This is a genomic window from Pseudomonas sp. TH43, assembly GCF_016650635.1.
Taxonomy (GTDB): domain Bacteria; phylum Pseudomonadota; class Gammaproteobacteria; order Pseudomonadales; family Pseudomonadaceae; genus Aquipseudomonas.
This window is the reverse complement of record NZ_JAEKFI010000005.1, coordinates 284,527-340,937: the sequence shown is the minus strand read 5'-3', so window position 1 is coordinate 340,937 and position 56,411 is coordinate 284,527. Positions and strand designations below refer to the sequence as shown.

Annotated in this window: 49 protein-coding genes and 6 tRNA genes (2 of these 55 only partly in view); 34 read left to right on the top strand and 21 right to left on the bottom strand. The window is 59.7% G+C overall.

The genetic code is table 11. The features are described 5' to 3' along the window. Positions 1 to 412: the 5' portion of a hypothetical protein gene (locus JFT81_RS29125; RefSeq protein ID WP_008079168.1), read on the bottom strand. Its footprint begins 23 nt before the window's first position; the window shows 412 of its 435 coding nt (coding positions 1-412); the start codon lies at positions 410 to 412; its stop codon lies beyond the left edge, outside the window. A 133-nt stretch (positions 413 to 545) separates the two neighbouring features. On the opposite strand from JFT81_RS29125, the gene JFT81_RS29120 reads away from it, so the two are divergent. After that, entirely contained in the window at positions 546 to 992 is a 447-nt protein-coding gene (locus tag JFT81_RS29120; RefSeq protein WP_201231070.1) for a hypothetical protein, read from the top strand. A gap of 12 nt (positions 993 to 1,004) precedes the next feature. Here JFT81_RS29120 and JFT81_RS29115 read toward each other — a convergent pair whose 3' ends face one another. Both JFT81_RS29115 and JFT81_RS29110 read right to left on the bottom strand, forming a co-directional pair. Continuing rightward, positions 1,005 to 1,994 (bottom strand): 2-hydroxyacid dehydrogenase, encoded by a 990-nt coding sequence (locus JFT81_RS29115; protein WP_201231069.1) that lies wholly within the window; start codon positions 1,992 to 1,994, stop codon positions 1,005 to 1,007. 83 nt (positions 1,995 to 2,077) lie between these two features. Beyond that, positions 2,078 to 4,831, bottom strand: coding sequence for a response regulator (locus JFT81_RS29110; RefSeq protein WP_201231068.1), 2,754 nt, complete (start codon positions 4,829 to 4,831; stop codon positions 2,078 to 2,080). Positions 4,832 to 5,050: 219 nt separating this feature from the next. Here JFT81_RS29110 and JFT81_RS29105 point away from each other — a divergent pair, with 219 nt between their 5' ends. From JFT81_RS29105 to JFT81_RS29070, 8 genes are all read left to right on the top strand, one after another. Further along, complete coding sequence (locus JFT81_RS29105; RefSeq protein WP_201231067.1) at positions 5,051 to 5,773, top strand: response regulator transcription factor; 723 nt, start codon at positions 5,051 to 5,053, stop codon at positions 5,771 to 5,773. Continuing rightward, positions 5,760 to 7,184 (top strand): sensor histidine kinase, encoded by a 1,425-nt coding sequence (locus tag JFT81_RS29100; RefSeq protein WP_201231066.1) that lies wholly within the window; start codon positions 5,760 to 5,762, stop codon positions 7,182 to 7,184. Before JFT81_RS29105 ends, JFT81_RS29100 begins: the two co-directional genes overlap by 14 nt. 253 nt (positions 7,185 to 7,437) lie before the next feature. Next, complete coding sequence (gene cysM, locus JFT81_RS29095; protein ID WP_163004698.1) at positions 7,438 to 8,340, top strand: cysteine synthase CysM; 903 nt, start codon at positions 7,438 to 7,440, stop codon at positions 8,338 to 8,340. Continuing rightward, positions 8,340 to 9,716, top strand: a complete 1,377-nt coding sequence (rlmD, locus tag JFT81_RS29090; protein WP_201231065.1) for a 23S rRNA (uracil(1939)-C(5))-methyltransferase RlmD — start codon at positions 8,340 to 8,342, stop codon at positions 9,714 to 9,716. The genes cysM and rlmD overlap by 1 nt, the downstream gene beginning before the upstream one ends. Positions 9,717 to 9,817: 101 nt before the next feature. Beyond that, on the top strand, positions 9,818 to 12,061 hold the full coding sequence (gene relA / locus JFT81_RS29085; protein ID WP_201147687.1) for a GTP diphosphokinase: 2,244 nt from the start codon (positions 9,818 to 9,820) through the stop codon (positions 12,059 to 12,061). Between the two features lie 131 nt (positions 12,062 to 12,192). After that, on the top strand, positions 12,193 to 13,026 hold the full coding sequence (gene mazG / locus JFT81_RS29080) for a nucleoside triphosphate pyrophosphohydrolase (RefSeq protein WP_201231105.1): 834 nt from the start codon (positions 12,193 to 12,195) through the stop codon (positions 13,024 to 13,026). Positions 13,027 to 13,051: 25 nt separating this feature from the next. Then, on the top strand, positions 13,052 to 13,594 hold the full coding sequence (locus tag JFT81_RS29075; protein ID WP_201231064.1) for a DUF2058 domain-containing protein: 543 nt from the start codon (positions 13,052 to 13,054) through the stop codon (positions 13,592 to 13,594). 229 nt (positions 13,595 to 13,823) lie between these two features. Beyond that, positions 13,824 to 14,771: a hypothetical protein gene (locus JFT81_RS29070; RefSeq protein ID WP_201231063.1), complete on the top strand. Its 948-nt coding sequence runs from the start codon at positions 13,824 to 13,826 to the stop codon at positions 14,769 to 14,771. A 63-nt stretch (positions 14,772 to 14,834) separates the two neighbouring features. Here JFT81_RS29070 and JFT81_RS29065 read toward each other — a convergent pair whose 3' ends face one another. From JFT81_RS29065 to JFT81_RS29040, 6 genes are all read right to left on the bottom strand, one after another. Further along, entirely contained in the window at positions 14,835 to 15,023 is a 189-nt protein-coding gene (locus JFT81_RS29065) for a hypothetical protein (protein ID WP_201231062.1), read from the bottom strand. Positions 15,024 to 15,413: 390 nt separating this feature from the next. Next, positions 15,414 to 16,634 (bottom strand): beta-ketoacyl-ACP synthase I, encoded by a 1,221-nt coding sequence (gene fabB / locus JFT81_RS29060; RefSeq protein WP_201147690.1) that lies wholly within the window; start codon positions 16,632 to 16,634, stop codon positions 15,414 to 15,416. A gap of 11 nt (positions 16,635 to 16,645) precedes the next feature. Beyond that, the gene (fabA, locus tag JFT81_RS29055; protein WP_064391590.1) at positions 16,646 to 17,161 is read right to left on the bottom strand and encodes a 3-hydroxyacyl-[acyl-carrier-protein] dehydratase FabA; all 516 of its coding nucleotides are present in this window, start codon (positions 17,159 to 17,161) and stop codon (positions 16,646 to 16,648) included. 247 nt (positions 17,162 to 17,408) lie between these two features. Further along, positions 17,409 to 19,313 carry a response regulator gene (locus JFT81_RS29050; protein WP_201231061.1) on the bottom strand — a complete coding sequence of 635 codons (1,905 nt, stop codon included), beginning with the start codon at positions 19,311 to 19,313 and terminating at the stop codon, positions 17,409 to 17,411. Then, positions 19,310 to 20,242: an ABC transporter substrate-binding protein gene (locus JFT81_RS29045; protein ID WP_201231060.1), complete on the bottom strand. Its 933-nt coding sequence runs from the start codon at positions 20,240 to 20,242 to the stop codon at positions 19,310 to 19,312. Before JFT81_RS29045 ends, JFT81_RS29050 begins: the two co-directional genes overlap by 4 nt. Position 20,243: 1 nt before the next feature. Then, the gene (locus tag JFT81_RS29040; RefSeq protein WP_201231059.1) at positions 20,244 to 22,367 is read right to left on the bottom strand and encodes a TonB-dependent receptor; all 2,124 of its coding nucleotides are present in this window, start codon (positions 22,365 to 22,367) and stop codon (positions 20,244 to 20,246) included. A gap of 196 nt (positions 22,368 to 22,563) precedes the next feature. Between JFT81_RS29040 and JFT81_RS29035 the strand changes: the two genes are divergently transcribed. The 9 genes from JFT81_RS29035 (at position 22,564) to JFT81_RS28995 (ending at position 30,658) form a co-directional block, all read left to right on the top strand. Next, positions 22,564 to 23,589, top strand: coding sequence for an NAD(P)H-dependent glycerol-3-phosphate dehydrogenase (locus tag JFT81_RS29035; protein ID WP_158829152.1), 1,026 nt, complete (start codon positions 22,564 to 22,566; stop codon positions 23,587 to 23,589). Between the two features lie 33 nt (positions 23,590 to 23,622). Further along, the gene (locus tag JFT81_RS29030) at positions 23,623 to 23,970 is read left to right on the top strand and encodes a DUF4389 domain-containing protein (RefSeq protein WP_201231058.1); all 348 of its coding nucleotides are present in this window, start codon (positions 23,623 to 23,625) and stop codon (positions 23,968 to 23,970) included. Next, complete coding sequence (gene sixA, locus JFT81_RS29025; protein ID WP_201231057.1) at positions 23,967 to 24,419, top strand: phosphohistidine phosphatase SixA; 453 nt, start codon at positions 23,967 to 23,969, stop codon at positions 24,417 to 24,419. The genes JFT81_RS29030 and sixA overlap by 4 nt, the downstream gene beginning before the upstream one ends. Before the next feature lie 209 nt (positions 24,420 to 24,628). Further along, on the top strand, positions 24,629 to 26,284 hold the full coding sequence (locus tag JFT81_RS29020) for an AMP-binding protein (RefSeq protein WP_201231056.1): 1,656 nt from the start codon (positions 24,629 to 24,631) through the stop codon (positions 26,282 to 26,284). Between the two features lie 31 nt (positions 26,285 to 26,315). Beyond that, the gene (locus JFT81_RS29015) at positions 26,316 to 26,759 is read left to right on the top strand and encodes a hotdog fold thioesterase (RefSeq protein WP_201231055.1); all 444 of its coding nucleotides are present in this window, start codon (positions 26,316 to 26,318) and stop codon (positions 26,757 to 26,759) included. Positions 26,760 to 26,956: 197 nt separating this feature from the next. Then, positions 26,957 to 27,763, top strand: a complete 807-nt coding sequence (locus tag JFT81_RS29010; RefSeq protein ID WP_201231054.1) for an alpha/beta hydrolase — start codon at positions 26,957 to 26,959, stop codon at positions 27,761 to 27,763. After that, positions 27,760 to 28,614: an alpha/beta hydrolase gene (locus JFT81_RS29005; RefSeq protein ID WP_201231053.1), complete on the top strand. Its 855-nt coding sequence runs from the start codon at positions 27,760 to 27,762 to the stop codon at positions 28,612 to 28,614. Before JFT81_RS29010 ends, JFT81_RS29005 begins: the two co-directional genes overlap by 4 nt. A 115-nt stretch (positions 28,615 to 28,729) precedes the next feature. Beyond that, positions 28,730 to 29,536: a DUF4892 domain-containing protein gene (locus tag JFT81_RS29000; RefSeq protein WP_201231052.1), complete on the top strand. Its 807-nt coding sequence runs from the start codon at positions 28,730 to 28,732 to the stop codon at positions 29,534 to 29,536. Between the two features lie 69 nt (positions 29,537 to 29,605). Beyond that, complete coding sequence (locus JFT81_RS28995; RefSeq protein WP_201231051.1) at positions 29,606 to 30,658, top strand: AI-2E family transporter; 1,053 nt, start codon at positions 29,606 to 29,608, stop codon at positions 30,656 to 30,658. A 282-nt stretch (positions 30,659 to 30,940) separates the two neighbouring features. Here JFT81_RS28995 and xopAW read toward each other — a convergent pair whose 3' ends face one another. The 3 genes from xopAW to JFT81_RS28980 all read right to left on the bottom strand — a co-directional run bounded on the left by xopAW (position 30,941) and on the right by JFT81_RS28980 (position 33,740). Further along, entirely contained in the window at positions 30,941 to 31,801 is an 861-nt protein-coding gene (gene xopAW / locus JFT81_RS28990) for a XopAW family type III secretion system calcium-binding effector (protein ID WP_201231050.1), read from the bottom strand. Positions 31,802 to 31,929: 128 nt separating this feature from the next. Then, positions 31,930 to 32,979 (bottom strand): ATP-binding protein, encoded by a 1,050-nt coding sequence (locus tag JFT81_RS28985; protein ID WP_201231049.1) that lies wholly within the window; start codon positions 32,977 to 32,979, stop codon positions 31,930 to 31,932. After that, positions 32,979 to 33,740 carry a response regulator transcription factor gene (locus tag JFT81_RS28980; protein ID WP_201231048.1) on the bottom strand — a complete coding sequence of 254 codons (762 nt, stop codon included), beginning with the start codon at positions 33,738 to 33,740 and terminating at the stop codon, positions 32,979 to 32,981. The genes JFT81_RS28985 and JFT81_RS28980 overlap by 1 nt, the downstream gene beginning before the upstream one ends. A 284-nt stretch (positions 33,741 to 34,024) precedes the next feature. On the opposite strand from JFT81_RS28980, the gene pyrF reads away from it, so the two are divergent. Next, positions 34,025 to 34,723 carry an orotidine-5'-phosphate decarboxylase gene (gene pyrF, locus JFT81_RS28975; protein ID WP_201231104.1) on the top strand — a complete coding sequence of 233 codons (699 nt, stop codon included), beginning with the start codon at positions 34,025 to 34,027 and terminating at the stop codon, positions 34,721 to 34,723. Positions 34,724 to 34,851: 128 nt separating this feature from the next. On the opposite strand, the gene JFT81_RS28970 is transcribed toward pyrF, so the two are convergent. Further along, positions 34,852 to 35,856 (bottom strand): NADP-dependent oxidoreductase, encoded by a 1,005-nt coding sequence (locus JFT81_RS28970; protein ID WP_201231047.1) that lies wholly within the window; start codon positions 35,854 to 35,856, stop codon positions 34,852 to 34,854. 236 nt (positions 35,857 to 36,092) lie between these two features. Here JFT81_RS28970 and JFT81_RS28965 point away from each other — a divergent pair, with 236 nt between their 5' ends. From JFT81_RS28965 to JFT81_RS28955, 3 genes are all read left to right on the top strand, one after another. Continuing rightward, positions 36,093 to 36,854: an SDR family oxidoreductase gene (locus JFT81_RS28965; protein WP_201147697.1), complete on the top strand. Its 762-nt coding sequence runs from the start codon at positions 36,093 to 36,095 to the stop codon at positions 36,852 to 36,854. 188 nt (positions 36,855 to 37,042) lie between these two features. Continuing rightward, complete coding sequence (locus tag JFT81_RS28960) at positions 37,043 to 38,419, top strand: PLP-dependent aminotransferase family protein (RefSeq protein ID WP_201231046.1); 1,377 nt, start codon at positions 37,043 to 37,045, stop codon at positions 38,417 to 38,419. Between the two features lie 108 nt (positions 38,420 to 38,527). Then, positions 38,528 to 40,495: a methyl-accepting chemotaxis protein gene (locus tag JFT81_RS28955; RefSeq protein ID WP_201231045.1), complete on the top strand. Its 1,968-nt coding sequence runs from the start codon at positions 38,528 to 38,530 to the stop codon at positions 40,493 to 40,495. 150 nt (positions 40,496 to 40,645) lie between these two features. On the opposite strand, the gene JFT81_RS28950 is transcribed toward JFT81_RS28955, so the two are convergent. After that, entirely contained in the window at positions 40,646 to 41,404 is a 759-nt protein-coding gene (locus tag JFT81_RS28950) for a hypothetical protein (RefSeq protein WP_201231044.1), read from the bottom strand. A gap of 382 nt (positions 41,405 to 41,786) precedes the next feature. Between JFT81_RS28950 and JFT81_RS28945 the strand changes: the two genes are divergently transcribed. The 6 genes from JFT81_RS28945 to JFT81_RS28920 all read left to right on the top strand — a co-directional run bounded on the left by JFT81_RS28945 (position 41,787) and on the right by JFT81_RS28920 (position 42,410). Further along, positions 41,787 to 41,862 (top strand) — tRNA-Glu (locus tag JFT81_RS28945). Positions 41,863 to 41,864: 2 nt separating this feature from the next. Beyond that, positions 41,865 to 41,940: transfer RNA gene (locus JFT81_RS28940), tRNA-Gly, on the top strand. A gap of 104 nt (positions 41,941 to 42,044) precedes the next feature. Continuing rightward, positions 42,045 to 42,120: transfer RNA gene (locus tag JFT81_RS28935), tRNA-Glu, on the top strand. A gap of 3 nt (positions 42,121 to 42,123) precedes the next feature. Continuing rightward, positions 42,124 to 42,199 (top strand) — tRNA-Gly (locus JFT81_RS28930). Between the two features lie 57 nt (positions 42,200 to 42,256). Beyond that, positions 42,257 to 42,332 (top strand) — tRNA-Glu (locus JFT81_RS28925). A 2-nt stretch (positions 42,333 to 42,334) separates the two neighbouring features. Then, a tRNA-Gly gene (locus tag JFT81_RS28920) sits at positions 42,335 to 42,410 on the top strand. A gap of 141 nt (positions 42,411 to 42,551) precedes the next feature. Here JFT81_RS28920 and JFT81_RS28915 read toward each other — a convergent pair. The 4 genes from JFT81_RS28915 to JFT81_RS28900 form a co-directional block, all read right to left on the bottom strand. Continuing rightward, positions 42,552 to 44,291, bottom strand: a complete 1,740-nt coding sequence (locus JFT81_RS28915) for a dipeptidase (RefSeq protein ID WP_201231043.1) — start codon at positions 44,289 to 44,291, stop codon at positions 42,552 to 42,554. 186 nt (positions 44,292 to 44,477) lie between these two features. Further along, a complete protein-coding gene (locus JFT81_RS28910; RefSeq protein ID WP_201231042.1) occupies positions 44,478 to 45,116 on the bottom strand; it encodes a LysE family translocator in 639 nt (212 codons plus the stop codon). A 1-nt stretch (position 45,117) separates the two neighbouring features. After that, positions 45,118 to 45,888, bottom strand: coding sequence for a 2OG-Fe(II) oxygenase (locus tag JFT81_RS28905; RefSeq protein ID WP_201231041.1), 771 nt, complete (start codon positions 45,886 to 45,888; stop codon positions 45,118 to 45,120). An 89-nt stretch (positions 45,889 to 45,977) separates the two neighbouring features. Continuing rightward, the gene (locus tag JFT81_RS28900; protein WP_201231040.1) at positions 45,978 to 46,604 is read right to left on the bottom strand and encodes an alanyl-tRNA editing protein; all 627 of its coding nucleotides are present in this window, start codon (positions 46,602 to 46,604) and stop codon (positions 45,978 to 45,980) included. A 90-nt stretch (positions 46,605 to 46,694) separates the two neighbouring features. Between JFT81_RS28900 and JFT81_RS28895 the strand changes: the two genes are divergently transcribed. After that, the gene (locus tag JFT81_RS28895; RefSeq protein WP_201231039.1) at positions 46,695 to 47,693 is read left to right on the top strand and encodes a LysR family transcriptional regulator; all 999 of its coding nucleotides are present in this window, start codon (positions 46,695 to 46,697) and stop codon (positions 47,691 to 47,693) included. Positions 47,694 to 47,789: 96 nt separating this feature from the next. Here the strand turns inward: JFT81_RS28895 and JFT81_RS28890 are convergent, their stop codons facing one another. Both JFT81_RS28890 and JFT81_RS28885 read right to left on the bottom strand, forming a co-directional pair. Then, a complete protein-coding gene (locus JFT81_RS28890) occupies positions 47,790 to 48,197 on the bottom strand; it encodes a PA2817 family protein (RefSeq protein ID WP_201231038.1) in 408 nt (135 codons plus the stop codon). 89 nt (positions 48,198 to 48,286) lie between these two features. Beyond that, positions 48,287 to 50,734 (bottom strand): acyl-CoA dehydrogenase, encoded by a 2,448-nt coding sequence (locus tag JFT81_RS28885; protein WP_201231037.1) that lies wholly within the window; start codon positions 50,732 to 50,734, stop codon positions 48,287 to 48,289. 248 nt (positions 50,735 to 50,982) lie between these two features. Here JFT81_RS28885 and JFT81_RS28880 point away from each other — a divergent pair, with 248 nt between their 5' ends. From JFT81_RS28880 to JFT81_RS28865, 4 genes are all read left to right on the top strand, one after another. Further along, the gene (locus JFT81_RS28880; RefSeq protein ID WP_201231036.1) at positions 50,983 to 51,654 is read left to right on the top strand and encodes a transglutaminase family protein; all 672 of its coding nucleotides are present in this window, start codon (positions 50,983 to 50,985) and stop codon (positions 51,652 to 51,654) included. Positions 51,655 to 51,697: 43 nt separating this feature from the next. Then, positions 51,698 to 52,321 (top strand): glutathione S-transferase, encoded by a 624-nt coding sequence (locus JFT81_RS28875; RefSeq protein WP_201231035.1) that lies wholly within the window; start codon positions 51,698 to 51,700, stop codon positions 52,319 to 52,321. A 133-nt stretch (positions 52,322 to 52,454) separates the two neighbouring features. Continuing rightward, positions 52,455 to 53,387, top strand: a complete 933-nt coding sequence (locus tag JFT81_RS28870) for an ABC transporter ATP-binding protein (RefSeq protein ID WP_201231034.1) — start codon at positions 52,455 to 52,457, stop codon at positions 53,385 to 53,387. After that, the gene (locus JFT81_RS28865) at positions 53,384 to 54,163 is read left to right on the top strand and encodes an ABC transporter permease (protein WP_201231033.1); all 780 of its coding nucleotides are present in this window, start codon (positions 53,384 to 53,386) and stop codon (positions 54,161 to 54,163) included. The genes JFT81_RS28870 and JFT81_RS28865 overlap by 4 nt, the downstream gene beginning before the upstream one ends. 147 nt (positions 54,164 to 54,310) lie before the next feature. Here the strand turns inward: JFT81_RS28865 and JFT81_RS28860 are convergent, their stop codons facing one another. Beyond that, entirely contained in the window at positions 54,311 to 54,829 is a 519-nt protein-coding gene (locus tag JFT81_RS28860; protein ID WP_201231032.1) for a DUF2062 domain-containing protein, read from the bottom strand. Positions 54,830 to 54,964: 135 nt separating this feature from the next. On the opposite strand from JFT81_RS28860, the gene JFT81_RS28855 reads away from it, so the two are divergent. Next, positions 54,965 to 56,411, top strand: the 5' portion of a protein-coding gene (locus JFT81_RS28855; RefSeq protein ID WP_201231031.1) for a DNA internalization-related competence protein ComEC/Rec2. Its footprint extends 788 nt past the window's final position; the window shows 1,447 of its 2,235 coding nt (coding positions 1-1,447); it begins with the start codon at positions 54,965 to 54,967; the stop codon falls past the right edge of the window.

Genomic DNA, 56,411 nt, shown 5'->3' with positions numbered 1-56,411 from the left:
GGCACAGGTGCTTGTCGCCAACGGCTTTCCAGCCCAGCTCGGCGATGCGCGCGGTAGCTGCCGGTTTTTCAGCGGTTTTACCCAGCTTGGCGTCGACGGCAAATTCAAAGCTCAGCTCTTTGGCGCAGCTGTCGCAGTTGACCTGCCAGGTGTGGATCGCCAATTCGCCGAATACCGGGCCAGTGGTCATTGCGGTCCATTGACCTGGCGGATTGATCAGGTGGCGGACGGTTTCGACGGTCAGGCGCATGGACAAATCCTTGCTGCCTTTGAGCGTGACCAACAGCGCGTCACCGATGCGAATCGAGCCACCGTTGCCGGTCACTTGATAGCGGCCCGGAACCAGGGCGCGGCATTCGGTGAGGGTGTGTTGCGGGTTCATCAGGTTGTAGCGGAAATCGTGTTCGACCATGGGTCCTCCAAATATGCGCGACATGCTAGCACGGGCCCGGTTGCAGAATGATGTGCGCGTGCGACCTTCGATCTGGTTCAAATCGACTCGGCCCCATGGCAAACTGCCGCCCTCGACTCTGAAGGAACGGAACATGGCGCTGATCGAATGTTATGAATGCAAGCGCAGCATCAGTTCGCAAGCCGCCGCGTGCATTCACTGCGGCGCTCCGATGGCGCAGCAGGCAGCTCACGCTCACGCGCAGACTGTAGCGGCGCCTGCACGGGCATCGACGATTTCGTTCGGCAGCCTGCCGCGCAACAAGGCAGTACCGGAAGCGGTTGTGCCGCCAGCGTCGCCACCGTTGCCGAGCGCCATGTCCGCCACGGCGCAACCTCGACGTCAGCAGCAAGTCGGGCAAGGGGTTGAACTGCACATTAATGAAGACGGCAGCCGTCCCGTGGAAGGCTGGCTGAAAATCATGGTGTTCCTGCTGCCGATGGTGTTCGTCTGGTTCCTGCTGCGCCGCGGGCACTCGATGAAACAGCGTCTTTTCGGTTTTGGCTGGCTGGCGCTGTTGATTCTGGCGGCCTCGCTGTAAGCCGCTGACGCCTTACCCCTCGACCTGGTTTTGCGGCGTACCGGCCGCCCAGGTCGCAATGTTGTGCAAGGTGGTGGCGGCAATTGCGCCGAGCGCTTCATGCGTCAGAAAGGCTTGATGCGCGGTGATGATCACGTTCGGGAAGGTCAGCAAGCGCGCCAGCACATCGTCCTGCAAAGGCAGGTCGGAGCGGTCCTCGAAAAACAGTTGGGCTTCTTCCTCATACACATCCAGACCCAGATAGCCGAGTTGACCTTCTTTCAACGCGTCGATCAGTGCCGGCGTGTCCACCAGGCCACCCCGTCCGGTGTTGATCAGCATGGCGCCCGCTTGCATATGTGCCAGTGAGTCGCGGTTGATCAGGTGTTTGCTCTGCTCGTTGAGCGGGCAGTGCAGACTGATGATCCGTGATTGCGCGAGCAGCTCCGGCAGGCTCAGGTAACGCGCGCCCAAGGCCAGAACATCCGGGTTTGGATACGGATCGTAAGCCAGTAACTCACAACCGAAGCCGTGCATGATCTTCGCAAACGTCGCGCCGATCTGCCCGGTGCCGACAATGCCGACGGTTTTGCCGACCAGATCGAAACCGGTCAGGCCATGCAGGCTGAAATCGCCTTCGCGGGTGCGGTTATAGGCGCGGTGCAGGCGACGGTTCAAGGCAAGGATCAACGCCACCGCGTGTTCGGCCACTGCGTGCGGCGAATAGGCCGGAACGCGGACGACGGCCATTCCCAGGCGTTTGGCGGCAATCAGGTCAACGTGGTTGTAGCCCGCCGAGCGCAGGGCAATCAAACGTGTGCCGCCAGCGGCCAGGCGTTCCAGTACCGCCGCGCTGAGATCGTCATTGATGAATGCGCAGACGACCTCGTGCCCGTCGGCCAATGCGGCGGTGTCGAGGCTGAGGCGGGCCGCTTGAAAGTGCAGTTCGATATCGGCCGGGCCGTCGGCAGCGAGGAAGCTGTCGCGGTCGTAGGTCTGGCTGCTGAAAACGATCGTGCGCATGAAACCCTCCTGGAACATCGACGCGGGCTGAAATCACCCGCGACAACTTTAGCGCCCTTGAGCGGAAGCAGTATTGCCGTGGATCAGGCGCTGATCCGTGCCTGTGTGGCGAGACGATTGATCGAGCGTTCGAGCTCGTCCAGTGCTGCCGCCGCTTTGGGGTCGTCCTGCTTGAGCAGGGTCTCACTGCGTTGGCAGATCGCGCGCAATTGCGGTACGCCGCAGTAACGCGTGGCGCCGTGCAGACGATGCACCCGCTCAAGCAGTGCATTCTGATCGTGATTGTCGCGCGCGCTGCGAATGGCTTCGCGGTCGGCTTCCAGCGACGCCAGCAGCATTGCCAGCATGTCCGCCGCCAGATCAGCCTTGCCCGCGGCCAGGCGCAAGCCTTCCTCATGATCAAGTACCGGCAGTTCGTTATTGCCGGCCGCACTTTCGCTGGTTCGCTCCGGCCCTTGATTGCGCAGGGCCAGGCCGGTCCACTTGAGCACGACCTGCGCCAATTGCCGTTCGCTGATCGGCTTGGTCAGGTAATCGTCCATGCCGCTTTGCAGTAGCGCACGTTTTTCGTTGGCCATGGCGTGGGCGGTGAGGGCGACGATCGGCAGTGGTGTGCAATGCCGTTCGCCTTCCCATTGGCGGATGGTTTCGGTGCTCTGGCGGCCGTCCATGCCCGGCATCTGCACATCCATCAGCACCAGATCGAAGGATTCGCTCTGCACCGCTTTGACCGCTGCATAACCGCTCTCGACGGCAAGTACCTTGGCGCCCATGTCTTCGAGCAGGGTCTGCACCAGCAACAGGTTGGCCGGGTTGTCATCGACGCACAACACACGCGGCGCGCGACTCGACAGCGGCTCACCCGGTTCAGTGCGCGGCTGACGCGGGTTGACCAGATCGGCCAGCGCGCGACGCAATTTGCGCGTGCAGGCCGGTTTGGCCTGCAGCTGACTGTGCGGGTTGGGCACCGACAGATGAAACAGCGTCTGCTCGGTGGTCGGACACAGCACCAGCACTTTGCAGCCGAGGTGTTCGAGGTCCCAGATGTGCTGGTTCAAACGCTCCGGGAGCATGTCGTTGCTGGTGATGCCGATGACCGCCAGATCAATCGCCTGATCGGTCTGATGAGCGCCAGTGACACCGTTACTCAGGCTTTCCAGAGTGTTGAACGGCGTGACGTCGAGGCCACAGTCTTCCAGTTGATGCTGCAGAGCCTGGCGCGCCAGTTCATGGTTTTCCAGCACTGCCACGCGGCGACCGAGCAATGGCGCAGCCGGCAGGTCCTCGGCGTCGTCGCGGGCTTTCGGCAGGCTCAGGCTGATCCAGAATTCCGAGCCTTCGCCCGGCGTACTGTCGACACCGATTTCACCGCCCATCTGTTCGATCAGCCGCTTGGAAATCACCAGTCCCAACCCGGTACCACCGGGCTGGCGCGACAGCGAGTTGTCGGCCTGGCTGAAAGCCTGGAACAGCGCGCGCACATCCTGACTCGACAGCCCGATGCCGGTGTCCTGAATGCTGATGCGCAACTGCACGCTGTCGTCGTTTTCTTCTTCGAGCATGGCGCGGGCGACGATGGTGCCTTCGCGGGTGAACTTGATCGCGTTGCTGACCAGATTGGTGAGGATCTGCTTCAGGCGCAGCGGGTCACCCACCAGCGACAGCGGCGTGTCGCGGTACACCAGGCTGACCAGTTCAAGCTGCTTGGCGTGCGCGGCAGGGGCGAGAATGGTCAGGGTGTCTTGAAGTAAATCGCGCAGGTTGAACGGAATGTGGTCGAGCACCAGTTTGCCGGCCTCGATCTTCGAGAAGTCGAGAATCTCGTTGATGATGCCTAGCAGGCTGTCGGCGGATTTTTCGATAGTGCCCAGGTAGTCGAGCTGGCGCGGGGTCAGCTCGCTTTTCTGCAATAAGTGCGTGAAGCCGAGAATACCGTTTAGCGGCGTGCGGATCTCGTGGCTCATGTTGGCGAGGAATTCGGATTTGATCCGGCTGGCCTCCAGCGCTTCTTTGCGCGCCAGATCGAGCTCGATGTTCTGGATTTCAATGGTTTCGAGGTTCTGGCGCACATCCTCGGTGGCCTGATCGACGCTGTGCTGGAGTTCTTCGCGGGCGTTTTGCAGGGTGCCGGCCATGCGGTTGATGCCCGACGCCAGTTCATCCAGCTCCTGACTGCCGAGCGGCGGCAAACGCGTTTCGAGGTGGCCGTCCTTGAGTTGCGCGACGGCTTGTTTGATCTGGCTCAGCGGACGGTTGATCGTCCGGCCCATGCGCAACGCGAGCAGTGCCGCGCCGGCCAGTCCGGCGGCAATCAGCAACAGGCTGGCAAACAGGCTGCGATAGCCGCGCAGCAACATGCCGTTGTGTGACAGCTCCAGTTCGACCCAGCCGAGCAGGCGCTCGGACTCTTGCGGAATCAGTTCGCCGGCAAGGTTGCGGTGCTTGCCGAACACCGGCATCAAGTAGCGCGTCGCGTCATTACCACTGCGCCGTTGCAGTTGGGCGCTGTCGCCGCTCGGAGCCTGATTGAGCATGGTCGGCCCGGCGTGGGCCAGCGGCGAGCGATCCGGCGCAAGGAACGTGACCGCACGCACGTCCGGTTGTTCGAGAGATTGAGTGGCGATGCGTTCGAGCAGGTCACTGTTGCCATGACCCATGGCGGGCGCCACCAGCGGCGCCAGTTGCTCGGCGATCATTTCGCCTCGCTGCATCAATTGGGTCTGCAAGTCGGACTGCTGCATCCAGGTGAAATAGCCACCCAGTACCAGCGCCATCAGGCTGGTTGGCAACAAGGTCAGCAATAACACGCGACCTTTGATTCCCAGTTTCTTGAGCACACCTGTCTCCTGCATCCCGCTGATCTGTTGACTCAAGCGTGCATCCGGCACGCGACATTGGCGCAGTGTAGCGATTTGCTCGCGGGCAATCTCCGGAAAAATAGTGTCGCCGTCGGTCTGCGCGAAGGTTGGCGTTTGTCCGGGCGGTCAACCTTGGGTTGCCCGATGCCCGGCAATCTTGAATAATCGCGCCCAACTGAGAATTACTTGCAGATACTCATGACTCCTGTTTCCGTTGGCCAGCCACGCATTCTTTCCATCGAAGACGATCCGGTGCTCGGTGCCTATGTTCACGAGCATCTGGGCCGCAGCGGCTTTCAGGTGACCTGGTGCCAGAACGGTCAGGAAGGTCTGAGTATCGCCAGGCGCCAGCCGTTCGACGTGGTGCTGATGGATATTCTGTTGCCGGGTATGGACGGCTTGAACGTGCTGACCCAGTTGCGCCAGAGCCATTCGACGCCGGTGCTGCTGATGTCGGCCCTCGGCGCCGAAGCCGACCGCATCAGTGGTTTCCGCTTGGGCGCCGATGATTATCTGCCCAAACCCTTCAGCATGGCCGAGCTGCATGTGCGCATCGAAGCCATTCTGCGCCGGGTTGCCCTTGATCGTCGCCCGGCCGCGCTCGCGCCATCGGTGCCGGTGGGCGCGCTGCGTTTCGACGAAGAACACTGCGATGTGTTCTACCGCGAGCAAGCGGCCGGTCTGACCCGCAGCGAATACCGCCTGCTGGAAACCCTCAACCGCAATGATGAAGAAGTGTTGAGCAAGGCCTTCCTTTATCAGCACGTGTTGCAGCGTGGCTACGCCGCCCACGATCGAAGCCTCGACATGCACATCAGCCAGATCCGTCGCAAACTCAAAGCCGTCGGTTATACCGAGCGCGAAGTGCGCACGGTGTGGGGCAAGGGTTATGTATTGAGCGCCGCCGATGAAGCTGTCTGAGCTGCCGGGTCGGCATTCGCTGTTCTGGAAACTGGCCTGCCTGCTGGTCGCATTTTGTCTGCTGATGATCTGGCTGAGCTGGTCGTGGGGCCGCTATATGGAGGAGCGCAATCAGTTTCTCTCCGACGAGGCGCGCGGCACGCTGAGCCGTTATGCCAGCGAAGCCGAGCGCGCCTGGCAGCGCGCCGAGCGTGATGGGGTCGACAGCTGGTTGCAGAGCATGGAGTTGCGCGAGGCTGGTTGGGTCGGCGTGATCAGCGGTAATTTGCAGTCGCTGAGCAGTGCGCCGTTGAACGAGCAGGAAGTTCAGCACATGACTTTTCTGCGCGGCCTCGACTGGCCGATTCACAAGCAAGGGCGGCCGTGGCTGCGCATTCCCTTCCCCAACGATCCATCCGCCGGCAGTCTGGTGATCGAGCTGCCCGAGCGTTTTTTGCCGGGCAAATACAGGCTGTTCTGGCGAGTAGTCACCAATGGCGTGATTCCGGGACTGTTCACTTTGTTGCTGTGTGTCGGGCTGTATCGCTTGCTCGTGGTGCCACTGAATAACCTGCGTGAGCAGGCCAATGCCTGGCGCGCCGATCAATTGAATGTGCGTCTGTCGAGCGGCATGACCCAGCGCCCGGATGAACTGGGTGAATTGGCCAGAGCGTTTGATTCCATGTCCGAGCGCCTGCAATCCACGGTCGGCCTGCAACAACAATTGCTGCGCGACCTGTCCCATGAGTTACGCACGCCCCTCAGCCGCCTGCGCGTGGCCAGTGAAAGTGAACAAGGCCTGCCGCAGTTGCGCGAACGCATCGGTCGTGAGGTCGATGGCATGCAGCGATTGGTCGAAGACACCTTGCAACTGGCCTGGCTCGACACGGACCGCACGCCATTGCCGGATGAAGCCATTCAGATTCAGGCCCTGTGGGAAATGCTCACCGATAACGCTTGCTATGAAAGTGGCTGGCAGAGTCTGCAATTGCAGTGCTCAGTGGAGGCATCGTGCTGGGTGCGCGGCAATCTGAATACCTTGGCGCAGGCGCTGGAGAACATTCTGCGCAATGCCATCCGGCATTCGCCAGCGGGCGGGATTGTGCGTCTCGATGGGCGACGCGAGGGCGATTACTGGCATTTGTGGCTCGAAGATCAGGGCGGCGGAGTGGCTGACGGGGATCTGGAGCGGATCTTTTCACCGTTTACCCGACTCGACGGTTCGCGACCGGGGGATGGCGGGTTCGGGTTGGGCTTGAGCATTGCGAGGAATGCGGTGCAGCGCCAGGGTGGACATCTTTGGGCGCAGAACAGCGGGGCCGGGTTGCGACTGAATTTGCGGTTGGTGGCTGATGATGGGGTTGCGTCGAATGACGCCTTCGCGAGCAGGCTCGCTCCCACATTGGAGCTGGGTTCACCGCAGGTTGTGTGAACGGCAGTTAATAGTGACATCACCGCTGACACTATTTTGCGAACGACACTACTCCTTGTGGGAGCGAGCCTACTCGCGAAGAGGCCCAGAGCATCACCACAAATAAACATGGCTCAATACAAAAGTCGCACCACTGGTGCGACTTTCAGTTGCTTATTCCCATAAACCATAAGCACCGCACTTTGCGTGATATGGCCTGCGCGGGTTTGCCGGTATGATAGGCGCCCCCGCACGTCTGGATTGCGAATACGCCATGACCCTGCAGTACCCAACCATCGCCGATTGCGTCGGCAACACTCCGCTGGTGCGTTTGCAGCGCCTGCCCGGTGCCACCAGCAATACCCTGTTGCTCAAGCTCGAAGGGAATAACCCGGCGGGTTCGGTCAAGGACCGTCCGGCGTTGTCGATGATCACTCGCGCCGAGTTGCGCGGGCAGATTCACGCCGGCGATACGCTGATCGAAGCAACTTCGGGCAACACCGGCATTGCGCTGGCCATGGCCGCCGCGATCAAGGGTTACAAGATGATCCTGATCATGCCGGACAACTCCAGCGCCGAACGTAAGGCGGCCATGACCGCTTACGGCGCGGAATTGATTCTGGTCAGCCAGGAAGAGGGCATGGAAGGCGCTCGCGATCTCGCTCAACGCATGGAAGCCGAAGGCCGTGGCAAGGTGCTCGATCAGTTCGCCAATGGCGATAATCCTGAAGCGCACTACACCACCACTGGCCCGGAGATCTGGCGTCAGACCCAGGGCAGCATCACCCATTTCGTCAGCTCCATGGGCACCACCGGTACCATCATGGGCGTCTCGCGCTACTTGAAAGAGCAGAGCGACAGCGTGCAGATCGTCGGTCTGCAACCGATGGAAGGCTCGGCCATTCCGGGCATCCGCCGCTGGCCGCAGGAATACCTGCCGAAGATCTATCAGGCCGACCGCGTCGACCGTATCGTCGACATGGCGCAAAGCGAGGCCGAGGACGTCACCCGTCGTCTGGCCCGCGAAGAAGGCATCTTCTGTGGTGTGTCCTCGGGCGGTGCGGTGGCAGCGATGCTGCGCTTGTCCAAAGAAGTTGAAAACGCGGTGATCGTCGCGATCATCTGCGACCGTGGCGACCGTTACTTGTCGACCGGCATTTTCGACGCGCCCAACTGATGGCCAAGCAAGAGAGAGGCCTGCGCTTTCAGCCCACCGGCGGCAGCAAGGCCGCGCAAATTCCGACCGGCAAAAAGCAGCGCTTGAGCATCGAGCGCCTGGCCAATGACGGTCGCGGTATCGCGTTCTTCGAAGGCAAAACCTGGTTCGTCCTCGGCGCCCTCGCCGGTGAAGAAGTCGAAGCACGGGTGCTCGGCGCCCACGGCAAAGTGGTCGAAGCGCGCACCGAGCGCGTGTTCAAGGCCAGTGAGTTGCGGCGCCCGGCACCGTGTCCGCATGCCGGGCGTTGCGGCGGTTGCAGCGTTCAGCATTTGCCCCACGGCGAACAGCTTGCCCTGAAACAGCGCATGCTCGCCGAGCAATTGTTGCGTGTTGCTGGTGTCGAACCTGAAGAGTGGGCAGCTCCGCTGACCGGCCCCGAATTCGGCTATCGCCGTCGCGCCCGGATTGCGGTGCGCTGGGACATGAAGGCAAAGAAACTCGAAGTGGGTTTCCGCGCGGCCGGCAGTCAGGACATTGTCGCGATCAGCGAATGCCCGGTGCTGGTACAGCCCTTGCAACCGATCATGACCCGTTTGCCGGAGATGCTCCGTCGTTTGAGCAAACCGCAGGCGTTGGGTCATGTCGAACTGTTCAGCGGTTCGTCATTGGCGCTGCTGTTGCGGCACATGGCGCCGTTGTCCGAAGCGGATCTGAGCATCCTCAAGGACTTCTGCCAGTTCCATGAAGCGCAACTGTGGCTGCATGGCGAAGGCGAGCCGCAACCGGTCGATGCGACCCAGTCGCTGGGCTATCGTCTGGAGCAGTGGGATCTGAATTTGGCGTACCGGCCCGGCGACTTTATCCAGGTCAATGCCGGCGTCAACGAGGCAATGGTGGCGCAGGCGCTGGACTGGCTGAAACCGGGGCGCGACGAGCGCGTGCTGGATCTGTTCTGCGGTCTGGGCAACTTCGCCTTGCCGCTGGCCAAAGCCGTGCGCGAAGTGGTGGCAGTGGAAGGCGTGCAGACCATGGTCGAGCGTGCGGCAGCGAATGCCGCCAGTAACAATTTGCATAACACAAAGTTTTTTCAAGCCGATTTATCCCAGCCTTTGAGCGATGCCCAGTGGATCGGAAACGGCTTTTCTGCGGTACTCTTGGACCCACCGCGTGACGGTGCTTTCGAGGTGGTTCGCAAGCTCGCGACCCTGGGTGCCAAACGGTTGGTGTATGTGTCGTGCAACCCTGCAACTCTGGCGCGCGATACGGTTGAATTGATCAAGCAGGGCTACCGGTTAAAACGTGCCGGGATTCTCGATATGTTTCCTCAGACGGCACATGTCGAGGCCATGGCGTTATTTGAAGCGAGCCAGGATGGCTCGTCTGAATCCGTCTGACCTGTCCGGTCAGCGCTCGCACCAGCCCCGCGAGCGCAAACGGGCAACAAGGGTCAGCGATTTGACGCATTGAATCTGCGTCGTAGGGAAGGTAAAGCAACATGGTACAGGTGAGAGCACACCAGCCGATCAACACTGACGGCAGTATCAATCTCGAGGCTTGGCTCGATCACGCGGTCAGTGTCGATCTGGCACTGGATCGCGAAGCCTTGAAAGAAGCCTGCGAGTTTGCTCGCGAGGCCGAACAACAGTCCAACGCCAAGAAAAATCTGTGGTCCGAAGGTTCCGGCAGTTTCAGTACCGGCCTTGAGATCGCCGAGATTCTCGCCGACCTCAAGCTCGATCAGGATTCGCTGGTCGCCGCGGTCCTGTACCGCGGCGTCCGAGAAGGCCAGATCGAGCTTGCGGCGGTTAGCCAGCGCTTCGGCCCGGTGGTGACCAAACTGATCGATGGCGTGCAGCGCATGGCCGCCATCAGTGCCAGCCTGAGTCCGCGCCAGTCGATGGTGATGGGCACGCAAGGGCAGGTGGAAAACCTGCGCAAGATGCTCGTGGCCATGGTCGACGATGTCCGCGTCGCACTGATCAAACTGGCTGAGCGTACCTGCGCCATTCGCGCGGTAAAAACCGCCGACGACGAAAAGCGTAACCGTGTCGCCCGGGAAGTCTTCGACATCTATGCGCCGCTCGCGCACCGGCTCGGCATCGGTCATATCAAATGGGAACTGGAGGACTTGTCCTTCCGTTACCTGGAACCTGATCAATACAAACAGATCGCCAAGTTGCTCCATGAGCGGCGGCTCGACCGTGAGCGTTTCATCGCTGACGTGATGACCCAGCTCAAGGACGAATTGCAGGCCACCGGCGTCGACGCCGACATCAGCGGCCGGGCAAAACACATCTATTCGATCTGGCGCAAAATGCAGCGCAAGGGTCTGGAATTCAGCCAGATCTACGACGTCCGTGCCGTGCGTGTGCTGGTGCCGGAAATGCGCGACTGCTATACCGCGCTCGGTATCGTCCACACCTTGTGGCGGCATATCCCGAAAGAGTTCGACGATTACATCGCCAACCCGAAAGAGAACGGCTACCGCTCGCTGCACACGGCAGTGATCGGCCCTGAGGGTAAAGTGCTTGAGGTGCAGATCCGTACGCACTCGATGCACGAAGAAGCCGAACTCGGCGTCTGTGCGCATTGGCGCTACAAAGGCACCGACGTCAAATCCGGTTCGAACCACTACGAAGAGAAGATCTCCTGGCTGCGTCAGGTGCTCGAGTGGCACGAGGAACTGGGCGACATCGGCGGTCTGGCCGAACAGCTGCGTGTCGATATCGAGCCGGATCGGGTCTACATCTTCACCCCCGACGGTCACGCCATCGACTTGCCCAAAGGCGCGACACCGCTGGACTTCGCCTACCGCGTACACACCGAAATCGGCCACAACTGCCGTGGCGCGAAGATCAACGGGCGTATCGTGCCGCTCAACTACAGCCTGCAGACCGGTGAGCAGGTCGAGATCATCACCAGCAAGCACGGCACGCCGAGCCGCGACTGGCTGAACTCCAACCTCGGTTACGTCACCACCTCGCGGGCGCGGGCGAAGATCGTTCACTGGTTCAAATTGCAGGCGCGTGATCAGAACGTCGCGGCCGGCAAAACCCTGATCGAGCGCGAACTCACGCGTCTCGGTCTGCCGGCGGTGGATTTCGACAAGCTGGCCGACAAGGCCAACATGAAAACCGCCGAAGACATGTTCGCCGCCCTCGGTGCTGGCGACTTGCGCCTCGCGCAGTTGGTCAACCTGGCGCAACAACTGGTCGAGCCGGAACGCGGCAACGAACAGCTGGAACTGATCCCGCGCAAAGCCACCGGCTACAAACCGGGCAAGCGCGGCGACATTCAGATCCAGGGCGTCGGCAACCTGATGACGCAGATGGCTGGCTGCTGCCAGCCGCTGCCGGGCGATGCAATTGTCGGTTACATCACCCAGGGCCGTGGCGTGAGCATTCACCGTCAGGACTGTGCGTCGGTGCTGCAACTGTCGGGGCGCGAGCCAGAGCGGATCATTCAGGTCAGCTGGGGGCCGGTGCCGGTGCTCACCTATCCGGTGGACATCATCATCCGCGCCTACGACCGTTCCGGTCTGTTGCGGGACGTCTCGCAGGTGTTGCTCAATGAGCGCATCAACGTGCTGGCAGTCAACACCCGCTCGAACAAGGAGGACAACACCGCGCTGATGTCCCTGACCATCGAGATTCCGGGGCTGGATGCGCTGGGGCGGTTGCTGGGGCGCATATCCCAGTTGCCAAACATCATCGAAACACGGCGCAACCGTACCCCGTGAAGAACGACGCCGATCAACTGTGGGAGCGAGCCTGCTCGCGAAGAGGGAGTGTCAGTCGACATCATTGTTGCAGACACACCGCTTTCGCGAGCAGGCTCGCTCCCACAAGGTTTTGTGGTGAGAGATAAATGATGTACAGCCTTGAAGACCTGCTCCATCTGATGAACCGTCTGCGTGATCCGCAGTACGGTTGCCCGTGGGACATCAAGCAAACCTACGCGACCATCGTTCCGCACACCCTCGAAGAAGCCTACGAAGTGGCCGACGCCATCGAGCGTGGCGATTTCGATCATTTACAGGGTGAGCTCGGTGATCTGTTGTTTCAGGTCGTCTATTACAGCCAACTGGCCCGGGAAGAAGGGCGCTTCGAGTTTGCAGGTGTGATCGACAGCATCACCCGCAAGTTGATCCGTCGTCATCCCCACGTGTTCCCGACCGGGGATTTGTACGCGCCGCTGGATGTTCCTCGTTTGACGGAAGATCAGGTCAAGCAGCGCTGGGAAGAGATCAAGGCCGAAGAACGTGCCGAGAAATCTGCCGCGCCAGAGCAGCTGTCATTGCTCGACGACGTGCCGGCCACGCTCCCGGCCCTGTCACGTTCAGCCAAGTTGCAGAAGCGCGCAGGGCAGGTCGGTTTCGACTGGCCAGATGCCTTGCCGGTGCTGGACAAGGTTCGTGAGGAGCTTGATGAAGTCCTCGAAGCCATGTCTGAAAACGATCCCGTCGCCGTGGCTGACGAGATCGGCGATCTGCTGTTTTCCGTGGTCAATCTGGCCCGGCATCTGAAGGTCGACCCGGAAACTGCCTTGCGTGGCGCCAACGGCAAGTTCGAAAGACGTTTCCGTTTTATCGAACAGGCATTGCGCGACACCCACCGTCCCATAGAAGATTGCACCCTCGAAGAGTTGGACGCCCTGTGGGGTGAAGCCAAACGTCAGGAAAAGAATGCGCCCAGCTGCGGCTGAGCAACTGCCCAAGTGAGTAAGCCCCATGAGTATTTCCCTTCGCGACCAGTTGCTCAAAGCAGGTCTGGTTAACCAAAAGCAGGCCAAGCAGGTCAGCAAAGACAAACAGAAGCAGCAGCGTCTGGCCCACAAAGGTCAGATCGAACTGGACGACTCGCAGCAGCGCGCCGCTCAGGAAGCGATGGCCGAGAAGGTCAAGCGCGACCAGGAGCTGAATCGTCAGCAGCAGGAAAAAGTCGAAGCCAAGGCACGTGCGGCGCAGGTCAAGCAACTGATCGAAGTCTCGCGTCTGCCGAAGCTGACCACCGAGGATTACTACAACTTCGTCGACGACAAGAAGGTCAAGCGCCTCTCGGTCAACACGCTGATGCGCAACAAGCTCAGCAGCGGCTCACTGGCGATCGTCCACCACGCCGGCGGTTACGAAGTGATCCCGCGTGAAGCCGCCCTGAAGATCCAGGAGCGCGACCCGCAACGTATCGTGCAGCTCAACGTACAGACCGAGGAGGTCAGTACTGAGGATGATCCGTACGCGGCGTATCAGATTCCTGATGATCTGATGTGGTAATTAACTTCCGGTTCTAGCGGCTTACATCTTTGCTAGTACTTTGAAAGTTTTTATATATTGAACCCGCCGATTCGTATCGATACGATCGGCGGGTTTTCTTTTGGCGGAAATTAACTTTTTTGAAGTGTTAAGGTTTTGCGCTGCTCATGCAGTGCGTAGCAGTTTCATATAAGTGTTTTTGTGTAGGGAGAATAAATGGAATTAAATTAAATGCATAAGGATATTGCTGATGTTATTAAGCATTGCTTCGTTGCGCCAACCTACTTTTAATCCGCAGTTCTCTCAGTTGCGGGCACCTGGTCAGTCAATTACCGATTACATGGTCAGCGAACTGGATGCCCGGGTCGAGTTTGTGCGCCGCAAAATCAGGATCGCCGCCAAGGCCGCAGCGGCAGACCATGACGGCTCGGAATGCCTGTTCTTCACCTTGCCTGAATTCTTCTGGAACATCCCCTGGCGTGAGGTCGATAGCGAGGAAGAGCTGCATGAATTGACCACCGCTTACCTGGAAAAAGTACCTGCGTATATTTCGTCGTTAATGAAAGATCTGCCTGTTGAACGGTACGGCAAGATTGTCCTGTTGGCGGGAAGTTGTGCGACGTTGGTAAAAGTGGGAGAGGGTGATGCGAGTTATTACGAAGTCATCAATTACTTGCTGACGATCACCAATAAAGAATATGAAGCCAATATCCCGTTGATGTCGATGTGGCCAAAGCGTCATGTTTCCGGCATCGACTTTGGTCGGAGTGTTGGTAACGAAGATGGCTTCTGGTTCTTCAAACTGTTTGACGAGTTCGTAATCAAGATCAAGGATGACAGCGATGTCAGCGCTGAGCACAGTTACTTCGGGGGTTACCAGGGACTGTTTATCAATAGTCTTGTTCCGGGCTGCCCGTTCGGCGTTAACGTGTGCCTCGATTATGCCGTGCTGAAGCAAGGCGAGCGGGATAAGGAAGTTGAAATCCCTGAAGTGAAAATCGACTTTCTGATTGCCTGTGGCATGTCCTTTGACTACGACAAGCAACACCCGAGCGCGATCCAGTACTCGGTCAGAAATGACGGTATGGGCAGTGGTGCGTGCGAGGTGGTCATGCTTAAGGACGGGCGGATCGTCGACGACATCCCTTCGGTAGAGATCGACGATAACGTTTATCTGAGCGTTATCCGCGTTTCCTGACCAGTATTTGTTGCAGCCTGCCAGGGGAGGGCCGGCAGGCTGCAGGCTTGAAGAGTTGGGTGTTCAACCGGCTGCGCGGTCACGTTGCTGTTCTTCCACTTCCAGTTCGGCCTTGTAATTGTGGGCATCGATCTCGTTGTGGAACATGCCGACCAGCAAGTCTTGTTGATGCACGTCCCAGATCCGGATACCGGCGGCTACGCCTTCGTGGGACATGTGTGAATCGTCGCGTTCAGTTACTTTTACAGTCATCTGCTAGCTCCAAATCTCAAGTTATCTGCAGCAAGGCGTGTGCAGGACTCTTTTATATGATTTGTTAGCTTGCTAAGTAAACGCTTGATTCGTGCAACGTATTCTTGCGTGAAACGCAACAGTGCTGCAGCCCGCTAAATCCGCGACATTCGGTCGCAGCCTGCAAAGTTTCATGACAGAAGTTTCATTTTCAAACGCACCGCCAGACCATTGTGGGAGCGAGCCTGCTCGCGAATCCGGTGGGTCAGACGATGATAGGGTGACTGCAATATCGCATTCGCGATCAGGCTCGCTCCCACAGGTTTTTGCAGTGTAACTGCCATTTACTACAGGCAAAAAAACGCCCCGAACCAGTCGGGGCGTTTTTATGTGTGGCTCAAGCTCGGGGAATTACTTGCCTTCCCAGCGCTTCAGTACCAGCGTGGCGTTGGTGCCGCCGAAGCCGAAGCTGTTGCTCATCACGGTATTGAGGGTGGCGTTCTCGCGGGTCTTGGTCAGCACCGGCAGATCGGCCACTTCAGGGTCCAACTCGTCGATGTTGGCGGAACCGGCAATGAAGTTGCCTTCCATCATCAGCATGCAGTAGATCGCTTCGTGAACGCCGGCGGCGCCCAGGGAGTGACCGGACAGGCTCTTGGTCGAGCTGATCGCTGGAGCCTTGTCGCCGAACACTTCACGCACACCTTTCATTTCCGCGACGTCGCCGACCGGAGTCGAAGTGCCGTGGGTGTTCAGGTAGTCGATCGGGGTATCAACGGTGGACATCGCCATCTGCATGCAGCGGATCGCGCCTTCGCCACTTGGGGCAACCATGTCGTAGCCGTCGGACGTTGCACCGTAGCCAACGATTTCGGCGTAGATTTTCGCGCCACGAGCCAGAGCGTGTTCCAGTTCTTCAACCACAACCATGCCGCCACCACCCGCGATAACGAAACCGTCACGGTCTTTGTCGTAGGCACGGGAAGCTTGTTCCGGGGTGTCGTTACGCTTGCTGGACAGAGCGCCCATGGCGTCGAACAGGAACGACTGGCTCCAGTGCTCTTCTTCACCGCCACCGGCGAAGACGATGTCCTGCTTGCCCATCTGGATCTGTTCCATGGCGGTACCGATGCAGTGAGCACTGGTGGCGCAGGCAGAAGCGATGGAGTAGTTCAGGCCCTTGATCTTGAACGGCGTGGCCAGGCAAGCGGAAACGGTGCTGCTCATGGTCCGCGTTACGCGGTATGGGCCAACACGCTTCACGCCTTTCTCGCGCAGGATGTCCAGCGCTTCCATCTGGTTCAGCGTGGAAGCACCGCCGGAACCAGCAATCAGGCCGGTACGCGGGTTGGACACTTGCTCTTCGGTCAGACCGGAGTCAGTGATCGCGTCTTTCATGGCCAGGTAGGCGTAAGCCGCTGCGTGGCCGACGAAGCGATAGATCTTGCGATCGATCAGCTCTTCAAGGTTGAGGTCGATGGAGCCGGAAACCTGGCTACGCAGACCCATTTCGGCATATTCCGGGTTGAACCGGATGCCAGGGCGGCTTGCACGCAGGTTAGCGGAGACGGTCTCTTTGTCATTGCCCAGGCACGAAACAATGCCCAGACCAGTGATAACGACGCGGCGCATGCGAATAACCCTTAGAAGTTGTCAGTGGAGGTGAACACGCCGACGCGAAGGCCTTCGGCGGTGTAGATTTCGCGACCGTCAACAGACACCGAACCGTCGGCGATGGCCAGGTTCAGCTTGCCCTTGAGGACGCGCTTGATTTGAATGTTGTAGGTGACTTTCTTGGCAGTCGGCAGCACCTGACCGAAGAATTTCACTTCGCCCGAACCCAGCGCACGGCCGCGGCCCGGCAGGCCTTGCCAGCCCAGGAAGAAGCCGACCAGTTGCCACATGGCGTCCAGACCCAGGCAGCCCGGCATTACCGGATCGCCTTCGAAGTGGCACGCGAAGAACCACAGGTCAGGGTTGATATCCAGTTCGGCGACCAATTCACCTTTGCCGTACTTGCCACCTTCTTCGCTGATCAGGGTGATGCGATCCACCATCAGCATGTTCGGGGCGGGCAGTTGCGCGTTACCTGGGCCGAACAGCTCACCGCGACTGCAGCGCAGCAGATCTTCCCGAGTAAAGGCGTTTTGTTTGGTCATGCGAGCTCCTCAATAATCCCATGCGGCAGGTGGGGCAAATCTTCCCGACCGTTCGAAGCGTTCATGCCTCGAACCGGCAGCCTACTCATAGACTATTGCGTTGTGGTGAAAGTCACAGCACCAAGGACATGAATGTACACTTGTGCACTGAAATTTTTAATCAAGCCTCTTTTGAGGCTCGTTCGGGTGCCTAAGACTGCCGCACTTTCGCTTTTCACGCCAGTCGCAGATGGTCGAAAGGCCCACACTACGACACCCAGCGCTGCAGAATCTGCTGCAGATCATTACGTTTGAACGGCTTGGCCAGATAATCGTTCATGCCCGCCGACAGGCAGGTCTCGCGGTCGCCCTGCAAGGCATTGGCGGTCAGCGCGATGATCGGCACCTCGCTGCGTCCGGGCAGGCGACGGATCTGTCGGGTGGCTTCGTAGCCATCGATGATCGGCAAGCGGCAATCCATCAGAATCACTTCGTAATCATTGCCTTCGGCGCTGCGCACCGCCTGCGCACCATCGGTGGCAACGCTGACCGTAAAGCCCAGGCTACGCAGCATCGCTTCGATCACGGTCTGATTGACCGGATTGTCTTCCACCAGCAGCACGTTGCGCCCCTCACCCTGGCCGTCGCCATTCGGCGCGCGCGGTGCTGGCAGTGGCGGCAACGCCTGTTTATAGAGGGCCAGCGGGATTTCCAGGGTGAACACCGAGCCGAGGCCTTCTTCACTCTGCGCCCGCAGAGTACCGCCCATGCGTTCGGCGAGTGTCCGGGCGATCGGCAGGCCCAGTCCCGTGCCACCGTAGCGCCGTGAAATCGAACTGTCGGCCTGCTGGAAGGCGTTGAACATCAACTCCAGGCTCTCGGTGGAAATACCGATGCCGCTGTCGCGCACCGAGCAGGTAAACCACAGCAGTTCATGATCCAGCGACTGCCATTGCGCTTCGATGCTGACCCGCCCTTGTTCGGTGAACTTCAGCGCATTGCCGACCAGATTGACCAGAATCTGCCGGATCCGCGTCGGATCGCCCTGCACTTGCAAGCCGCGCATGTCCTCGGGGATCCGCAGGTTCAGCGCCAGGCCCCGTTGCACGGCGCTGTGCTGAAACGACTGGGCGCAGGCGCCGATCAGTTCGGCCAGATTGAACGGAATGTGCTCCAGCTCCAGTTCCGAGCGCTCGATCCGCGAGAAGTCGAGAATGTCGTTGATGACTTTCAGCAGATGCTCGGTGGACTCTGATGCGAGCGCAGCGTATTCGACCTGCTCCTCGGTCATCTCGGTGGTTTCGAGCAGTTGCAGCATGCCCAGTACGCCATTCATCGGTGTGCGCAGTTCATGGCTCATCATCGCCAGAAAATCGGATTTGGCGTTGTTGGCCTTTTCTGCCTCCTCGCGCGTCTGGATCAGTTGCGCCATCGCCTGATGCTGTTCGCGGCTGGCCTGCTCCAGCGCCTGGGCAAGGTTATTGATGTGTTGCGACAGCGCGCCAAGCTCGGTGTCGTCGACAATCGGTAGCGGGGTTTTATAGTCGCCGTCCTGAATCGCCTTGACCGCATTGCCGATATTGCGGATCGGCTGCGACAGGCTGCCGGCCAGGCGGCGCGCGAGGACAAAAGTGAACAGCAGCGCGAACAGCGCGAGGATCGCGGCCTTGAACAGGATTTCCTGCTGGCGCTGACTGAAGGCATCGTTGGACAGGCCGACGATCACCCGCCCCAGGTAATCCTCGCCGGCAGCGCCGTTATTGACTTTGCCATCCTGGAAAAAATCATTGTGCAGGGCAATCCGTTGCAGCCGCACCGGTGCCTGAAATACCTCGACCTGATGCGGGCGACTGTGGGCCGCCGCGGGTTGTTCGACATACACCAGAATCCGGTTGGCGCTGTCCTGCACTTCCAGAAAACGTACGTTGGGCGTGGCCAGCGTGGCTTTGAGCAGGCTTTCCAGCACTTCGTTGTTACCGGAAATCACCCCGTACTCGGTGGCGGGCGCCAGTTGGTTGGCGATCAGTTGGCCGGTGTGAGTAAGCTCCTGACGCAAATCCTGAATGCGCACGAAGGTGAAGAAGCTGATCAGCAACAAGGTCAACAACAGCGCCGGGCCGAGGCTGATCAACTGGGTGCGGGTATTGATATCCCAACGGCGACGGAAACTCATGGGCGGCGTTCTCCTTCAGCCAATGCTCTGGCGACGGCGGCGTCATCAGGCGGTTCGATGCCTAATGAACGAGCGACCTGCGCGTTACTAGAGACTTTGAAATGTCCGGGATAGAGCGTTCGCGGCCAAGCAGCCGGTGGCTGGTCGAGTAATTGATCGAGCAGGCTCAGCCAATCGTTCTGGTCGCTGTAGCTGCTGGCCAGGCTGCCAGCGCGCACGAAAGCAACATTGGGACCGATTAGCGCGACTTGCCGCGAGTAGCTGCTGAGCAGCAGATTTTTTGCGGTTTTCGGGTTGTACAGGTCGGGGTCGTCGAGGCCGAGCAGTACGTCGCTGTTTTTCAACACGGCTTGCAAGGGGCGGCTGTCGTGAGTGTTGTCCCAGCGCTGGCTGACGATTTGCAGATTCAAGGGTTGGGCCGCCAGGTTAAGCTCCTTGAGCAGGAATTCGCTGTGCTGATCGAACAGCACACCGACGCGCCGCGCCTGCGGCAGAATCCGCCGGATCAATTGCAATTGTCGGCTCAGCGGTGGATCGCTCCACAGCAGGCTGAGACGTGGCGGTTGCGCTGTGCCCAGCCGTTGCCGGGCTTGCAAACGGCTGATGCGCAACACCAGCGTCGCCGGGCCCTGAGGCTCCTGCAAGCGCCAGTCGAGGCTCGGCAGATCGAGCAGAATCAGACGCAGGCTCGACGGCAACTTGCCGGGCGTCGGCAGGCTGGCCAGTGGCTGGAAACGCACCGTGTCAGTCGGGCGCAGTTCGCTCAGCGCCTGCACGAACGCCTGTACGCCAGGGCTTTCCTCGGCGCCGGTCAACAGAATGTCTGCGGCCTGCACGGCCACTCCGTGCAGCCAGGCGACCAAAAACAGACAGAGCCCGGCCAGCCAGTGGCCAAGGGTTGGCGTCTTCCGTGACGTGCCCAGGCGCACCCTAGAACTCCAGCTCGGCGCTGAAATACATCACCCGGCGTTCGTCGTAGTTGTTATCGACGAAGGTGGTCGGCTCATGATCGAGACGCTGTTGCAGCACACCGGCCAGTTGCAGTTGGGCTTTACCCAGCGGGATGCGTTTGGCGATGCGCGTGTCGACCCGTTCAAAACGGTAACCATTGAGTGCGTTGTCGCCGTAATAGAAGAGGGCGCTGTTCCAACCGTGGCCCCAGTCACGCAGCCAACCGGCGGAACCGCTGTTGCGTGAGGTGAATTGCTGATCCAGAGGATTGCTCGCCTCGGCGTCGACGAATGCGTAAGTGAAGCGCAAGCGGTCGGCCCGGCTGACCCGCCAGTCGAGCTGGGTTTCGGTGCCGCGAAACCGTGAGCTATTGGCGTTGCTGGCGATGTACTGATTGTTGCGCAATGGCTCGCTGATCATCCCGGTGATTTCGTCGTAGAACAGCTTGATGTCGAGCGCCAGGCCGAGCTCGGCGAAGTAGCCGTTGTAGCCCAGCTCCCGCGAGCGCATGTGCTCCTGATCGAGATCGCCGGGGCCGCGCGTCTTGACGAAGTAGCGCGCCGACGACTGACCGTACGCCGAGGGCCGCAGGTTGCTGACCTGATAGCTCCAGTTGACGTTGTTCTCGAACATGTCCGGCGAGCGGATGGCCTCCGAGTACACCGCGCGCAGACCATGGCGCGGGTTGATCAGGTAATTGATCGCGAAGCGTGGGGTCAGCGAACTGCCGATCAGTTGCGTGTCTTCGAACATCGCCCCGCCTTGCAACAGCCAGTGTTCAGTGGCGCGCCACTCCAGTTGGCCGAACGCGCGCCAGGTGGTGTCGTCCAGCGTGCCGTTGAAGTAGGTTTCGGAATCGGCGCGGTCGTAACGATAGTTCATGCCACTGACCAGACGCAGGCTGTCGGACAGGCTGAGGGTGTCCTGCAATTCGAGATCGTAGCGCGATTCGCGGGCGCTCTGATCGATGTCGCCGCATAAAGTCTGGCTGGCACCGTTGCGCCATTGATCGAGCGCCCGGTTGGCCAGCGCCATTTCCTGCGGCGTGCCGGGCGCAGCGCCAGGGCCGGTGAAACGGGTGATGTTGCGCGCCAGCCGTTCGGTGTAGTTCGGGTCGAGCTGCCACAGTTGCGCCAGCTCGGGGCTGAACGACACTTCGGCGTCGCACGCGCGCCAGGTTTGCTGACGATCCCAGTGCTGCGCCGAGCCTTGTATATAAAGACTGTGCTCAGGATTGATGTCGAGGTTCCAGCGCACCGAGCCGGCGTAATCTTTAGCCACCACGTCGGAATTGTTGCCGGCGGCGGTAATCCCCGAGAACACCGGATGGTAGGTGTACGGCCGCTGGTTGGTGCCATCTTTCGCGTTGACCTGCCAGTCGAGGCTCTGGTTGTCGCTGAGGGTTTGGCTGACCGCGAGGCTGAAGCGGTTCAAACGGCGGCTGTCGCGGTAATCGGCACCCGTGCGGTCGGTGTCGAAACCGTCGTCCTCCTGCCCGGACAACGACAGGCGCAGGTCGCCGCCATTCCAGCCGGTGCCCTGACTGGCATAGAAGTCATTGATGCCGCGTTGACCGCGGGTGTATTTGAGCCGAGTGCCGTGGCTGTCCGCCGGGTTACGCGTGATGATATTGACCACTGCCATCAGCGCGTTGGCGCCATAGCTGACAGTGTTCGGGCCGCGAAAGACTTCGATGCGCTCGATGTCTTCCATGGCCACCGGAATATCGCTCCAGTCGACCGTGGCCAGTCCGGCGCGGTACACCGAGCGACCATCGATCAACACTTGCATGCGGCGCGCCTCGGTGGCGTTGGTGCCGTGGTAATTGACCGCCGCCTGGTTGCCGCTGATGTTGCCGACCATCATTCCCGGCACCAGGCGCAGCAGTTCGCTGATGTCGCGGGCGCCGCTGGCGTTGATCAGTTCGCTGTCGAGTACGGTCATGCTCCCCGGCACTTCCGCCGGCGTCTGTTTCAGGCGCGTGGCCGTCAGCACCTGCGGCAATGCTTCGCCGTCCATGAACAGGTCGTCCGCCTGCAACACCGGGCTGAACAACAGCGCCAGTAACAGGGACGAACGCGGGGGAGGAGAACCGACAGACACGACGCAGCCTTGAAAGCAAAGAATTGGCGCGCATGTTAACCGAGGGCAGCGACTTTTCCAGTCACGTTGCAGGCATTTTCCTAGGTTTTATTGGTCTTCTTCCTACAAGTATCGGTAATTGACGTGGGGGCTGGCCGCCATCGGGTCGCCCCGTATAATGCCGACATCGCCACTGGTATGGATTAATGGATTGCATATGACTGAACAGCGCCCGATTGCGGTCCTGGGAGGCGGAAGTTTTGGTACCGCCGTGGCCAATCTATTGGCCGAGAACGGCCATCAAGTCTTGCAGTGGATGCGTGACCCCGAACAGGCCGAGGCCATCCGGGTCAATCGCGAAAACCCGCGTTACCTCAAAGGCATCAAGATTCTGCCAGGCGTGACCGCTGTCACCGACCTGCAAGCCACTCTCGACGCCTGTGATTTGTGCTTCGTCGCGCTGCCGTCCAGCGCACTGCGCACGGTACTCGCCGCGCACGCCGAGCGCTTGAGCGGCAAGATGCTGGTCAGCCTGACCAAAGGCATCGAAGCCCAGACCTTCAAACTGATGAGCCAGATCCTCGAAGAGATCGCTCCGCAGGCGCGCATCGGCGTGCTGTCGGGGCCGAACCTGGCGCGGGAAATCGCCGAGCATGCGCTGACTGCCACGGTGGTCGCCAGTGAAGACGAAGAACTTTGCAAGCAAGTGCAAGCCGCGCTGCATGGCCGCACTTTCCGCGTTTATGCCAGTGCCGACCGTTTTGGCGTCGAACTCGGCGGGGCGCTGAAAAACGTTTACGCGATCATCGCCGGCATGGCCGTGGCGCTGGAAATGGGTGAGAACACCAAGAGCATGCTGATCACTCGGGCCTTGGCGGAAATGACCCGATTTGCGGTGAATCAAGGAGCGAACCCGATGACCTTCCTCGGTCTGGCCGGTGTTGGCGATTTGATCGTCACGTGTTCCTCACCGAAGAGCCGCAACTATCAGGTCGGTTTCGCCCTCGGCCAAGGTTTGAGTCTCGACGAAGCCGTGTCGCGCCTCGGTGAAGTCGCCGAAGGGGTCAACACTCTGAAAGTGCTCAAGGCCAAATCCCAGGAAGTCGGCGTGTACATGCCGTTGGTCGCCGGCCTGCACGCGATCCTGTTTGAAGGACGCACGCTGGAACAGGTGATCGGTCTACTGATGCGTGCCGAACCGAAAACCGACGTCGACTTTATTTCCACCAGCGGTTTCAACTGATTCAGCGTTTATCTACGGACAGGGGAGCAAGCCATGAACGATCCGAAAATCGAAGCCAAGTACGAGTCCATCCTCTTGCGCGTGTTGTGGATGATCGTCTACGTGCTGGTCTGGCAAGTGGCGCAGTTCATCCTCGGCGCTGTGGTGCTGGTGCAACTGATCTACCGTTTGATCTATGGCGCGCCAAGCGCCAGCCTGATGAATTTTGGCGACAGCCTGAGCCAGTTTCTGGCGCAGATCGGCCGTTTCGGCAGTTTCCACAGCGACCAGAAACCCTGGCCGTTCGCCGACTGGCCAACCCCGCGTGCGCCGGAGGGTGAAGCGCCGCATGCCGTGCCGCCGGCCCCACACCCGGCCCGAGATGAGGAGCCCAAGCTATGAAACTCTGGGTGTTGCGTCACGGCGAGGCCGTACCTTATGGCTCGTGCCCTGACTCCGAGCGGGAACTGACCGAGCACGGTCGCAAAGAGGCCTTGAGCAGCGCGGCCCATTTGATCGGCCAGCCGCTGACCGCGATCTACGCCAGCCCTTATCTGCGTGCGCAACAGACCGCGCAGATTGTTCGCGAGGCGCTGGGGTTCGAGCCGGAGATTCGCACGGTCGAATGGCTGACGCCGGAAGTCGATCCGGACAGGGTCGCCGATCAGTTGGTTTCGGTGAGCAATGTACTGCTGGTCAGCCACAACCCGTTGGTGGGCAATCTGCTCAGCTATCTGCAGCACGGCGCCGGGTATCCGCCGGAGCGGGTCAGCACCGCCGGGTTGGCCGAGCTGGAAAGCCCTGAGCTGTTGATTGGCTCGATGACCCTTAACAGCCTCAGACACCCTTGATACCGAGTCGGCTTCATCGCGGGCAAGCCTTGCTCCTGCAAGAGCGGATCATGCCGTTTTTGTAGGAGCAAGGCTTGCCCGCGAAGAAGCTCCTCAAATCACCGCAGCCTTTTGCGTGTTTGCCTGAAATTATTTGTTTGAATTTTTCAACCAAGCACTTGCTTGGTTGACTACGCTTGCTCCAGACCAAAAAAACAGGAGCGAGTCGCATGTCTGCCGCCTTCCGGTTGCCGCTGGACGTGTTCTACGAACGTGAAGCCCGGCACCCGCGCCAGCGCTTCCTGGTGCAGCCCACCGGCGGCGGGCAGGTAGAGACGCTCAGTTGGGCCGACGTCGGCCATCAGGCCCGCTGCGCTGCGCACTGGCTGCGCGCCCGCGAGTTGCCGCAAGGCAGCCATATCGCCCTGATCTCGAAAAATTGCGCGCACTGGATCATCGCCGATCTCGCGATCTGGATGGCCGGGCATGTTTCGGTACCGCTGTATCCCAATCTCACCGCGGACTCCGTGGCCCAAGTGCTCAAGCACTCGGAAAGTGTGCTGGTGTTTATTGGCAAGCTGGATGATTGGCCGAATATGTCGCAAGGCGTGCCGGCGGATCTGCCGACCATCAGCTTGCCGCTGCATCCGCCCGGAAAATTCGATTTCAGTTGGGCAGACCTGCAGCGCTACTCGCCGATTCAGGACGATCCGCGCCCGCCTGCCGAGCAACTGGCAACGATCATCTACACCTCCGGCACCACTGGCCTGCCCAAAGGCGTGATGCACAGCTTTGCCAATCTCGGCTTTGCCACCACGCGCGGTACGCAATTGTTCGGGCTCAACGAGAGCGATCGACTGCTGTCATATCTGCCGCTGTGTCACGTTGCCGAGCGGATGTTCGTTGAACTGGCGTCGATCTATACCGGGCAAACCGTGTTCTTTGCCGAAAGCCTCGACACCTTCATCACCGATCTCAAGCGTGCGCGGCCGACCGCAATGTTCGGCGTGCCACGGATCTGGACCAAATTCCAGATGGGCGTGTACAGCAAGGTCCCGGCGAAGCGTCTGGATTGGCTCCTCGGTCTGCCGTTTATGGGTAAACGGGTCGGGCACAAAGTGCTCGCCGGGCTGGGGCTGGACGCCTTGCGTGTGGCGCTGTCCGGCGCGGCGCCGGTGCCGCAGACCTTGCTCAACTGGTATCGGAAACTCGGCCTCGACGTGCTGGAGGTCTATGGCATGACCGAGAGCTGTGGCTACTCGCACATCTGCCTGCCGGGACAATATAAACAGGGCTGGATCGGCAAACCGTGTCCGGATGTCGAGGTGCGCATCGATGAGTCGGGCGAAGTGCAGGTGCGCAGTCAGGCCAACATGCTCGGCTATTTCAAGGAACCGCAGAAAACCGCCGAAACGATCACCGAGGACGGTTTCCTGCGCACCGGCGACAAGGGCGAGCAGGATGCCGAAGGACGCCTGCGCCTGACCGGGCGGCTCAAGGAAATCTTCAAGACCAGCAAAGGCAAATACGTCGCCCCGGCACCGATCGAGAATCGTCTGGCGGTGCATTCCCGGATCGAGCAGGTCTGTGTCGTCGGCGATGGATTGAGCGCCCCGTTGGGTTTGTGTGTGCTCTCCATCGTCAGTCAGGAAGAAGGTCGGGCCAGTCTGCACTCGAGCCTGGAAAAACTCCTGGAAGAGGTCAACGCCGCGCTCGACAAGCACGAACGCCTGCGCCGGTTGGTGGTGGTCAAGGACAGTTGGGGCGTCGAAAACGGCTTTCTCACCCCGACGCTGAAGATCAAGCGCAACGTCATCGAAGACACCTACGGCGCCCGCTTCGAAGAATGGAGCGAGCGCAGCGAGTCGGTGCTGTGGCAGGATTGAGCGACAACCAAAACAACCAAGGAAGTCTGCGATGAGCTTGTGGCGTACCACTCCCAATATCGAGCAGTTGAACGCAATCCAGAAAAACACCATTGGCGAAGTGCTGGACATCCGCTTCGAAGCGTTCGACAAAGAGTCGCTGACCGCGAGCATGGTCATCGACCATCGCACACACCAACCTTACGGCTTGCTGCATGGCGGCGCTTCGGTGGTGCTGGCGGAAACCGTCGGTTCGATGGCCAGCTATCTGTGTATCGATGCCAGCAAGTTTTACTGCGTCGGGCTTGAGATCAACGCCAACCATTTGCGTGGGTTGCGCAGTGGACGCGTGACGGCAGTGGCCAAGCCGATTCATATCGGCCGTACCACGCACGTCTGGGACATCCGTCTGACCAGTGATGAGGGCAAGGCCAGTTGCGTGTCACGGTTGACCATGGCGGTGGTGCCACTGGGTGAGCAGCCGCCGGCACGGTGACGATCAATCCATAAGATCAAAAGGTCGCAGCCTGCGGCAGATCCTGCAGTGTGTACCCTGTAGGCGTCTGCCGCAGGCTGCGATCTTTTGCTTGTCACGACATCTCCACCACTATTTCTGGCAGTTATGGTCATTGCTGCGGATCCTGGTCTTACGGACAATCAACGTCACGTTTCCCGTTCATGGATTAAGCCTGCATGTCGCAACCAATCTTTTTCGCCCACGCCAACGGGTTTCCCTCGGGCACCTATGGCAAGTTGTTCGCGGCGCTGGCGCCCGAGTACCGGGTTGCGCATCTGGAGCAGCATGCCCATGACCCGCGTTTCCCTGCCGACGACAACTGGTACAACCTGGTCGATGAATTGATCCATCACCTGCAACAGCAGGATCAACCCGTGTGGGGCGTCGGACATTCATTTGGCGGTGTGCTGCACCTGCACGCGGCGCTGCGGTGTCCTGAGTTGTATCGCGGCGTGGTCATGCTCGATTCGCCAGTGCTGACGCGTACCGATCAATGGGTGATTCGTGCAGCCAAACGTTTTGGTTTTATCGACAGACTGACGCCAGCCGGACGTACGTTAGGCCGACGCGAAGAGTTCGCCGACCTCGATAGCGCCCGTCGCTATTTTGCCGGCAAAACGCTGTTTCGCGGTTTCGACCCGGAATGCTTCGACGCTTACCTGCAACACGGCCTGCATCGGGTCGACGATAAATTGCGTCTACGCTTCGACCCGGCCACTGAAATCAGCATTTATCGCGGCGTGCCGCACACCAGCCCTGGCCGCACTCGGCAACTGCAGGTGCCGCTGGCGGTGGTGCGTGGGCACACCAGCCGCGTGGTGATGCGCCATCACACTCGTTTCGTCTCGCGCCTGCCGCAAGGCGAAGCGCTGAGCATGCCCGGCGGGCACATGTTCCCTCTTGAACGCCCGCAAGACACCGCGCGGCTGCTGAAGAACCTCTTCACCCGTTGGGAATCTCGCCAGGACAGGGATTGCGCATGAGCCCGACTTTCGAAGAAGTGCGCCTGAGCCTGCCGCATATCGAGTTGGCCGCGCATTTGTTCGGCCCGGAAGACGGTTTGCCGGTGATCGCCTTGCACGGTTGGCTCGACAACGCCAACAGCTTTGCCCGTCTGGCGCCGAAGCTCAAAGGCTTGCGCATCATTGCGCTGGACATGGCCGGCCACGGTCATTCCGGGCATCGGCCCAATGGTGCCGGTTACGCGTTGTGGGATTACGCCCATGACGTGTTGCAAGTCGCCGAGCAATTGGGCTGGAAACGATTCGGCCTGCTCGGGCATTCAATGGGCGCGATTGTGTCGCTGGTGCTGGCGGGGTCGATGCCGGAGCGCATCAGCCATCTGGCGTTGATCGACGGCGTGATTCCTCCTACAGACAAAGGCGAAAATGCGGCCGAGCGCATGGGCATGGCCCTGCAAGCGCAACTTGATCTGCGCGAGAAGCGCAAACCGGTCTACCACACCCTCGACCGTGCCATCGAAGCGCGGATGAAAGGTCTGGTGGCGGTCAGTCGTGAAGCGGCGGAGCTGTTGGCTCAGCGCGGGTTGATGCCGGTGCCCGGCGGTTACACCTGGCGCACCGATAATCGACTGACTCTGCCATCGCCGCTGCGCCTGACCCAGGAGCAGGCGATGGCGTTCGTCCAGCGCATCGGCTGTCCTGCGCAGCTGGTAGTCGCGGCCGACGGTATGCTGGCTAAACATCCGGAGCTGCTGGAGCGTCTACCCTTTAGCCGGGAACAGCTGCCAGGTGGGCATCATTTGCACCTGAACGACGAGGCCGGGGCGGATCTTGTCGCAGACTGTTTCAATCGCTTCTTCGCCATTCCTTGACTTGCCGCAGGCAACTGTCGAGGCTGGGCGGGTTGAAATGGGAGACAACCACGATGGATTTCTATACCGCTGCGACCCCGAATCACACAGTCATGCCGATCCGATGAGCCTGACTATGCGGTCACTCAGTCTGTTGGCGCTGAGCTGTTTCAGTTCCGTTTCTTTTGCCGCCGACGTGCCGGGCAGTCAGGATCTGCAGATCGTGCCGCGACTGGCCGATGCGCAAATCGTCGATTTCCGCCCTCCGGTGGAACTTGAACGGATCTATCCGTTAGGTTCGATCCGCAAGATCAGCGGCCAATTGCGCTTCGACGGCCAGGTCACGGCCCGTGGCCAAACCACTTCGGTGACTTACGAGTTACCGCCCGAACACTCCGCCACCGAAGCCTTCACCGCTGCACGCGAAGCCCTGCAAAAGCAGGACGCCGAATTGTTGTTCTGGTGTCAGGCCCGCGATTGCGGCGAAAGCAGCCTGTGGGCCAACGAAGTGTTCGGTAATTCCAAACTGTACGGCGCGGATGAGCAGCAGGCGTACTTGCTGTTGAGGCTGGCCGCGCCACGGGACAACACGCTGGTGGCGCTCTACAGCATCACTCGCGGCAATCGCAAAGCCTACCTGCATGTCGAGCAGTTCGAGGCAGTTGCGCCGTTGGGCGAGCTGCTGCCGACTTCGGCAACCCTCTTGCGTCAACTCAAAAGCACCGGCGAACTGGACTTCCCCAAACTGGTGAACGACCCGGATGATACCTGGCTACGCCTGATTTCCCGGGGGCTGAACCTCGACACGACATTGCGTGTGACGGTCTCCGGGCCGAAAGCCGAGGCCTGGCGTCAGGCGCTGATCAATCAGGGTGTGCGTGCGGCACGCATGGAAACCGGCAGTGTCGATGGCTCTGGCCTGCGCATCGATTTGCTGCGATAAGCTCTATCGGGCGAGCACGCGTGGCGTGTTCGCCTACTCTTTGCCTGACTGACTTTTTCGAGACCTTACATGCTCAATAACGATCGACTGCTGGTGCAGATCCTGCTGCTGGTGTTGTTTGGCGCCAGCCTGTGGGTAATGGCGCCGTTCTGGTCGGCGCTGTTCTGGGGCGCGGTGCTGGCGTTTGCCAGTTGGCCACTGATGCGCCTGCTGACCCGTTGGCTCAATGGCCGCGAATCGCTGGCGGCGGCCATTCTGACCCTCGGCTGGATGCTGCTGGTGGCGGCGCCGCTGGTCTGGCTGGGATTCAATCTCGCCGATCATGTGCGCGATGCCACAGCGTTTATCAAGGATGTGCAGGTTGATGGTCTGCCGGAAGCACCGGCCTGGCTGGGCACTTTGCCGGTTGTCGGTGAGCGCTTGGTGGGGCTCTGGAACAGCATCGATGAGCAGGGCGCAGCGTTGATGGTGTCGATCAAGCCTTATCTGGGGCAGGTCGGTAACTGGCTGTTGGCGCGCAGCGCGCAGATCGGCGGCGGGATTCTCGAGCTGACGCTGAGCATTGTCTTTGTGTTCTTTTTCTACCGTGACGGGCCACGGCTGGCGGCGTTCGTGCACAGCCTGTTGGAGCGGTTGATCGGGGAGCGTGCGGGTTATTACATCGAACTGGTAGCCGGCACGGTACAACGGGTGGTCAACGGGGTGATTGGTACGGCGGCGGCGCAGGCGATTCTGGCGTTGATCGGGTTCCTGATTGCCGGGGTGCCGGGGGCGCTGGTGCTGGGGATTGTGACGTTTCTGCTCAGTCTGATTCCGATGGGGCCACCGTTGGTGTGGGTGCCGGCCACGGCCTGGCTGGCCTGGAAGGGCGAGTATGGGATGGCGGTGTTTCTCGGGATCTGGGGGACGTTCATCATCAGTGGCGTAGACAACGTGCTCAAGCCGTATCTGATCAGCCGCGGGGGCAATTTGCCGTTGGTGATTGTGTTGCTTGGGGTGTTTGGCGGGTTGATTGCGTTTGGGTTCATCGGGTTGTTTATCGGGCCTACCCTGTTGGCGGTGGCTTACAGTTTGTTAACGGATTGGAGTAAGAGTCAGGGTAGGGTTGAGGAGCGGCGCTGAGCGCTTTTGGGTTGGGGTGAATATCCGTTTTTACGGGTGTTGCCTGGGGCTTGTGGTTGCTTCGTAGCGGCCAGCTGCCGAGCTGACGCTCATCCTGGTAGGAGCTGAGCTTGCTCGCGAAGGCGGCCTGACAGCCGCCCCATCTCTATCTGAATGCACGCAAACTGTGGGAGCTGGCTTGCCAGCGATGGGGACATTCCAACCCGCCAATCTTCCATTGAATGTACGCAAATGACCGTTTCCAAACCCAACCTGGAAACGATCACCTTGGACCCGGTCAACTCAAGTCGCGACATTCAAATACTTGCCCACTGATGCAGTTTGCTCCAGCGAGTATTGCTTGCTCAGGTTGGCGATCATGCGATTCAGCGCTTCGGTGGTGCTTTGGGTCGAGGTTGTCTGTTGTTCATCCGGGCGTTCGCGTCCAGCTTGCAACGCCGCTTTCAGTTCGTCGCTGCTCACGCCGCCGCTACTGTCGCTGTCCAGAACCTTGAGCAGTGCGGCGCTGGTGTCGGTGCTGGTTGTCGAGGTGCTGTCGCTGGCCTGCAACGCGCTACTCAATTCGGTGGCGGTGACGCTGCCGTCGCCATCGGCATCGAGTTGGCTGAACAGTTCGTCGCTGTTCACTTGCGGCGGCGGTGGTGGGGGCGGGGTCAGGCTGGCGGTGAGTTCGTCCTGGCTGACGACGCCGTCCTTGTTCTTGTCCAGGGCCGAGAATATTTCGCTGCTGTTGGCGGTGCTGCCGGCGCTGGTCAAGCCGCTGCTCAGTTCGTCGCTGCTGATGGCACCGTCGCCATCGGCGTCGAGGGCACTGATCAGGGCGTCGGCGAGATCGGTGTTCGGCGCTTGATCGCCATGCGGTGGCGGTGGGGGCGCCATGGCGGTCATTTCTTCAGCGCTGAGGCTGCCGCTGCCGTCGCTGTCCAGGTCACCGAATTGTTTGCTCAGGCTGACCAGCAGGCCGTCGTCGGACTTTTGCGACAGGGCGCTTTTCAGTTCGTCCTGATCCACCGCACCGTCGCCGTTGCTGTCGAGTTTGGCGAACAGTTCTTTCTGCAGTTGCTGGTTGCGCGCGTTTGGTGTGGTGGTGCTGCTGGTGCTGGTGCTTGTATAGCTCGTGTAATTGCTGACGCTACCGATCATCGGACTCACTCCCTGGAATGGAAAACCGGTGGGTGCACCGGCTTATGCAGCCTCGGGGGGCAAGTTGTCGGCGGTATGTGAGGTTTGTACCGAGTGGTACACAGACCGGAATTCACCGAGTGGTGTTTTCAGCTGCGCGGCAGGCGAATGATGGCCGTGAGGCCGCCGCCCGGGGTTTCTTCCAGATTGAGTTGCCCGCCCAATCGTTGAGCCGCCTCGCGAGCAATGGTCATGCCCAGGCCCACGCCACCGGAATTGCGATTTCGCGAACCTTCCAGGCGATAAAACGGTTCGAACACCGCTTCACGCTTGTCTTCGGCAATCCCCGGACCGTGATCGATCACGCGGATCAGCAGTTGTTCGCGCTGATCATGCAGTTCGATGCGCGCCTGTCCGGCATAGCGCAAGGCGTTGTCGAGCAGATTGTTGATGCATGAACGCAGCGCCATTGGCTGCACCGGCAACGGTGCGCAATGGCCGCTGACCTGCACGTCCGCGCCTTGGTCCTGTGCGTTCTCGCACAGCGATTCGACCAGTGCCTGCACGTCCATCAATTGCAACGCTTCGCTGGTGCGCTGTTCGTGCAGGTAGGTGAGGGTAGCGTCGAGCATGCCGATCATGTCGTTCAGGTCTTGACGCATCTGGTTCTGCAGCTTGTCGTCGCTGATGTTTTCCAGGCGCAGTTTCAGTCGCGATAGCGGGGTGCGCAGGTCGTGGGATACGGCGCCGAGCATGCGTGCGCGCTGCTGAACCTGTTCACGAATGCGTTGCTGCATCAGATTGAAGGTGTACGCCGCTTGCCGCGCTTCGCGAGGGCCGGACTCGTCGAGGGGCGGGCTGTCGAGATTTTCGCTGAGGCGTTCCGCGGCGTCACTCAAGCGCTGGATCGGGCGGCTGAGTAATTTGGCGCCGTACCACGCAGCGATCATCAGCGAGACGAACTGAAACGTCAGCGGCACAATCGGCCCACCGAACCAGGGGCGCGGCGGACGGGGTTCGAAGCGCGGACTTTGCCCTGGCCGTTGGCCGTCGGACATTGCGGAAAAGCCTGGTGGGGGCGGCGGCGGAGGCGGGCCGTAGTGATGAAACCAGGCAAAAGCCAGCAGGTGCGCCAGGACAATCGCTACAAACAGCACGCCAAACAGACGGCCGAACAGCGTATCGAAGCGCAACCGCATCAGCCGATGTCCCTGGCGTCGAACAGATAACCCTCACCGCGTACGGTTTTGATCAACTGTGGCGCTTTTGGGTCATCGCCGAGTTTCTGCCGCAGGCGCGAGACCAGCAAGTCGATGCTGCGGTCGAACGCTTCGATCGACCGCCCCCGTGCAGCGTCGAGCAATTGTTCGCGGCTCAGGACTCGGCGCGGGCGTTCGATGAAGACCCAGAGCAGGCGGAACTCGGCGTTGGACAGCGGCACCACGAGGCCGTCGTCGGCGATCAGTTGGCGCAGGACGCTGTTCAAGCGCCAGTTGTCGAAGCGAATATTCGCCCGTTGTTCGGTACGGTCATCGCGCACGCGACGCAGAATGGTCTGGATGCGTGCGACCAGTTCACGCGGCTCGAACGGCTTGGCCATATAGTCGTCGGCGCCCAGTTCCAGACCGATGATGCGGTCGGTGGGTTCGCAACGGGCGGTGAGCATCAGGATCGGGATGTCCGATTCGGCGCGCAGCCAGCGGCACAGCGACAGGCCGTCTTCGCCAGGCAGCATCAGGTCGAGTACTACCACGTCGAAATGTTCGGCCTGCATCGCCAGGCGCATCGCCGCGCCGTCGGTGACGCCGCTGGCGTGGATATTGAAGCGGGCGAGGTAATCGATCATCAGCTCGCGGATCGGCACGTCATCGTCGACGATCAGCGCGCGAATGCTCCAGCGCTTGTCGTCTTTGGGCTCATCAGTCACGGTCGTTTGGTTGCTGTGCATGGGGCTGTTCATCTGCCAGTAGGCCGCCAACCACAAAGATGGGCTGCGAGGTTGTGGTTTCAGCATAGGCGTCCGGCCGTGAGGCGGGAAGTGCTGATGTAAGGACGTGTTGCGGCTGGCGAGGCTAGCGTCGGTGCTTGTTGCTGGCGTGTCGGTTGTGTATCGGAGTCGACACAATAGCAGCGAGCGCTATGCTGATCACACGTTGGTGTGACGAATTACCGATCATCGGGTGCCGCGCCGCCGCCGGTTCCGCTACAATGCGCGCCGATTTCGACCTGCCTGAGAGCCCATTCATGTCCGCCTGCCAGACTCCTATCATCGTCGCCCTGGATTTCCCCACCCGTGACGCCGCACTGAAGCTGGCCGACCAGTTGGACCCGAAGCTGTGCCGGGTCAAAGTGGGCAAGGAACTGTTCACCAGTTGCGCCGCGGAAATCGTTGGCACCCTGCGTGACAAGGGTTTCGAAGTATTCCTCGACCTGAAATTCCACGACATTCCCAACACCACCGCGATGGCTGTAAAAGCTGCTGCCGAGATGGGCGTGTGGATGGTCAACGTTCATTGCTCCGGTGGTCTGCGCATGATGGCTGCTTGCCGTGAAGTGCTGGACAAGCGCAGCGGCCCGCAGCCGCTGCTGATCGGCGTGACCGTGCTGACCAGCATGGAGCGCGAAGATCTGGCCGGTATCGGTCTGGACATCGAGCCACAAGAGCAGGTTCTGCGTCTGGCAGCACTGGCCGAGAAGGCTGGCATGGACGGTCTGGTGTGTTCGGCGCTGGAAGCCACCGCACTGAAAACCGCACACCCGTCGCTGCAATTGGTCACTCCGGGGATTCGTCCGGCGGGCAGCGCACAAGACGATCAGCGCCGCATTCTGACCCCGCGTCAGGCGCTGGATGCCGGTTCCGATTACTTGGTGATTGGTCGCCCGATCAGCCAGGCGGCTGATCCAGCCAAGGCACTGGCCTCCGTAGTCGCCGAAATCGCTTAACCAGCCAGCGAAGATCCAAAATGTGGGAGCGAGCCTGCTCGCGAATGGGGTGTATCAGTCAACATTGATATCGACTGACACGCCCACTTCGCGAGCAGGCTCGCTCCCACATTTGTTTTGCAGTGCCTTCAGACTTTGAGCACCAGCTTGCCGAAATTCCCGCCGTTGAACAATTTCATCAGTGTCTCCGGGAAGGTCTCCAGGCCTTCGACGATGTCTTCCTTGCTCTTGAGTTGCCCCTTGGCCATCCAGCCGGCCATTTCCTGCGCAGCGCTGGCGTACTGCGCCGCATAGTCCATCACCACAAAGCCTTCCATGCGCGCACGATTGACCAGCAGCGACAAGTAGTTGGCCGGGCCTTTGACCGCTTCCTTATTGTTGTACTGACTGATCGCGCCGCAAATCACTACCCGTGCCTTCATGTTCAGACGGCTGAGCACCGCGTCGAGGATGTCACCGCCGACGTTGTCGAAATACACGTCGACGCCTTTCGGGCATTCGCGCTTGAGCCCGGCGATCACGTCTTCGTGCTTGTAGTCGATAGCGCCGTCAAAGCCCAATTCTTCAATGAGGAATTTGCACTTGTCGGCACCGCCGGCAATCCCGACCACGCGGCAGCCTTTGATTTTGGCAATCTGCCCGGCAATGCTGCCCACCGCGCCGGCTGCACCGGACAGCACCACGGTGTCGCCGGCCTTCGGTGAGCCGACATCAAGCAGGGCGAAGTAAGCGGTCATGCCGGTCATGCCCAGTGCGGACAAGTAGACCGGCAACGGCGCCAGTTTCGGATCGACTTTGTAGAAACCTCGTGGCTCGCCGAGGAAATAATCCTGCACGCCAATGGCGCCGTTGACGTAGTCCCCGACGGCAAAGCCCGGATTGTTCGAGGCGATGACTTTGCCTACGCCGAGAGCTCGCATGACTTCGCCGATGCCGACCGGCGGGATGTAGGATTTGCCTTCGTTCATCCAGCCGCGCATGGCCGGGTCGAGCGAGAGGAATTCATTTTTCACCAGAATCTGTCCCGCCGCCGGTGCGCCGACCGGTACTTCCTGATAGGTAAAGGTCTCGCGGGTCGCGGCGCCCACCGGGCGTTTGGCGAGCAGGAATTGGCGATTGGTCTGGGAGGTCATGGCAGGCACTCGGGCTGATTGAAGCCTTGTTGATAGCCCCTCACTGGCAATGTCGCAAGGTTGGCTGATGCGGCGAATGCATGCCGATCCAGAACAGTGATAGTCACCCTGCAGGTTTTATCACTGCAACGCATGGTTGCCTAAACAGCCTTTTGATAGTGCTGACGCCCGGTAACGTGCTGTGGCTATGCTGCAACTCGAAGAATCCCCCTGCATTTTCGTTCGAGGACATAACCATGAGCATGACGTTTTCCGGCCAGGTTGCCGTAGTCACGGGAGCGGCCAACGGCATCGGCCGCGCAACCGCCCAGGCCTTCGCCGCCGAAGGTCTGAAGGTGGTGGTGGCTGATCTGGACACGGCTGGGGGGGAGGGGACGGTGGCGCTGATTCGTACAGCCGGCGGCGAAGCGACCTTCGTGCGTTGTAATGTTACCGTCGAAAGCGATGTGAAAGATCTGATGGACGAGGTCATCAATACTTACGGCCGTCTCGACTATGCCTTCAACAATGCCGGTATCGAAATCGAGAAGGGCAAACTGGCCGAGGGCTCGATGGAAGAGTTCGATGCGATCATGGGGGTTAACGTCAAAGGCGTCTGGCTGTGCATGAAGTATCAGTTGCCACTGTTGCTGGCGCAGGGCGGCGGGGCGATCGTTAATACCGCGTCGGTGGCCGGGCTCGGTGCAGCACCGAAGATGAGCATTTATGCGGCGTCGAAACACGCGGTGATCGGTCTGACCAAATCGGCGGCCATCGAATACGCGAAGAAGAAAATTCGCGTCAATGCGGTGTGCCCGGCGGTGATCGATACCGACATGTTTCGTCGCGCCTATGAGGCCGATCCGAAGAAGGGCGAGTTCGCCAACGCCATGCACCCTGTCGGTCGTATCGGCAAGGTCGAGGAGATCGCCAGCGCCGTGCTGTATCTGTGCAGCGATGGCGCAGCCTTCACCACCGGTCATTCGTTGGCCGTGGACGGTGGTGTAACGGCGTTCTGAAGCCGCGCCACAGGAAAACAACCCGCCGTCGCGCGGTTTTTTTTTCGCCGGCGATCAGCGCTGTGTATCCGCTAAACAATGTGTATCAAGGCGTTAGAACGGTCGCTTTTGGCGGCGTTGTCGCACAGCCTGTCCGGCACGGCTGTGATTTACTGCCGCCAGCAAAACGGACAGGAGTTTGCGAGCTCATGGAATTGAGAATTGACCGACAGGCATTGGTGCCTGTTGTACAGCAGATTGTTGACGGACTCATCGACTGGATCATGCAAAGTGGCGCGCCACCTGCCACGCGATTGCCCTCGGTTCGACAAATTGCCCGGGGCAATCTGCTCAGTCAGTCCAGTGTGGCCGAGGCCTGCGAGCGGTTGGTCGCGCAGGGCGTTCTGGCCTCACGCCAAGGGGCTGGGTTCATGGTCGCGGCGTCACCCAAAACACTCAACAGATCGGCCGCTTGTAAGGCTGGCTGCGGTGTCTCGTGTGCGGCGGTCAGCGGGTTGAAACTGGGCAGCGGTGGGTTGCCCGAGAGTTGGCGTGAGTCCGATGACCTGAGTTACGCGATTCGACAGGTTGCCCGGACCGACATGGCCAGTCTGTTTGGCTACAGCTCGGCATTGGGCCTCCCTGCGCTGCGCGAACAGATCGTCAAACGCCTGAAAATACTCAGCATCGAGGCCCATGAGAGCCAACTGGTGACCACGGCGGGGGCCAGCCACGCACTCGATCTGATCGTGCGAACCCTGTTGCGGGCCGGGGACTGCGTGGTGGTTGAAACCCCCGGTTATGCACCGCTGTTCAACCTGTTGCGCTTGCATGGCGTGCACATGATCGAGGTGCGTCGCACACCGATAGGGCCGGACATCGGTGCGCTCGAAACGCTGCTGCGCGAATTTCAGCCGAGCGCGATGTTTATCAACAGTCACCACCACAATCCGACCGGCACGAGCCTGACGCCGGCGGTGGCGCAGCAGCTCCTGCAACTGTGCAGGCTGCATCAGGTGCGCCTGATCGAAGACGATGTCTACGCCGATCTGCACAGTGGCAATGGCACGCGACTGGCGGCGCTCGATGAACAGGTAATTTATGTGGGCAGTTTTTCGAAAACCCTGAGCAGTTCGCTGCGGGTCGGCTTCATCCTGGCTGACACTGAGCTGATTGCACGGCTGGCGCAGGTCAAGATGATCAGTTGCCTGGGCGCATCGGGTTTCAATGAGGCGGTACTGGCGAGTCTGATCGCCAGTGGCGCTTATCGCAAACTCGTGCAGCGCCAGTGTCAACGGTTGAATACCGATCGCACGGCCGCGTTGCAGGCGCTGGAAGATGCTGACTGGGAAGTTTTTGGCAAGCCGACTGGCGGCTTGTTCATCTGGGCGCGTTCATCGATGACCGATCATGCGCGTTTGCGCAGGCACGCTCAGCACAGCGATGTGTTGTTGTCATCGCCAGGTGCCTTCAGTCCCAGCGGTGAAACCAGCGAATGGCATCGGATCAACGTGGCCTATGCCTGCGACCCGCGAGCTCGACAGTTTTTTCGCAGTACTTGTGCGGATCGACCTCGAGTGTTCTGAAAACGACGCGGGCGTAGCTTTTTGCCATTATTTGAAGTCCAGAGACTTGTGCTGGTTGGTGGCCGTTGCGAATCTGCGTGCACAGACTATGGCACAGGACTACGCGCAATGATTTCGGCCGTGCAAGGACGTTTTGCCAACCTCGGTATGGCGAAAAAACTGGGCGTCGGGTTTGTCCTGGTTTTGCTGTTGACCGCATTGGTCGCGGCCATTGGTGTCTGGTCGCTGCAGACCATCAGTCAGCGCTTTGACGGGCTCAAGCAGATGTCTGCGCTTCACAGTGGCTTGCTCGACGTACGCCTGCTCGAGCAGGAGTACGCGTTGCGCGGTAATCCGAAAACCGCCGATGCCTTGCGCGAAGGCGTCGATCGGCTGGTTGCCCAGGCCAACGAACTCAAGGCGCAATCGCCGGCCAACATACCGGTGATGAGTGATGTAGAGCAGTCGCTGGGCGCCTATCGCAAGGCGTTCGATGAGTTTGTGTCGCTGACACAAGCCAAGGAGCTGGCGCTGGAAATGGCCAGTTGGTCAGTCTCCAGCGTGGCCAATAATCTCGATGTGTTGCAGGCCGGGTTGGCCGATGATGGCGCGTATACGTTGAAAGACACCGAGGGCAAGGACGGTGTGCAGTTTATCGAGCAGGCCGGCCAGGTCAGTCAGGTTTCCCGGTTGATGCTGCAAGCGATGAACGAAGCACGGATTCGTCTGGATCAAAGCCGCAAGGGCGATGCCGACAGCGCTGGCAAGGGCAATATCGAACAGGCCGCACAGGCTCAGGCGCAAGCCGAGGCGTTGAAATCCATGGTCAAGGACGAAGGCTATCTGACAGTTCTTAATGAGGTGTCCGGGCACATCGCCGGTTTCAACGACAAACTGGCCGAATACACCGGTTTACTGGCGCAGGAAAAAACCGTCTACGAGCAATTGCACCAGCGTGCGGCACAAGTGGTCGAGCGGGTGAACCAGGCTTATGTTGCCGAAGACGGCGCAATGCAGGTGGAACTGAAGAAAAACTCGCTGTTGATTCTTGGCTCTTCAGCCTTGGCGCTGTTGGTCGGGTTGATCGCAGCATGGGTCATCACGCGTTTGATCGTGGCGCCGCTGCGAAGTGTGATTGTGGTTGCGCAGCAGATTGCTGCCGGCGATCTGAGTGCGACGGTGCAAGTGAATCGCCGCGACGAGATTGGCCAGTTGATGCTGGCGATGCAGCAGATGGGCGCTGGGCTGAGCACTATTGTCAGCGGATTGCAGGCGGGTATCGAGCAACTGGCCAGCTCGGCGCAGTCATTGTCGACGGTGACGGAGCAGACCAACCTTGAGGTCAGCAGTCAAAAAGAGGAAACCGAGCAGGTCGCCACGGCCATGAATCAGATGACTGCGACCGTGCACGATGTGGCGCGCAATGCCGAAGAGGCGGCGTTGGCCGCGCAGACCGCGGATGGCAAGGTCGAGAATGGCCAGCAGGTGGTGCGCCAGAGCATGGCGCGGATCGAGCAGTTGGCGGAATCGGCGACGTCGGCGAGTTCCAGCATCGAAAGCCTGAGTGCAGAAATTCAGAACATCGGCACGGTGCTTGAGGTGATCAAAAGCGTGGCTGAACAGACCAATCTGTTGGCACTTAACGCGGCAATCGAGGCAGCGCGGGCCGGGGAGCAGGGCAGGGGCTTTGCGGTGGTGGCGGATGAGGTTCGCGCATTGGCGCGGCGGACTCAGCAATCGACCGAGGAGATCGAGCGGCTGGTCAGTGCATTGCGTGCGGCAGCGCATTCTTCGGTGCAGCAGATTCAGAGCAGTGGTGAGTTGGTGAAGCTTGCGGTCAGTGATGCGTTGCAGACCGAGAGTGCGTTGGGGAGTATCGCGGCGGCGGTATCGTTGATTCAGCAGATGAATCAGCAGATTGCGGCGGCGGCCGAGGAGCAGAGTTCAGTGGCTGAGGAGATTAATCGCAGCGTCACCAGTATCCGCGCCAGTGCGGATCAGTCGTCGCTGGCGATGCGCGGGAATGCGGCCTCCAGTATTGAGCTGGCGCAGTTGGGCAGTGAGTTGCGCGGGATGGTGGGGCATTTTCGGCTTTGAGCCTTGGCGGCCAGGCAGCCGGCCCACTGCTCCGGCCAATACCCATCCCAAGCAGGAGCTGCCGAAAGCTGCGATCTTTTGACTTTTGATTGGCAAGACGCGGCATACAAAAAAGCCACCTCTCGGTGGCTTCTCTCTTAGCATCTGCGATCAGTCGTAGATGACTTTCTTTTTCCAGTCTGCATCGGTCTCTGCATCTTTGAGGCCGGCGGTCAGTTGGTTTTCTTCGCCTTCAACCGGGGCGATTTTGTCCATGACCTGGGCGTTGGCGCGGGCCAGGAGTTTCTCCAGGTATTGCAGTTGTTCGGCGTAGATCTGCGGATCCTGCTGTTTACGCAGGTATTGCACGCCGCGTTCGAAGGCGAGGCGGGCCTGGCCGGGCTGGTTTTGTTGCAGGGACTGTTGACCGAGGTTGTTGAAGAATTCGATGTGCAGCAGGACCAGAATGTGGCGGACTTCACGGATCCACTGTTTGGCTTCGTTCGGCGGCAGGAAGCCGTCGTGGGCGGCGCGGGTGATCTGGCCGTGCAGGGCTTCGAGGAGGAAGCGCACGTCTTTGGCTTTGGCTTCGGTCAGGATCGGCGCCGGCGGATTGTTGACCGGGATCGATTCGCCCTGGGCGACCAATGCGCTCAGTTCGCTGATGCGTGCTTTGGTGGTCGCGCTGGTTTTTTCCAGGTTCAGCAGGCGCTGGCAGACGTTCAGTTCCAGGCGGGTCAGCAACAATTTCAGGCCCGGTGTCATGAACTGGCCGGGGAAGGTTTCGGTCAATTCGCCGCAGCGGCGCAGGCGGTCGTTGAGTTCGACCTTGGTACGGATCTTCTCTACCTTGTTGTTTTCCACCACATGGTTCATGTAGCCAATGGCGATCAGAATTGCGATCCCGGCTATGACTAGCAGGGTGATCATGAGTGGTGTCACCGGTAAGACCTCTTTATAGGGTTCGCATGCGAGTGTAGTGGCTGGGCATTTGTGCGCCTAGCGCCGCTCGACGAGTTGGATCGGCTGGTTCAATCTGTATCGGCCACGCGCTGCTTATATGAATGCTGGCGCTTGATGTGCAGAATGCCATCACTGCGCGCGACTATAACGCCTTGGCGACTGCCGGAATATAGGCGTCAATCGTCGGGCGACGGAAAAGCCTGCCTGGCCACGTAAAGCAGGTCGAAGTCATTGATTTAAATATATTTATATCTGGGGGTTGACGACCTATCAATCCATCCATAGAATGCGCGCCACTTGCAGCGTAAAGCACACAGCGAAGCGCGGCAGGGAGTGAATGTTGTAGCGTGTCCCCTTCGTCTAGTGGCCTAGGACACCGCCCTTTCACGGCGGTAACAGGGGTTCGAGTCCCCTAGGGGACGCCATTGCGGGAATAGCTCAGTTGGTAGAGCACGACCTTGCCAAGGTCGGGGTCGCGAGTTCGAGTCTCGTTTCCCGCTCCAATTTTAAACAGCAGCGCTTTCGGGCGGTGCTGAGTGAAACCAGAACCAAGTCTTCGGATGCGGATCTGGACACCGAAACACACACCATGTGTTCCGGGTAGCGTGTCCCCTTCGTCTAGTGGCCTAGGACACCGCCCTTTCACGGCGGTAACAGGGGTTCGAGTCCCCTAGGGGACGCCATTTGCGGGAATAGCTCAGTTGGTAGAGCACGACCTTGCCAAGGTCGGGGTCGCGAGTTCGAGTCTCGTTTCCCGCTCCAAATTCTAAAAGCGCCGCTCAGTGAGCGGCGTTTTTATTAGTGAAAGTTGTAGCCTGTGTCCCCTTCGTCTAGTGGCCTAGGACACCGCCCTTTCACGGCGGTAACAGGGGTTCGAGTCCCCTAGGGGACGCCATTGCGGGAATAGCTCAGTTGGTAGAGCACGACCTTGCCAAGGTCGGGGTCGCGAGTTCGAGTCTCGTTTCCCGCTCCATTTTCACAAAAACGCCGATCAGTGATGATCGGCGTTTTTGTTTGTGCGCGATTTGTCGCCGCCAATAAAAAAGGACCTTCACGGTCCTTTTTTTGTGCCTGCCAGAACCCGACCACACACTGGCCGGGTTCTAACGCTGGATCACAGCTTCGGCAGTTGCCCGATGCGGCCCATCATTTCGGTGACGATTTGCAGATCGAGCAAGAACTGGTCAACAGTCTTGAACTCGCCGTCAGTGTGCCCGGTGTATTTCACCTCCGGACGCGCCAGGCCAAATTGCACGCCGTTCGGCAGTTCATGAACCGATGTCGCGCCGGCGGATGTGCCGAACTCGTGCTTCATACCGAGGTTTTCCGTAGACACCGCCAGCAATGCCTTGACCCATTCACCTTCCGGGTTGCGGTACATCGGTTCGGCCACCGAGTAGTCGAAGTCTACCGCTACGTGAGTTTTCTTCGTCCAGGCAGTGAGTTTGTCAGCGATTTCAGCCTTGAGTTTTTCTGGCGACTTGCCCTTTGGCACGCGCAGGTTCACCGCCAGTTTGAAGGCTTTGTCATCCTCACCGACATACGTCAGCGAAGTGGTCAGCGGCCCCATGAATGAATCGGAAAAACCAACGCCGAGTTTTTTGCCCAGGTAATCCAGGCCCCAGTTGTCGGCGGCGTAACGGGCGGAATCGGTGAACTGGTTGTGCTTGAGCGCTACCTTGCCGTTCAGGCTATTGATCAACACCAGCATGCGCGCCACTGGGTTAACGCCTGATTCTGGCTCGGAGGAGTGCGCGGAAACGCCGGTCACCGTCAGCTTGACGTCTTTACCGTCAACCTTGGCAGCCACTTCGAAGTTGCCGCCATTGTGTTTGGCAAACTCGTTGCCAGCCTTTTGCAGGCTGGCGGCCAGTTCGGCAGGTTTGTCGGTCACCAGTGTGACGACGGACGCCGATGGAATCTGGTTGGTTGCCAGGCCGCCAGTCATCGATGTGATTTCCGCGCCTTTGCCTTCAGCTGTGCGTTTGGCAAATTTGGCCATCACGGTGCCGTAGCCTTTTTCGGCAATCACGACTGGATAACCACCATCCAGCGCCATGTTGTAGGCCGGCGTCGGGTTGTGTTCGAAGTAGTAAGGAATCGCGTCGCCACTGGTTTCTTCGGTGGTGTCGACCAGCAACTTGAAGTTACGTGCCAGCGGCAGCTTCTCTTCCTTGATGACTTTCATCGCGTACATCGCGACGACGATGCCGTTCTTGTCATCCTCGGTGCCGCGACCGTACATGCGATCACCAATCAGGGTGACCTTGAACGGATCAAGCTTGGTGCCATCCTTCAGCACCCAGTTTTCCGGGGTCACCGGCACCACGTCGGCGTGGGCGTGAATGCCGACAACTTCATCGCCTTTGCCTTCGAGGGAAATCTCGTAGACGCGGTTGTCGACGTTACGGAACTTCAGGTTGAAAGACTCGGCCAGGCTCTGGATCTTGCCGGCAATTTTGATGAACTCAGGATTGTCGTGTTGTGCCACACCTTCCTTCTGGAAAGTCGGGATCTCGACCAGTTCGCGCAGGGTTTCCAGCGCGGCTTTGCCGTATTTCACGCGGGTGTAGATACCGAGCAGGCGGTGAACTTCGTTCAGCTGTTCGGCGGTCAGGGTCTTGTTGTCGAGGAAGGCGCTGATGGCCGGACCGAGATTTTCGCTTTTGGCGATATCGCTCTTGGCCAGGCTTCCCAGAAACTCGCGAAAATCCGTCACGCTTTTGTCGTCGAAGGATTTCAGGATGACCGCGCTCTGCTGTGGGGTAATGTTTGCTTGAGCGGCGCTGGTGAATGACGCGAGGCTGGCCAGCATCAGGGTAGCGGCGGCCAGTTGCTTGAGGGAGAAATCCATTACGGAGGCTTTCCTTGCGGGCAATTGATGAGAGATATTTCTGTCGGTTGCGTCAGAAACATTTTGCAAACTAACACTGCGAGCGAGCATCAAGGGAGTCCTGAAACTTGATCTGTCGCACAGAAATGCAAAAGAGGCGCAGAAATGAAAAAGTCCCGACAAGCTTTGTCGGGACTTTTTGTTGAGCTACATCGACAGCATCAGGCGCCCGGCGAAGAGAATCAGGATCACCCCCATGCAGCGCTCGAACCAGTGGCCCATGCGCATGAACAGCAGGCGTACTTTGTTGCTGGAGAAGAACAACGCAACGATCACGAACCACAATGCATTTACAAAGCACATCCACAAACCATAGAACGCCTGGATTTGCAGCGGCGTGCTGGCGCTGATGATCGTGGTGAAGATCGCCAGGAAAAACAGCGTCGCCTTGGGGTTGGTGGCATTGGTCAGAAAGCCGGTACTGAAGGCCTTGAACAACGATTGCTCAACCAGCGGCTCCTCCGCAGATTTTTCGCCTTCAAGGGTGGTTTTCGGTTTGCTGCGGATCAGGCTGACACCCAGGTACAGAATGTAAGCACCGCCCACCACTTTGGCCACGGTCAGCAGCCACGGCGTGGTGTGCATCAGCGCGCCGACCCCGAGCAACGTGTACAAAACGTGCACGGAAATCCCTGCGCCGATCCCCAGCGCCGTGCAGATTCCCACCAGTCGGCCGAAGCGCACGCTTTGGCGGATGGTCACGGCGAAGTCCGGGCCGGGTGCGACCACGGCGAGAAAGTGAATAGTTGCCAGCGCCAGAAACTCGCCCAGGTAATTCGAATACATCTCAGCTCCAGAAGGTCAGGGGTGAAGCATTGCCGCGATAGCCGACAAAGAAGGAAAGGCTCAAGCGCGGATCAGCCACGCCCGGGGTCACCGAGTGCATGCAGCGCGAATTGAACATGATGAAGTCGCCCGGTTCCGGCCTCACCTCGAGGGCTGGCGGGCCGAGCAATGCCGGTTCGATGCCGTAACTGTCGCCACGCATTTCGTCGAACTGGTCAGGAGTAATGTCGTCATCCCACATCTGCAACGCGCCACCCTCGGTCGGCATGTTCAGATAGACGTTGCAGGCAAACTGCGCTTCGAGGCTGCGGGCCTGGAAACTGTCCGGCGCGTCCTTGGCGAAAATGTCGTGATGGGCGAGGAAGCACACGCCGGGTTTGACCACCCGTGACAGGCCGACATACATCTTGCGGCCGTAAAGGTTTTCCAGGTGTGCGCCGGCTGGCCAGGATTCGTCGAGCATGCAGCGCAGGGTGTCGATCGGGGAGGAGTAGGGCGCGCAGCGATTGCGCAGTTCGGCGATGTTGCTGGTGGCGCGTTCGAAGTAATCCTCGATCAGCAGGGGCTGGTTTTCTGCCTCGTAAAACGCCATGCCGATCCGACCGATGCTGGGTGCGTTGATGTAGCCCTCAAAGCCTGGAGCGAGAATCTTGTCGCCAATTTCGATCGCCAGCGGCACCGGCAAAAAGCCTCTGACGCGGATGGCGAGGACTTCTTCGTTGGCCAGTTTTTTTATGCACGTCTCATCGAGACGCTCGACGTCTAGCATCATTTTTTTAGGTCCATCTATCGATAGTCAACGGAACCTGCGAATGCGGTTCCCCGGCGTCGGACGCTGCGCAAGGGCAGCGTCCGAAATGCTCAATCCACGCTGTAGTGGACGGACAGCGTGCCTTTCTTTTGCGAAAGGGACGCGATCGTGACTGTGCCCAGATCCTTCAGGCTGCGTACGTGGGTGCCGCCGCAGCCATAGGCCGGCAGTTCTCCAAAACCGATTTCCCGCGCGCCTTCACGCAACGAGGTCAAACGCGGCAAATCGTCTTCGATCCACTGGCCGATAGCCTGTTGAACGGTTTGCGCATCGACTTCCTGAGCGACGTCGCCTGGTTTGAATTGCACCCGGCCTTCGTCGGGCCAGTGGTGCGCCTTGATCGGCGTCCAACCCATGGCCTGCACGCAATGACCGATCAGATGCCCGGCCGAATGCATGCGCGTGTTGAAGCAGCGGCGCTCTGGGTCGATTCGAATGCAGGTCATGCCCAGAGGCACGGCGCGATCAACGAAGTGGATGATCCGCTCCGGCTCCTGGACTACGCGCAACACCTGAGCGTCGCCAATCCAGCCGGTATCACAAGGCTGACCACCACCTTGCGGATGAAACAGTGTGGCGCGCAGCACCACGGCGAATTCGTGCTCTTGGGGCGTGCAGTCGAGGACTTCCACATTAGCCTTGAGGTCATCGCTATGGAAAAAGAGGCGAAGCGTCATATTCCATGCCCTTATTAAAGTTTCTGTTTTTATTATATGAATCGTGTAATAACGTGATAATCCGTTCAAACATCAAAGGACTTGTGCGCTGTGAGCATAAATCTCCCGCTGCCACTTCTCGGTGAAATGGCGATTTTTGTCAAAGTCGTGGAGACCGGAAGCTTTTCCGAAGCGGCCCGTCAACTGGGCTCGTCACCGTCTGCGGTCAGTCGCAGCATTTCCCGTCTGGAAAAGGCGCTGGCCACACGCCTGTTGCAACGCACCACACGCAAGCTGCGCTTGAGCGACGGAGGAGAAGAGGTGTTCAAGCGCTGTCAGGAAATGGTCAGCGCTGCCAAGTCGGTGATGGAGATCAGCGGTCAGTTCACCCACGAAGCCGAGGGCCTGGTGCGGGTCAGCGTGCCGAAAGCGGTCGGGCGCTTTGTCATACATCCGCACATGCCGGAGTTTTTGCGGCGTTATCCCAAGGTCGACATCGAGTTGCTACTGGAAGACCGCCAGGTGGATCTGATTGACGATCATGTTGATCTGGCGATTCGTATCACCGATCGGCCCCCGGCCGGGTTGGTCGGGCGGCAATTGCTGACCATCGATCATTTGCTTTGCGCCACCCCGCAATACCTCGCCGAACACGGCACCCCCACGCACCCGCATGACTTGCTCAATCACAGCTGTATTTATCTGGGTGAAACCCCGAGTGATGCGCGCTGGAAATTCAAAAAAGGCAGTAAGTCAGTCACCGTCGGCGTGCGCGGTCGCTATGCCGCCAACCACACCGGCGTCAGGCTGGGCGCGGTGTTGCAGCACATCGGTATTGGCAGTTTGCCGTACTTCACGGCGCGCTACGCCCTCGAGCAGAAGTTGATCGTGCAGGTGCTGCCGGACTGGACGTTCCTGGCTTCCTACCATGGCGGGCTGTGGTTGCTGCATTCGCCGACGCGGTATTTGCCGCCGAAATTGAGGGTGTTTATCGACTTTCTGGTGGAGTGTCTGGAGAGAGAGCCGACCTTGAGCAAGCCGGGAAGGTCGGGCAGCGCGAGTAACGCCGCGCTGGCGTATGAGTTGCCTGAAAGTGAGGTGCTTCTTTAAAGCAAAAGATCGCAGCCTTCGGCAGCGCCTACAGGGAATACAAAACCTGTGGGAGCTGCCGAAGGCTGCGATCTTTTGATCTTCAAACCTGAAAAATCAGTGCTTGCTGTCCTGTGCGGACATCGCCAGCAACTGCTTTTCCTGGTTCCAGTCGAACGGTTCGTCGTTCTGTTCTGCTTCGAAGCGACGTTCTTCCAGCGCCTGATACAGGTCGATTTCTTCATCGGACAGGTAATGCAGGCAGTCGCCAGCGAAGAACCACAGCAGATCCCGCGGGATCAAGTGGGCAATTTGCGGATAACGACTGATCACTTGCGTCAGGATGTCCTGGCCCAGGTATTGGCTTTCGATCGGATCGATGGGCAGCGATGCCAGCAGTTCGTCGAAGCGCTCCAGGAACAGGGCATGGCTTTCTTCGGGAACCTGTTCGGCCTCACCTACGGCGACCAGGATACTGCGCAGGTGGTCGAGCAAAACGAGATGATCGGCAACGACGTTGGACACGAGATAAGTCCTCAACAGCAAAACGGGCGCGGGAGTATAAAGCTCCCGCGCCCGTTTTTCATAAATAAACAGCTATACGGCAGAAAGGATCAGCGGACTTTGCCCTCGGCCAACGTCAGTTGCTCTTTGTCGAAGTCATCGACATCGATCACCTTGCGTCGCGCCGCTTCGGCATCACGCAAGCTCTGCGCTTCCACCGCTTGCAGCACGCCGGCCTCCAGCGCGGCATCGATGGCGTGTTCGCCCGCGACCGGTTTGACCTGACCGCTTTTCAATGCTGCATGCAGCTTTTTGTGCAGTGGCTGCGCGGCATTCAGCAGATCGCTGGCATGTTGCAGTGCACCGACCGCATCGTCCGTCGATTGTGGGCGATAGCAACCGGCAAGCAGTTCTTCCAGCGCCGGATCGCCCTTGGCCCGGCCAATCACACCGGCGACTTCGGCGCCGAGTTTGTCCGACGGGCCTTTGTGGCGACGACCGAACGGGAACACGATGGCTCGCAGCAGGCAGCCGAACACTCTGTTCGGGAAGTTGCGCAGCAACTCATCCAGCGCGCGTTCCGATTGCCCAAGGCTTTCTTCCATCGCCCAGCGGAACAATGGCTCCATGTACGCTGGCGAATCCAGATCGTGATAGCGCTTGAGCGCAGCGGAGGCCAGATACAGGTTGCTCAACACGTCGCCCAGTCGCGCCGACAGACGCTCGCGACGTTTCAGCTCGCCACCCAGCAACATCATGCTGAAGTCGGCGAGCATTGCGAAGGCCGCTGCCTGACGGTTAAGGGCGCGGAAGTAGCCTTGGCTGATCTTGTCGCCCGGGGCGTGCTCGAAGTGACCGAAACCAAGGTTCAACACCAGGGTGCTGGCAGCGTTGCTCACGGCGAAGCCAATGTGTTTGAGCAGCAGGCCGTCGAACTCTTTCAGCGCCTGATCCTTGTCCTCGCGACCGGCCAGGGCCATTTCCTTGAGTACGAATGGATGGCAACGAATCGCACCCTGGCCGAAGATCATCAGGTTGCGCGAGAGAATGTTCGCGCCTTCCACGGTGATGAAGATCGGCGCACCGTTCCAGCTGCGGCCCAGATAGTTGTTCGGGCCCATGATGATTGCCTTGCCGCCATGCACGTCCATGGCGTGGCTGATGCATTCGCGGCCACGTTCGGTGAGGTGGTATTTGAGGATCGCCGACAGCACAGACGGTTTCTCGCCCAGATCCACCGCGTTGGCGGTGAGCATCCGCGCCGCGTCCATCATCCACGCGTTGCCGCCGATGCGTGCCATGGCTTCCTGAATGCCTTCGAAGGCCGACAGCGGCACATTGAACTGCTCACGAATCTGCGCGTATTGGCCGGTCACCAGGCTGGTGAACTTGGCCGCGCCGGTACCGACGGCAGGCAGCGAGATCGAACGGCCGACCGACAGGCAGTTCATCAGCATCATCCAGCCTTTGCCGAGCATCTCCTGACCGCCAATGAGGAAGTCCAGCGGGATGAACACGTCTTTGCCCGAGTTGGGACCGTTCATGAACGCCGCGCCCAGCGGCAGGTGGCGACGACCGATTTCCACACCCGCGGTGTCGGTCGGGATCAGCGCCAGGCTGATGCCGAGGTCTTCCTTGTCACCGAGCAGATGCTCGGGGTCATAGGCCTTGAAGGCGAGGCCGAGCAGGGTGGCGACCGGGCCGAGGGTGATGTAGCGCTTCTCCCAGTTCAGGCGCAGGCCAATGACTTCTTCGCCTTCCCACTGACCTTTGCAGATGATCCCGGTGTCGGGCATCGCGCCTGCATCGGAACCGGCGAGTGGGCCGGTGAGAGCGAAGCAGGGAATGTCATCGCCACGGGCCAGTCGCGGCAGATAGTGATTGCGTTGTTCGTCGGTGCCGTAGTGCAGCAGCAGTTCGGCCGGGCCGAGGGAGTTGGGCACCATCACGGTTGAAGCGAGGTCGCCGCTGCGGGTGGCGAGTTTCATTGCCACTTGGGAGTGGGCATAAGCCGAAAAGCCTTTACCGCCAAACTCTTTTGGAATGATCAGGGCAAAAAAGCCGTGTTCCTTGATGTGTGCCCACGCTTCCGGCGGCAGGTCCATCGACTGGCCGATCTGCCAGTCAGTGACCATCGCGCAGAGTTCTTCAGTCGGACCATCAATGAAGGCTTGTTCTTCTTCGCTCAATTGAGCCTTTGGGTAGGACAGCAGTTTGTCCCAGTCCGGGCGGCCGCTGAACAGCTCGCCGTCCCACCAGACCGTGCCGGCATCGATGGCGTCGCGTTCGGTCTGCGACATCGGTGGCAGGGTTTTCTGGAACCAGTTGAACAGCGGCGCAGTGAAATGCTTGCGACGCAGGTCAGGCAGCAGCAATGGCGCGGCCACCGCAGCCAGTACAACCCAGAACACCAGCAACAGCCACCCGGATGCGTGACTGAAAATCCCCATCGCCAGCAAGTAGACGGCAACGATGCCCAACGCAGGCAGCGGGGCGATACGTCGGTGGGCGAGATAGGCCACGCCGACAATCAAAACCAGTATCCACAACAACAGCATATTCAGTCCTCCGTGAACCAAGGCAAATCGACCCTCCAGAGCTTAGACGGCATCTGCAAAACCGGGCGGTCAGACCAAGGTGATTGAAATCGTGGGAAACCCCGGATGGTTTTCGTAGGTTCGGTGGGCAACACGTGTGGGAAATCGTTCGGTCACCCCGCAGCTTTGCGTCCAAGTTTGGCCGAAACGTCGTTATCTCTGTGCTTGAGCTGTCGCTAGACTCCAGACTCATCCAGGAGATTGTCGTCATGCACGAGTATCTGAGTCCCGGCCGCTTCATCGATAGTGACCACCCGGCGGTGGTGGAGTTCGCCGAACAACATCGAGGTGCCAGCCGCGATCCGCTCGAGCAGGCGATCAAACTTTATTACGCCGTGCGCGAAGCGGTGCGCTACAACCCCTACACCTTCAGTCGTGATCCGCAGACCTTGCGCGGCAGCTATGCATTGGCAACCGGGGAGAGTTATTGCGTGCCCAAAGCCACGCTGCTCGCCGGATGCGCGCGGCATTGCGCGATCCCGGCGCGCATTGGTCTGGCTGATGTGCGCAATCACCTGTCGACCCCGCGCTTGCTTGAATTGTTGAAAAGCGACGTGTTCGCCATGCACGGTTACACGGAGCTGTTTCTCAATGGCCGTTGGGTCAAAGCGACGCCGGCGTTCAACCAGAAACTCTGCGATGTATTCAACGTCGCACCGTTGGAGTTCGACGGCATCAATGACAGTGTTTTCCACCCGTTCAACCGCGACGGCGCGAAGCTGATGGAGTATGTGGTCGATCACGGCCAGTTCACCGATGTGCCGGAAACATTCTTTTTCGAGCACCTGGAGAAATGCTACCCGCACCTGTTCGGCGATCAGCTGCCGTCGTTGCTGGGGGATATGCAGAGCGACCTGTCGCGTGATGTCAGCCGCGCCTGATCCGGCGTATGCTGCCTGTCCATGCATTGGAAAAGAGGCGGTCATGCTGAAGATCTGGGGACGGAAAAACTCATCGAATGTCAGGAAGCCATTGTGGGCCGCCGAAGAGCTCGGCCTGGCCTACGAAGCGATTGATGCCGGTGGCGCGTTCGGTGTGGTCGACACGCCGGAGTACCGGGCGATGAACCCGAACGGTCGGGTGCCGGTGATCGAAGACGACGGTTTCGTGCTCTGGGAATCCAACGCCATCGTGCGCTATCTGCTGGCCAGACATGCGCCCGACAGCGCTTGGTATTCGGCAGACCCGCAAGCACGGGCCGTCGCCGACAAGTGGATGGACTGGACCACCTCGAGTTTTGCCGGGCCCTTCCGCACCGTATTCTGGGGCGTTTTGCGCACGCCGGCCGACAAGCAGGACTGGTCGGCGATCAACGCAGCGATCAAGGAATGCAATGAGCTGCTGAGCATGGCCGATCATGCGTTGGCCAGCCAGCCGTACCTCTCCGGAAGCGACATCGGCATGGGCGATATTCCCCTCGGCAGCTTTATTTACGCCTGGTTTGAAATGCCCATCGAGCGCGCGCCGCACGTGCATCTGCAAGCCTGGTATGAGCGCCTGAAACAACGCCCGGCCTACCAAAAAGCGGTCATGACCGCGTTGACTTGATAATAACTATCGACACACTTGACTGTACTTGTGCGGCGGCGGCAAGCACCATTGCGCTCATGCGCCGCGGTTGTATCCCTCGCCGCCCGCCCTTGTTTATTCCTTTCTTCCCTTCTTGGTGCGTAAATCCGATATGAGTTCCGCTCTGTCCATCCGGCAGCTAACCAAAACCTACGGCAACGGGTTCCAGGCCTTGAGTGGTATCGATCTGGACGTCGCCGAAGGTGACTTTTTCGCCTTGCTCGGCCCTAACGGCGCCGGCAAATCCACGACCATTGGCATTCTTTCGACCCTGGTGAACAAGACCAGCGGCACGGTGAACATCTTTGGCAATGACCTGGACAAGAACCCCGCGGCGCTGAAGCGTTCGATCGGCGTGGTGCCCCAGGAATTCAACTTCAACCAGTTCGAAAAGACTTTCGACATCGTCGTGACCCAGGCCGGTTATTACGGCATTCCGGCGAAGATCGCCAAGGAACGCGCCGAACAGTACCTGACCCAGCTTGGCCTGTGGGACAAGCGCGATGTGCCATCGCGTTCGCTGTCCGGCGGCATGAAGCGGCGTCTGATGATCGCCCGTGCGTTGGTGCACGAACCGCGCCTGTTGATCCTCGACGAACCGACAGCCGGGGTCGACATCGAACTGCGTCGCTCGATGTGGACGTTCCTTACCGAGCTGAACCAGAAAGGCATCACCATCATCCTCACCACGCACTATCTGGAAGAGGCTGAGCAGCTGTGCCGCAATATCGGCATCATCGACCATGGCACCATCGTCGAAAACACCAGCATGAAACAATTGCTGGGCCAGTTGCATGTGGAAACCTTCCTCTTGGACCTGAAAAACGACTTGAACGCCGCACCGCAATTGCTTGGCTACCCGGCCCGGTTGATCGATAGCCATACCCTGGAGGTCCAGGTCGACAAATCCATGGGCATCACGGCGTTGTTCACCCAATTGGCGCAGCAGAACATTGAAGTGTTGAGCCTGCGCAACAAAACCAATCGCCTTGAGGAGCTGTTCGTGTCCCTGGTGGAGAAAAATCTGTCGAAGGTGGCGGTATGAGTTCCGAGTTCGGTCCCAACCTCGTCGCGCTCCAAACCATCGTTTATCGCGAGGTCAAACGCTTCACGCGGATCTGGCCGCAGACGCTGCTGCCACCAGCGATCACCATGGTCCTGTACTTCGTGATCTTCGGTAACCTGATCGGCCGGCAAATCGGCGACATGGGTGGCTTCACCTACATGGAGTACATCGTGCCGGGGCTGATCATGATGTCGGTGATCACCAACTCTTACGGCAATGTGGTCTCGAGTTTCTTCGGCAGCAAATTCCAGCGTTCCATTGAAGAGCTGATGGTCTCGCCGGTGTCGCCACACACGATCCTGATCGGCTACACCTGCGGTGGTGTGCTGCGTGGCCTGATGGTTGGTGTCATCGTGACCATCCTGTCGATGTTCTTCACCCATTTGCAGGTGCATCACTTGGGGGTGACGATCCTGGTGGTGGTCCTGACGGCGACGATCTTCTCGCTGCTGGGTTTCATCAACGCCGTGTTTGCGCGCAACTTTGATGACATTTCCATCATCCCGACGTTCGTGCTGACGCCGCTGACCTACCTGGGTGGCGTGTTCTATTCGATCACCTTGCTGCCGCCGTTCTGGCAAACCGTTTCGCTGGCCAACCCGGTGCTGCACATGGTCAACGCCTTCCGTTACGGCATTTTGGGTGTGTCGGATATCAAGATCGGCATCGCGATCACCTTTATGCTCGTTGCCACCGTGGTGCTGTATTTCGGTTGTGCGCGGTTGCTGGTGAGTGGCCGCGGGATGCGGACCTGATCCGAGACCGCGTCGACTCGTTCGCGAGCAGGCTCGTTCCCACAGGGGATTTTCGGCACACCATAGATCCAATGTGGCAGCGAGCCTGCTCGCGAATGCAGACACCACACAATAAAACGGCCTCCCATTGCGGAGGCCGTTTTGCATTCAAGGCATTCGTTTCTTCTTGCGCCGCGCCCATTGCCGCGCGACCCACCAGCGCCAGTACATCATCACCACGAAGTAGGCGAGGGCGCCGAGCACCAGCCCGCATACCACCGAACCCAGCAAAAACGGTTGCCACAACGTCGACAGTTCGCCGCTGATCCATTCCCACGTCAGTTCATCCGGCAGATGCCGCGCAGGCACATCCATCAACCATGCGCCGGCCTGATAGGTGCAGAAAAAAACCGCCGGCATGGTGATCGGGTTGGTCAGCCAGACCAGGCTCACGGCGATCGGCATGTTGCCGCGCACGGTGATGGCCAACGCTGCAGCCACCAGCATTTGCGCCGGAATCGGCAGGAAAGCGGCAAACAGGCCAACCGCCATTGCCCGCGCGACCGAGTGACGATTGAGGTGCCAGAGGTTCGGGTCATGCAGCAACTTGCCGAGAAAGCGTAAGGATTTGTGTTCCCTGATGCTCGTCGGGTCGGGCATGTAGCGTTTGAATAAGCGCCGGGGCATAAGGCTTCTCGGTCGGTTAAGGCGGCAAGTATGTCTGGATTCTACGAGTCGCCCATTCAGACTTTGTGACAATTGTTGACGACAGTCGTGCCTGAGACCCGCTATGCCTAGGGGGGAACTCTCAAGGACGGGCGTATGCGCACAGGGATGATGGCGCTGGCGGTCGGTCTGCTGGCCCCGGTTGTTTTGCCGGTTTTACCACCGGTCGGGTTGATGGTGCTGCTGCCGGTAGTCGCTTTGATGCTGCTGCCGTTTCGCACTTATCCATTGGCAATGTTGCTGTTTGGTTTCACTTGGGCCTGTATCAGTGCGCAATGGGCGTTGAACGATCGACTTTCAAATCATCTGGACGGCGAAACCCGTTGGCTTGAAGGGCGGGTCGTCGGCTTGCCGCAAAACAGTGACGGTGTGGTGCGTTTCGAGTTGGCTGATGCGCGCTCGCGGCACGAGCAACTGCCGCCACTGATGCGTCTGGCGTGGTACGCCGGGCCAGCGGTCAGCAGCGGCGAGCGCTGGCGCCTGGCGGTGAAATTGAAACGCCCCGCCGGTTTGCTCAATCCCGACGCCTTCGACTACGAAGCGTGGCTGCTGGCGCAGCGTATCGGCGCAACCGGCACGATCAAGGACGGTCAACGTCTCGGTGAAGCGCAGCGGGCGTGGCGCGACAGCATTCGTCAGCGTTTGCTGGCTGTTGACGCACAAGGTCGCGAAGGCGCACTGGCGGCGCTGGTGCTGGGTGATGGTTCGGGACTCAGTCGTGAAGACTGGCAGGTTCTGCAAGACACCGGCACCGTGCATCTGCTGGTGATTTCCGGCCAGCACATCGGGTTGCTGGCGGCGGTGATGTACCTGTTGGTCGCCGTACTCGCCCGGTTTGGCGTTTGGCCGCTGCGCTGGCCGTGGCTACCTTGGGCCTGTGGTCTGGCCTTCGCGGCAGCCCTCGGTTATGGGTTGCTCGCCGGTTTTGATGTGCCGGTGCAGCGCGCCTGTGTGATGGTTGGCCTGGTGCTGTTGTGGCGTCTGCGTTTTCGCCATCTCGGTGCATGGTGGCCGTTGTTGCTGGCGTTCAATGGTGTGCTGTTGTTCGACCCTCTGGCCAGTTTGCGCCCCGGATTCTGGTTGTCGTTCGCGGCAGTGGCGGTATTGGTTTTCACCTTTGGCGGTCGCCTCGGCGCCTGGCGTTGGTGGCAGACCTGGACTCGTGCGCAGTGGCTGATCGCAATCGGCCTGTGTCCGGTGCTGCTGGCGTTGAACCTGCCGATCAGTCTGAGCGGACCCTTGGCAAATCTGTTGGCGGTGCCTTGGGTCAGCCTCGTGGTGCTGCCGCCGGCATTGCTCGGGACCCTGCTGTTGCCGGTGCCGTACGTCGGTGAAGCGCTGTTGTGGCTGGCGGGTGGTTTGATCGATGGGTTGTTTCGCGCTCTGGCAGTGATTGCGCGGCAATGGCCGGCATGGATTGCGCCATCAATTGCTGGATGGGTCTGGTGGCTCGGCAGTCTCGGTGTGCTGTTGTTACTGTTGCCGCGCGGCGTACCCATGCGTGCGCTGGGTTGGCCATTGTTGCTGATACTGTTCCTGCCGC

What these genes read in the sequence shown, in the direction of transcription:
- JFT81_RS29120 (WP_201231070.1), top strand. Translation starts at nt 546, where the DNA reads ATGGCGCTGATCGAATGTTATGAATGCAAGCGCAGCATCAGTTCGCAA.
- JFT81_RS29115 (WP_201231069.1), bottom strand. Translation starts at nt 1,994, where the DNA reads ATGCGCACGATCGTTTTCAGCAGCCAGACCTACGACCGCGACAGCTTC.
- JFT81_RS29105 (WP_201231067.1), top strand. Translation starts at nt 5,051, where the DNA reads ATGACTCCTGTTTCCGTTGGCCAGCCACGCATTCTTTCCATCGAAGAC.
- JFT81_RS29100 (WP_201231066.1), top strand. Translation starts at nt 5,760, where the DNA reads ATGAAGCTGTCTGAGCTGCCGGGTCGGCATTCGCTGTTCTGGAAACTG.
- cysM (WP_163004698.1), top strand. Translation starts at nt 7,438, where the DNA reads ATGACCCTGCAGTACCCAACCATCGCCGATTGCGTCGGCAACACTCCG.
- rlmD (WP_201231065.1), top strand. Translation starts at nt 8,340, where the DNA reads ATGGCCAAGCAAGAGAGAGGCCTGCGCTTTCAGCCCACCGGCGGCAGC.
- relA (WP_201147687.1), top strand. Translation starts at nt 9,818, where the DNA reads ATGGTACAGGTGAGAGCACACCAGCCGATCAACACTGACGGCAGTATC.
- mazG (WP_201231105.1), top strand. Translation starts at nt 12,193, where the DNA reads ATGTACAGCCTTGAAGACCTGCTCCATCTGATGAACCGTCTGCGTGAT.
- JFT81_RS29075 (WP_201231064.1), top strand. Translation starts at nt 13,052, where the DNA reads ATGAGTATTTCCCTTCGCGACCAGTTGCTCAAAGCAGGTCTGGTTAAC.
- JFT81_RS29070 (WP_201231063.1), top strand. Translation starts at nt 13,824, where the DNA reads ATGTTATTAAGCATTGCTTCGTTGCGCCAACCTACTTTTAATCCGCAG.
- JFT81_RS29065 (WP_201231062.1), bottom strand. Translation starts at nt 15,023, where the DNA reads ATGACTGTAAAAGTAACTGAACGCGACGATTCACACATGTCCCACGAA.
- fabB (WP_201147690.1), bottom strand. Translation starts at nt 16,634, where the DNA reads ATGCGCCGCGTCGTTATCACTGGTCTGGGCATTGTTTCGTGCCTGGGC.
- fabA (WP_064391590.1), bottom strand. Translation starts at nt 17,161, where the DNA reads ATGACCAAACAAAACGCCTTTACTCGGGAAGATCTGCTGCGCTGCAGT.
- JFT81_RS29050 (WP_201231061.1), bottom strand. Translation starts at nt 19,313, where the DNA reads ATGAGTTTCCGTCGCCGTTGGGATATCAATACCCGCACCCAGTTGATC.
- JFT81_RS29035 (WP_158829152.1), top strand. Translation starts at nt 22,564, where the DNA reads ATGACTGAACAGCGCCCGATTGCGGTCCTGGGAGGCGGAAGTTTTGGT.
- JFT81_RS29030 (WP_201231058.1), top strand. Translation starts at nt 23,623, where the DNA reads ATGAACGATCCGAAAATCGAAGCCAAGTACGAGTCCATCCTCTTGCGC.
- sixA (WP_201231057.1), top strand. Translation starts at nt 23,967, where the DNA reads ATGAAACTCTGGGTGTTGCGTCACGGCGAGGCCGTACCTTATGGCTCG.
- JFT81_RS29020 (WP_201231056.1), top strand. Translation starts at nt 24,629, where the DNA reads ATGTCTGCCGCCTTCCGGTTGCCGCTGGACGTGTTCTACGAACGTGAA.
- JFT81_RS29015 (WP_201231055.1), top strand. Translation starts at nt 26,316, where the DNA reads ATGAGCTTGTGGCGTACCACTCCCAATATCGAGCAGTTGAACGCAATC.
- JFT81_RS29010 (WP_201231054.1), top strand. Translation starts at nt 26,957, where the DNA reads ATGTCGCAACCAATCTTTTTCGCCCACGCCAACGGGTTTCCCTCGGGC.
- JFT81_RS29005 (WP_201231053.1), top strand. Translation starts at nt 27,760, where the DNA reads ATGAGCCCGACTTTCGAAGAAGTGCGCCTGAGCCTGCCGCATATCGAG.
- JFT81_RS29000 (WP_201231052.1), top strand. Translation starts at nt 28,730, where the DNA reads ATGCGGTCACTCAGTCTGTTGGCGCTGAGCTGTTTCAGTTCCGTTTCT.
- JFT81_RS28995 (WP_201231051.1), top strand. Translation starts at nt 29,606, where the DNA reads ATGCTCAATAACGATCGACTGCTGGTGCAGATCCTGCTGCTGGTGTTG.
- xopAW (WP_201231050.1), bottom strand. Translation starts at nt 31,801, where the DNA reads ATGATCGGTAGCGTCAGCAATTACACGAGCTATACAAGCACCAGCACC.
- JFT81_RS28985 (WP_201231049.1), bottom strand. Translation starts at nt 32,979, where the DNA reads ATGCGGTTGCGCTTCGATACGCTGTTCGGCCGTCTGTTTGGCGTGCTG.
- JFT81_RS28980 (WP_201231048.1), bottom strand. Translation starts at nt 33,740, where the DNA reads ATGAACAGCCCCATGCACAGCAACCAAACGACCGTGACTGATGAGCCC.
- pyrF (WP_201231104.1), top strand. Translation starts at nt 34,025, where the DNA reads ATGTCCGCCTGCCAGACTCCTATCATCGTCGCCCTGGATTTCCCCACC.
- JFT81_RS28970 (WP_201231047.1), bottom strand. Translation starts at nt 35,856, where the DNA reads ATGACCTCCCAGACCAATCGCCAATTCCTGCTCGCCAAACGCCCGGTG.
- JFT81_RS28965 (WP_201147697.1), top strand. Translation starts at nt 36,093, where the DNA reads ATGAGCATGACGTTTTCCGGCCAGGTTGCCGTAGTCACGGGAGCGGCC.
- JFT81_RS28960 (WP_201231046.1), top strand. Translation starts at nt 37,043, where the DNA reads ATGGAATTGAGAATTGACCGACAGGCATTGGTGCCTGTTGTACAGCAG.
- JFT81_RS28955 (WP_201231045.1), top strand. Translation starts at nt 38,528, where the DNA reads ATGATTTCGGCCGTGCAAGGACGTTTTGCCAACCTCGGTATGGCGAAA.
- JFT81_RS28950 (WP_201231044.1), bottom strand. Translation starts at nt 41,404, where the DNA reads ATGATCACCCTGCTAGTCATAGCCGGGATCGCAATTCTGATCGCCATT.
- JFT81_RS28915 (WP_201231043.1), bottom strand. Translation starts at nt 44,291, where the DNA reads ATGGATTTCTCCCTCAAGCAACTGGCCGCCGCTACCCTGATGCTGGCC.
- JFT81_RS28910 (WP_201231042.1), bottom strand. Translation starts at nt 45,116, where the DNA reads ATGTATTCGAATTACCTGGGCGAGTTTCTGGCGCTGGCAACTATTCAC.
- JFT81_RS28905 (WP_201231041.1), bottom strand. Translation starts at nt 45,888, where the DNA reads ATGATGCTAGACGTCGAGCGTCTCGATGAGACGTGCATAAAAAAACTG.
- JFT81_RS28900 (WP_201231040.1), bottom strand. Translation starts at nt 46,604, where the DNA reads ATGACGCTTCGCCTCTTTTTCCATAGCGATGACCTCAAGGCTAATGTG.
- JFT81_RS28885 (WP_201231037.1), bottom strand. Translation starts at nt 50,734, where the DNA reads ATGCTGTTGTTGTGGATACTGGTTTTGATTGTCGGCGTGGCCTATCTC.
- JFT81_RS28880 (WP_201231036.1), top strand. Translation starts at nt 50,983, where the DNA reads ATGCACGAGTATCTGAGTCCCGGCCGCTTCATCGATAGTGACCACCCG.
- JFT81_RS28875 (WP_201231035.1), top strand. Translation starts at nt 51,698, where the DNA reads ATGCTGAAGATCTGGGGACGGAAAAACTCATCGAATGTCAGGAAGCCA.
- JFT81_RS28870 (WP_201231034.1), top strand. Translation starts at nt 52,455, where the DNA reads ATGAGTTCCGCTCTGTCCATCCGGCAGCTAACCAAAACCTACGGCAAC.
- JFT81_RS28865 (WP_201231033.1), top strand. Translation starts at nt 53,384, where the DNA reads ATGAGTTCCGAGTTCGGTCCCAACCTCGTCGCGCTCCAAACCATCGTT.
- JFT81_RS28860 (WP_201231032.1), bottom strand. Translation starts at nt 54,829, where the DNA reads ATGCCCCGGCGCTTATTCAAACGCTACATGCCCGACCCGACGAGCATC.